The sequence below is a fragment of the Sphingomonas trueperi genome (assembly GCF_011927635.1).
GTDB lineage: Bacteria > Pseudomonadota > Alphaproteobacteria > Sphingomonadales > Sphingomonadaceae > Sphingomonas > Sphingomonas trueperi.
This window is the reverse complement of the sequence record NZ_JAATJB010000018.1, coordinates 1-57,314: the sequence shown is the minus strand read 5'-3', so window position 1 is coordinate 57,314 and position 57,314 is coordinate 1. Positions and strand designations below refer to the sequence as shown.

Below are 57,314 nucleotides of genomic sequence, written 5' to 3'. Positions count from 1 at the left end.
CGAGATTGTACGAGGCGCTACCGCTCGCCACGCGGTGGAAGGCCGGGTCGATGTAATCGGGTCCGTTCTTGAACGGCGTGACGGCAACGCCGGCCTCGCGCAGCGCGCGGAGCAGGCCCAGCATCACCGTCGTCTTGCCGGTACCCGAGGCGGGCGCGGCGATGATCAGGCCGGGCACGCTCATTCGGCGCTGCCTGCGAAGCGCGACGAGGCGTCCTGCGGCCGGAAGCGCCGATCATAGCCGGCGGCGTAGAGGCTGCTCTCGGCGAAACCCTCCGCCGCCAGCACCGGGCCGACCAGGATCAGCGCGGTGCGCTCCATGGTTCCGGCGACCGCTGCCTCGATCGTCGCCAGCGTCGCGCGGACGATCCGCTCGTCGGGCCAGCTCGCCCGCCAGACCACTGCGACCGGGCAATCCGCGCCATAGGCAGGCAGCAGATCGGCGACGAGCGTCGCGAGATTGTGGATCGACAGGTGGATGGCCAGCGTCGCGCCGGTCGCGGCGAAGTTGGTGAGGCTCTCGCGCGGCGGCATGCGGCTGGCCCGGCCCGGCGTGCGCGTGAGGACGAGCGACTGGCCGAGCTCGGGCAAGGTCAGCTCCGCCTCGAGCGTCGCGGCGGCGGCCGCGAAGGCAGGCACGCCGGGGGTGATCGTGAACGGGATGCCGAACGCCCGCAGCCGGCGCAGCTGTTCGCCCATCGCCGACCAGACCGAGAGGTCCCCCGAATGGAGTCGTGCGATGTCCTGGCCGGCGGCATGGGCGGCGACGATCTCCGCCAGGATCGCGTCGAGGTCCATCGGCGCGGTGTTCACGATCTTGGCACCCGGCGGGCAATGCGCGAGGATCGCCTCCGGGATCAGCGATCCGGCATAGAGGCACACCGGGCTGGCTGCGATGAGATCGCGGCCGCGCAGGGTGAGCAGGTCGGGCGCGCCGGGGCCGGCGCCGATGAAATGGACGGTCATACGGGGGCTCCTTCGGCGATGGCGCAGGTCGCCATGCGATCGGGGGAAATCTGTCGCGTGACGAGCAGGCGGGCGCCGGGTCCGGCGGCGGCGAGCGCAGCGGCCTCGGCGACGCTGCCGGTACCCCGCGCGGCAAGGCTGGCGGGGGAGCGGGTGGGCGTGGCGACGCCCGCCACCGCATCGACGACGATCGTCGGCAGCCCAAGCGCCGCCAGCAGCGGCAGCTTGTCGGCGAGCGTCGCGACATGGGTGACCGGCGGCGCCCCCGTCTGCGCCAGTGCGAGCGCCGAACGCAGCGACGCGGCGGTAGCACCGCTGCGATAGCCGAAGCCGGCGACGATCATCGGGTGACGCTCCACTGCACGACCGGATAGCGTGATCGCCAGCCGTGGCGGGTGCCGAGGGGTGCCGCATCGGCCAGCTCGATCCGCAACAAGCTCCCGCCCTCGGCCCCGTGCCACGTGGCGAGCAAGGCCTCGGACTCGAGGGTCACCGCATTCGCCACCAGCCGTACACCGGTGGGTAGCCGTGCCCACAGCGCTTCCAGCAACGCCTGCGACAGGCCGCCCCCGATGAAGACCGCATCGGGAACGCCCTCCGGCAGCACGGCCGGGGCGCGGCCCGGCACTACGCGCAGGCGATCCACCCCGAGCCGAGCCGCGTTGGCACGTGCACGCTCGGCGCGCACGGGATCGGCCTCGACGGCGATCGCGCGATTGGCGGGATGCGCGAGCAGCCATTCGATCCCGATCGAGCCCGAGCCGGCACCGATGTCCCACAGCAACTCCCCTGCGCGCGGTGCGAGCGCGGACAGGGTAAGCGCCCGCACCGGCTGCTTGGTGAGCTGGCCGTCGGACTCGAACCAGCCATCGGGCCGCCCGTTGGCGACTGGCAGCACCGCCCCCGCCCCCGCCGGCTCGATGCCGATGCAGACGGGATGCGCGATGTCCTCCCAGGCGAGCGTGTCGGCGCGCACCGATCGTACCCGCTCGCGCGGACCGCCGAGCGCCTCCAGCACGTGCAGCGTCGAGGCGCCGAACCCCTCGCCCGCCAGATAGGCTGCCAGCGAAGCCACTGCAGCGCCGTCGCGGACCGTTACCAGCAGGTGCTGGCCGGGCGCGAGATGCGGCCGCAGCAGGCCGAACGGCGCGGCGTGCAGCCCCAGGCACAGGGTATCCTGAAGCGCCCAGCCCAGCCGCGATGCCGCCAGCGCGAAGCTGGAGGGCACCGGGTGCGCGGTCCACTCTTCGCGGGCGAGATGCGGGGTGACGCTGGTGCCCGCGCCGAACCAGAAGGGGTCGCCCGAGGCAAGCACCACCACCCGGCGACCGCGCTCGGCGAGGAGCAGCGGGATGCCCTCGGCAAAGGGCGCTGGCCATGCGCGTGCTTCGCACCTAAGTGCCGGCAGCAACGAGAGGTGACGTGGGGCGCCGATGACCAGTTCGGCCTTTTCCAGCGCCGCGCGGGCGGCGGCGGACAGGCCGTCCGCGCCGTCCTCGCCCAGTCCGATGATGGTGAGCCAGGGAAGATCAGCCATGCCGAACGTCCTGCTGCTGGGTGGCACCACCGAAGCGAGCGCGCTGGCGCGGCTGCTGGCCGATCGAGGCGTGACCGCCACGCTGAGCTATGCGGGCCGTACCGAGGCACCGCGAGCGCAGCCGATCCCGGTGCGGGTGGGCGGCTTCGGCGGCGCGGACGGACTGGCCGCGTACCTGCGCGAGGCGCGCGTGACGCATCTGGTAGACGCGACACATCCTTTCGCGGCGACGATGAGCGCCAATGCGGTCGCGGCGGCGCGGAATTCGGGCGTCCCGTTGCTCGCGCTCACCCGCCCCGCCTGGACGCAGGTGCCGGGGGACCAGTGGATGCGCGTCGCCGATATCGAGGGAGCGGTCGCTGCGCTCGCCGGTGCTCCGCGCCGAATCCTGCTGGCGCTCGGCCGCATGCACGTCGCCGACTTCGCGGCGATGCCGCAGCACCATTATGTCCTGCGCTTCATCGATGCGCCGGCGGTGCGGCCGGTTATTCCGCACCACACGCTGATCATCGATCGCGGCCCCTTCACGTTCGAGGGTGATCGGGCGCTGCTGGAGACGCACGGTATCGATCTGGTCGTCTGCAAGAATGCCGGCGGTAGCGGTGCGGAGGCCAAGCTGGTCGCCGCGCGCGCGCTCGGCATCCCGGTGCTGATGATCGACCGCCCGGCGCTGCCGCCCCGCACCGAGGTGACCGATCCGGCGGCGGTGCTGGAGTGGCTGGATCATGCCCCCGCTCCCACCGAGCGCGGGGTGTAGAGGATCGGCCGCGCGGTACCCTCGATCCAGCGCGTCTGGCTCGAGCCCAGGATCACCATGGTGCGCATGTCGGCCATCTCGGGCGTAGCCCTGCCGAGGGGCACGATCCGCAGCGCTTCCTCCGGGGTGGAGACTGCGCGGGCGAACAGGATCGGGCGGTCCGGGCCGCAGACCTCCAGCAGCAGTTCCAGCACGCGCGCGAAGCCGTGCGGCCGCGCCTTGGAGCGCGGGTTGTAGAAGGCCGTTGCGAAATCGGCTTCGACGGCGAGCCGCAGCCGCTTCTCGATCAGCGCCCAGGGCTTGAGATTGTCCGAGAGGTTGATCGCGCAGAAATCATGGCCGAGCGGCGCCCCTGCCCGCGCGCTGGCGGCCAGCATCGCGGTGATCCCCGGCAGCACGCGGATGTCGAGCCCGCGCCAGGCCTCCGGCCCGGCTTCGAGCGCCTCGAACACCGCCGCCGCCATCGCGAACACCCCGGGATCGCCCGAGGACACGACCACCACCCGCCGCCCTTGCGCCGCGAGATCGAGCGCGAGCGCCGCGCGGCCCAGTTCCACGCGATTGTCCGAGGCATGCAGCGTCAGCCCCGCGCGCGGCGCCACCCGCGCGACATAGGGGATGTAGCCGACGACATCGGTCGCTTCCGCCAGCGCTGCGGTGACCTCTGGCGTCACCAGCGCTTCGTCTCCGGGTCCCAGCCCGGCGATCGCCAGCCAGCCGCTCATGGGCGGCGCCCCCGGCCATGGATGAGCAGGATCGAGAAATAGGGCGTGACGCTGGTCGCCTCGGCGAGCGGTGTTACCCGCTGCTCCGGCATCGCCGCATGCTCGACCAGCCAGGCCTCGGCCTCGCGCCCCGCCGCTGTCACGGCGCGGCGCAGCTTGCAGAGATTGCGGCCGATCTTCATCACCACCAGCGCGTCGGTATCGCGGATGCGGCGGACGAGTTCCGCCTCTGGCAGCGTCGCCATCGCGATCGTCAGCACGTCGTCGCCCCAGGTGATCGGCTGGCCGGTCGCGTTCCATGCCCCCGCCATGCCGGTGATCCCCGGCACGACCGCCACCGGCACCTGGCCCGACAGCCGGGAATGGAGGTGCATGAACGAGCCGTAGAAGAAAGGGTCGCCCTCGCAGAGCACCACCACGTCCTCTCCGGCGCGCGACAACGCCAGCAGCCGCGCGGTGCATTCGGCGTAGAAGGCGGACAGGCAGGCATTGTAGCGCGGGTCGCTGACCGGGATCTCGGTCGTCACCGGATATTCCATCGGCAGCTCGATGGCGTCGGGCCGGAGCATGCCCTCCGCGATCCGCCGCGCCTGGCCCGACCGCCCCGCCTTGCGAAAATAGGCGACATGGCGGGCGTCGCGCACCAGCCGGTCGGCGCGAACGCTGAGCAGGTCGGGCGCGCCGGGGCCGAGGCCAACGCCGTGGATCGTGCCCAGGCTCATTCGGCGCGGCTCGCCAGTGCGTTGACCGCGGCGACGGTGATCGCGCTGCCCCCGAGCCGCCCCTCGACGATGCAGCACGGCACCGGCGGGGCGGCCCAGAGCGCCGCCTTCGATTCCACCGCGCCGACGAACCCCACCGGGCAGCCGATGATCGCGGCCGGCCGCGGACACGTCGGATCCTCGAGCATGTTGAGCAGATGGAACAACGCGGTCGGTGCATTGCCGATCGCCACCACGGCGCCAGCCAGATGCGGCCGCCAAAGCTCCAGCGCGGCAGCCGAGCGCGTATTGGCCATTTCCTGGGCGAGCGCCGGCACCTGCGGGTCGTGCAGCGTACAGATCACGCGATTGTCGGCCGGTAACCGCGCGCGCGTGATCCCTTCCGATACCATCCGTGCGTCGCACAGGATCGGCGCGCCCTCGGCCAGTGCCGCCCGGGCCGCCTGCACGAAGCCGGGCGAGAAGCAGACATAGGGCGCCAGCTCGACCATCCCGGCCGCGTGGATCATGCGCACGGCCACGGGCTCCTCGTCGGGCGAGAAGCGGGCGAGATCGGCCTCGGTGCGGATCGTCGCAAAGGACTGGCGGTAGATGGCGGTGCCATCGGTTTCGTAGTGATAGGGCATCAATCGGTTCCGAAGAGGGTAAGCAGCGCGTCGGGACTGAGACCGGCATGGGTGGACGACGCACCGGCGCGAGCATCGAAGGCAAGATCGAACCGGCCGTCCCGGCCCGTCGCCACCACGTCCGCCGCCTGCGCCAGCGCGCAGCCCTTCGCACAGCCCGAGACGTGCAGCCGGCCGGAGACCAGCGGCGCGAGCTGGCGCGCCAGAGCTCGCGTCTCGACGCTCGCCTGCGGGCAAGCCGGCGCACCGACACAGGCATCGGTACGCAGCAGCGGATCGGTAGGGTCGGTGATGAAGGCGGCCTCGCGCAGCCCGGCACCTTCCACTAGGAGGCTGCGCCACGGCGTGATCCGGACGCCTGCCGCCCATGCCGCGCACGCGTCCGCCAGCACCCTCGCGTCCACTTGTCCGAAAGGCACGCCGAGTGATGCGCCCAGCGGGTGCGGGCCCGGCGCAATCGGGTTGGCCGGGGCTGCGGGTGCGATGCGGTCGCTCGCCCAGTCCGGGAGCGGCGCGACATGGCGCGCCATGCGCCCAGCGGCGGTACCGCCGGTATCGATGAACCAATGCGCCAGCCGGACGAGCGCGTCGGCTGCATCTCCGGCTGCGACGGGCGCCCCGTTGGCGCGCCCCGCCGCGCGGAGGAGGAGAGGGCCTTCGACGCCGCGCTCGATGCGGAAGTCCCCCGGCGCATCGGCCAGTAGCGGCACGGGCCCCGCGTCGACCACGACCCCCATCTTGCCCGGCAGGTCGGGCAGCGTGTCGAGCGCGGCAAGCAGATCGCCGGCGATGCGATGGGTGTCGTCGCCCGCCTGCCAGTCGGGTGCGACCAGCAGGTTGCGGCGTTTCTCCCTTGCCGGATCGGCATCGACAAGGTCCAGCGCAATCAACCGCTCGACCAGCGGGAGCCAGCGCGCTTCGGTGACGCCGCGAATCTGTAGATTGCCGCGGCTGGTCAGGTCGATCAGGCCGTTGCCAAGCGTCAGCGCCGCGTCGCACAGCCCGAGCACCTGCGAACGGGTAAGCCGCGCGAGCCGGGGCTTTACCCGCACCAGCAGCCCGTCACCCGCCGCCATGGGCCGCCACGCATCGGGACACCAGCCACGGACCTGGAAGCCGCTCATGCCGCGCCGCCAAGGGATGCGAGGATGGAGTTGCGACGGGTCTGCCAAAGTCCAGCGGCGTGCAGCGCTGCGAACCGCGCCTCCATCGCCGCCAGTGCCGCCGGGTTCTCGCGGGCGAGGAAATCCAGCACCTCGGGCTGGCCGAGCGTCGCATCGTGGTAGAGGTCGAACAGCTGCGGCGGCACCGCACCTGCGAGATGCGCGAAGGCGCCGAGATGATCGAGCGTCGCCGCGATCTCGGCCGCGCCGCGAAAGCCGTGGCGGCGCATACCGGCGATCCAGCCCGGGTTCGCCGCGCGCGATCGGACGACGCGGGCGATCTCTTCGGTCAGCGGCCGCGCCACTGGGCGCGCCGGGTCGCGTGCGTCGAGGTGGTAGAGTGCCGCCGTTCCGCCACGCATCGCTTTGGCGGCGGCAAACCCGGCTTCGTGTGCGGCATAGTCGGCCGCGAGGAGCAAATCGGTTTCGATCAGGTCCTGCAGATGCACGAACACATCCGCATCGGAGACCCTGGCGCGCAGCCCCTCCGGATCGGCCTGGGGCTCATGCCCGTCGAACGCATGGTCCGATGCGGCGAGCCACGCCTCGCCTGCCGCATGCCGCGCCTCTTCGGTATAGGTCTCGACCGCATCACCTATGCCGAGGCCGTAGCTGCCGGGACGCGGGCCATAAACGCGCGCACCGGCATCCTTCCCGGCGAACGGGTTCCATTCGGGTGCTTCGTCACGCGCCGCCAGTGCTCGCACGGCCTGGCCGAACAACTGCGGGAGTGTCGGGAAGGCATCGCGGAACAGGCCCGATACGCGCAGGGTCACGTCGATCCGCGGGCGGTCGAGCATCGCGATCGGCAAAATCTCGACGCCCGTCACCCGCTCGGAGGCAGGGTCCCAGATCGGTGCGGCCCCGAGCAGGTGCAGCGCCATCGCGAACTCCTCGCCGGCGGTGCGCATCGTCGCCGACCCCCACAGGTCGACGACCAGCCCATTGGGATAGTCGCCATGATCCTGCAGGTGGCGGCGGATCAGTTCGTCGGCGAGAACGATGCCCTGCGCATGCGCGGCGCGGCTGGGTACCGCGCGCGGATCGATCGTGTAGAGGTTGCGGCCGGTCGGCAGCACGTCGGTGCGCCCGCGGAAGGGTGATCCGGACGGGCCCGCTGCGACGCGCTTGCCCGCCAGGCCCGCAAGCAGCCCGGCGCGTTCCGCGTTCCCGCACGCGCCGCGACCGAACACATGCAGCCCGTCACCAAACTGGCTTTCCTTCACGTCGCAGACGAACCGATCGATGCGGGTGATCGCCTCGGCGCTGCTGGTGGCACCGTCTAGCCCCAGTTCCGCCTCGAGCCCGACCGCGCGGGCTTCGTCGCGGATCGTGGTCTGGAGACGATCGCGACGCGCCGGATCGAGGCCCACGGCGTTGGAAAATTCGTCAAGCAGCGCTTCGATCCGGCCAAAGCCGGCGCCGGTCCCCGCGGTCTTCAGTGCAGGCGGCAAATGGCCTATGGTGACCGCTCCGGTGCGGCGCTTGGCCTGCGCGGCTTCGCCGGGATCGTTGACGATGAACGGGTACAGGATCGGCAGACCGCCGGTGAGCGCCTCCGGCCAGCAGGCGTCGGAAAGCGCCACCGCCTTGCCCGGCAGCCATTCGAGCGTGCCATGCGCGCCGATATGGACGATGGCGTCGATGCCCTGCGCCTTCAGCCACAGGTAGAAGGCGACATATCCATGCCGCGGCACCCGCCCGACATCGTGGTAGCTGTCCTCTCGCGTCGCCGGGGCCCCGCGTTCCGGTTGGAGCGCGATCAGCAGCTTGCCGCTTTGCAATGCGGGGAAGTGGAAATGACCGTCACGGCACGCGGCATCGGCATCAGGTTCCCCCCATGCCGCGCCGAGGGCCTCCCGCAACGGCTGAGGCAGCGTCGCCAGCGCTTCGCGATAGGCGGCGAGCGGCCAGCGCAGCGTGTCGCGCTGCAACCGCTCGGCCAGGCTGTCCACCGGCTCTCCCAGATCGGCAGCGATGGCCTCGGCGGAGGCGAGCGCGTCCAGGCCGACGGCGTGCGCGAGCTGCCAAGCCTTGCCGGGATAGGTCGAGAGGACGAGCCCGATTTGCTTCTGCGCTACGGGCTTCTGCGCGAGGGCAATCCAGCCTGCGACCCGCGTGACGATCGCCTCGATCCGCTGCGGTTCGGCCCGATGCACCGTGCGCGCGAAGCCCAGCGCCTCGTCGCGCGCCTCGGCCTGCTTGAAGCTGGCGACACCGGCGAAAAGGCGCCCGTCGAGCTCGGGCAGCACGACGTGCATCGCGAGATCCGCCGGTGACAGCCCGCGCTCGGCGCTGACCCAGGCTTCGCGTGACGCAGTAGCGAGCGCGATCTGGAACACCGGCACGCCGGCAGCATCGAGCGGCGACCGGCCGTGCTCGTCGCGTGCCGAGAATGCGGTGGCGTTCACGATAGCAGCGGGGGCGAGGTCGCGCACCCATTGCTCCACCTGCGCGCGGGCGTCCGGGGCCTTGAGCGAGGGCACGAAGATCGAAAGCGTGTCGAAACCGGCGCTCTCGAACACGGCGTGGAGCGCCTCGAACGGGCCCACATCGCACGCAGCAAGGTACGAGCGGTAGAAGATGATCAACACCAGCGGCCTACCCGACCGCCGCCATGGGCATGCCTCGGGGATCCGCAACGCCGCATCGCCGGGCTGGCGATCGGGCGGACGAAAAGCGCCAAGCGCGGGGTGCCAGACACCGAACGCTGGCAGCGGGGCGTAGGGCAATGGCTCGACTGAAGGCAGCCGCGCCATCGCCGCCAAAACGCCCAGGGCGGCGCGTGCCGCCGCGGCCCCGCCCGCATCACAGAGCCGCGCGAGGTCTCGCAAGACTTCGACCGGTACCGTCGACGCCGCATCCAGCCGTTCGTCCGGACGGCCATCCGCCGGCAACACCGCCAGCGCGATCCCGCGTTCGCGTGCCCGCGTCTCCACCTGCTGCAGGCCGTAGCTCCAATAGGGCATGCCGCCGATCAGCCGGATCAGGATCGCCTTCGCGCCCGACAAGGTCCGCTCGACATAGGTGTCGACCGATAGCGGGTGCATCAGCTCCGCGAGGTTCGCCAGCCGCAGCGAGGGCAGCACGTCGCGATGGCCATGCCATGCCGCCGCGAACGCGCCGAGGTCGCTGTCGGAAAAGGACAGCACCACCAGGTCCGCGGGAGCCTGCCCGAGGTCCTGGGGCGCGGCATTTTCCTCCAGCCCGTGCGTTTCGCGGAACAGGACGTGCATGGCCCCTGTGCCTCAGCCCGCCAGCACCGCGCGGAACGCTGCGGGATCGACATGGTCGTGCTCGGCGATCGCCACCAGCGCGGTGCCGCGCGGCTCGCCGGGACGCCAGGGGCGGTCATACTGGTGCCGCACCCGGCTGCCGACCGCCTGGACCAGCAGCCGCATCGGCTTGCCCGTTACCGCCGCATAGCCCTTCACCCGCAGCACCTTGTGCTCGCGCGCCAGTTGTTCGATGCGGGCGACCAGCTCGGCCGGATCGGCGATCTCGCCGAAGGTCACGACGGTGCTGTCGAAATCCTCATGCTCGTGATCGTCGGCGCCGTCATGATGCGAGGGGCGCGCGGCGAGGTCGTCCTCGGCGGCGGCGCCCAGCCCCAGGATCACGCGCGGGTCGATCGCGCCTTCGCGGATCTCGACCACCGGCACCGGCCGCGGCGCCTCGGCGGCGATCACCGCGCGGGCGGCAGCGACGCCCTCGGGTCCTGCCAGATCCACCTTGGTCAGCAGCACCATGTCGGCGCAGGCGAGCTGGTCCTCGAACACTTCGGCAAGCGGCGTCTCATGGTCGATTCCCGGATCGGCCGCCCGCTGCGCCTCCAGCGCCACCAGATCGGGCGCGAACCGGCCTTCGGCGACCGCTTCGGCATCGGCCAGCGCCAGCACGCCGTCGACGGTGATGCGGCTGCGGATCGCCGGCCAGTCGAACGCCTTGAGCAGCGGCTTGGGGAGCGCAAGACCCGAAGTCTCGATCAGGATGTGGTCGGGACGAGGCTCGAGTGCCAGCAGCCGCTCCACCGTCGGGATGAAATCGTCGGCGACGGTGCAGCAGATGCAGCCATTGGCCAGCTCGACGATGTTCTCGGCCGGGCAATCGGGGATCGCGCAGGACTTCAGGATCTCGCCGTCGACGCCGAGCGTGCCGAACTCGTTGACGACTACCGCTAGCCGCCGCCCTTCGGCATTCTGGATCAGGTGGCGGATCAGCGTCGTCTTGCCGGCGCCGAGAAAGCCGGTGACGATGGTAACGGGGACCTTGGCCAGGTCGGTCATGCATGTCTTCCCCCGCGCCCGAGCGAACACACGGCGGGGCTTGCCAGACGCATGTCCGGCCGGCGCGCGACGACGGGCGGGCGCGACAATCGCCCGGCACCACGCGACCGTGCAGCCCCAGCCGCACAGCTTCGTCGCTCGAACGGAAGCAAGACCGTGCCGCGGCCATCCCCTGGACCAAGGCAAGAGCGACCGTAGCGCCGGCAGGTCTCCTGGCTTGCGGGTCACGGCACGCTGCACGCCTTCCCAGGCCGTGTCGGCCCAGTGGCTGCCCCTCGGCGGAGGCCAGTGCATCGCGCTATCCGCTCACAGTTGCAGGGACAGCCGCGGATTTGGGGAGCAGCCTCCCCGCACCGCATTCCCGATTAAGCCCCATGTCCGGGGCACCGGCGCGATCATATCGAAGGCTGGAAAGCCTTCTAGGACCGCTCTAGACCCGCACCTCGATCTCGTCCAGCCTCTGCCAGCGATAGATGGCGAAGCTGATCAGCCAGCAGGCGACGAACAGGCCGATGATCGCGAAGCCGAGGCCGTTGAAATGCGCGCCGAGATCGGCGGCGAGCCCGAACGCCCCGCCGGTCCAGCCCATCTTGTCGCCGATCAGCGCCAGCGTCTCGATGCCCCCGATCACGATCGCGACCAGCGCGGAGATCAGCGTGATGGTGACGTTGTAGTAGAGCTTGCGGATCGGCTTGACGAACGCCCATTGATAGGCGCCGAGCATCACCACCCCGTCCAGCGTATCGACCAGCGCCATCCCTGCCGCGAACAGCGCCGGCAGCACCAGCAGCGTGCCGAGCGAGACGCCGTGCGCCGCCTGACCCGCCGACATGCCGAGGATCGCCACTTCGGTCGCGGTGTCGAAGCCCAGCCCGAACAGGAATCCGAGCGGCGCCATGTGCCAGCTCTTGCTGACGAGTCGGAACATCGGCCCAAACAACTTCGACAGCGGCCCGCGCGAGGCGAGCAGCAGGTTGAGGTCGTCCTCGACATAGGCGCCGCCCGCGCGGACGTGCTGGAAGGTCTTCCACACCGATCGCAGGATAATCAGATTCATGCCGGCAATGGTGAACAGGAACAGCGCCGAGACGCTGGTGGCGATCACCCCGCCCACTTCCCGGAAGGCCCCCATGCCCGCCAGAGCGCCGGTCGCGAGCGCGATGCCGGCCGAGGCGATGGCGATGATCCCGGAATGCCCGATCGCGAACCACAGCCCGGTGGCGATCGGCCGCTGGCCGTCGTTCATCAGCTTGCGGGTGACGTTGTCGATCGCGGCGATGTGATCGGCATCGACCGCATGGCGCAGCCCCAGCCCCCAGGCGAGCAGCGCAGTGCCGAGCATCAGCGGCTGGGCATGGAACAGGGCGAAGGCCCAGCCCCCGGCGGCGAGATTGGCGGCGATCAGCAATGCGAACAGCAGGGCCACGCGCGCACGCAACGGCAGAACGGACAAGACAGGACACTCCGGCGGCGTCGTGCGACCAGGCCGGGGCCACCGCGAGCGGCCGATCGCGCATCCCGGCCGGACGCTTGCCAAGCGACCGGGCCACGCAACCGCGAACGGCCCCAGCCGCTCATGCGCCGCTCAGACGGAGTACACCGTGCCGCGGCCATCCCCTGGGCCAGGGCAAGAGCGACCGGACGCCGGCAGGTCTCCTGGCTCGCGGGTCCCGGCACGCTGCACGCCTTCCCAGGCATCTCCGCCCAGTGGCTGCCCCTCGATTGGAGGCCAGTGCATCGCGCTATCCGCTCACAGTTGCAGGGACAGCCGCGGATTTGGGAGCGAGCTCCCGCACCGCATTCCCGATTAAGCCCCCGTCGGGGCACCGGCGCGATCAGGCGCTGGTGGTAGGCGAAGCCGGGCGGTGGATCAACCGCCGGTCCGCGCCGGTACACAGAAAATGCAGCGCCGACACCATGGTCAGCCCGCCCACCGCGAGCGCGGCCGCATAGCAGCAGGTAATGAAGAAGGGCAGCCAGCGCACCTCCGGCGCGCCGAGCGCATGGACGAGCAGCAGCGCCACGCTGCCGACATAGCCCGAGGCATCGGCGATATAGATCAGGAACCCGGCATTGGCGGCGGTGCCGATCGTCGCGATCATGCGATCGAACAGCATCGCGTTGAACGGGGTATAGGCGAGGTAGAGCCCCGCCCCCGCCACCGTCATCCAAGGCAGCGGCGCGAGCAGCCCCGCCTGGAAGGCGAGCGTCGAGCCGCCCAGGCAGAGCGCGCCGAGCAAGATCAGCCCGTGCATCGCCAGCAGCGCGCGCAGATTGTCGCGGATCAGCATCAGCAGCGCGAGGGCCGCGAGCGTGAGCAGCGCGATCGGCAGCTCGCTCGCCGAGAATATCGCCGCCTCACCGCCATAGCCGAGCGCAGCCCACAGCTCGCGCGCGAAATTGTCGCGGACGTCCCGCAGCGCCGTGAGCAGCACATAGCCGAGCACGAGCAGCACCAGCGTCGCGCCGTGTGCACGCAGGAACGCGGCGCGGTCGGCGGCCTGCATCGGCACGCGAACGGTGCGCTCCGCCTCGTCGCACGCGTCGGGCGGCGGCAGGCGCTCCAGCTGCCACAGCGCGGTTAGCAGAAACGGCACGAAGGCCAGTCCGGTCGCCGCCGGCATCCACTGTTCCGCAACCCCCGCCTCCATCAGCAGCGCCGCCACCGACTTCACTACGCCCGAAGACAGGATGAAGCTCGCGCACAGCATCGCGCCGAGCAGTTCGGATACGCGGCGCCCCTCGACATAGCTGAACACCAGTCCCCAGATCAGCCCCAGCGGCAGGCCGTTGAAGAACAGGCAGGCGACGTTCCACGGCGCCGGGATCAAGGCGAAGAGGATCAGTGCGAGCCAAGACGCGCCAATGAGCGCAAGGATCATGCGCGCCCGCCCCTGCCGCCCGGATTCGGAGATGACGCGGACGCCGATCAGCTTGGACAGCGCGTAGCCGACCACCTGCGCGATCAGCAGCGCGGTCTTGTAGTCGATGGCGAAGTGCCAGCCCGCCACATCGGCATAGCTGGCCACGGCGAACGGCTTGCGGAAGGCATACATCGCGAAATAGGCGCTGAACGCCGCGAGCCCGCCCAGGAAGAGCGTAAATCCCGACGTGGTCCGCGCGGCACCGCGCGCGCCATCACCGTGCATTGCGATTCCCCATGAAGCGCCGCGCTTGTGACGGGCCTGCGCGACAGCTTCATGACATCGAAATCAGGCCTCGATCACCAGGGGCGGACGCGAAGGGCCTCCGCTTCCGCGACACAGCTTTGTGCATCGGGGCGCGGCGCGGTAGTGCGCAGCCGCGCCGCTTCCTGCCGCGCCGCCGCGAGATCCCGCTGGTAGGCGGGCGAGGTCTGCAGCACCGCGAACACCGAGGCGCCGGCCATGTAGCCGGCTTCGACCGCGCTCTTGCTGTGCGACCCGCAAATCGCCCGGCTCTCGCCATAGGCACGGCCGCGCGCGAGGATCGCAGTCGCCTTGTCGGGCATCACCTCGGCGAGGATCTGCGCTTCCAGCCAACCATTGGCGGTGTGCCCCGACGGGTAGTCGCCATTGCTGGCGAGATGTGCGGTCTTGGCCTCGCAGATCGGGCCGTCCTCGCGCAGATAGGGACGCGGCACTTGGTAGGCAGCCTTCACCCTGCCGACGACCGGGCCCGTGCCTGCGCGATCGAGCAGCCGGGCAAGTGCCGGCGCAGTCTTGACGTCGAGCACCATCCCCATCGCGCAGGCGTTGCGGCGCAGCGGATCGTTGGTGACGTCGTCGGTGGCGATCCGCCAGCGCGGGGTGCCCTCCAGCTTCCGCGTTGCCCGGAACACCGCCATGTCCAGGGCAGCGCCGGGGCTGTCGAGCGCCGGCGGCGGCGGCAGGATCGCCATGCCGTCGGGATATTGGCCCGCGGCGAGGTACGGCGCCGTGTCACTCGCCTGAGGGACCGCGATGAGCAGCGAGAGCGCTGCGAAGATGCCACCGCGGATCATGCGGAGCGGCTCGGTCGGGCAGCGGCGCCCGAGGCGGAAGCGTGGAGCTGGTTGCGCATGCGGCCTCCCCTACGCTGCCGCGCGTTTTTCTGCTACGTGCTTTTACGGAAGCATGCATTATGCCGCAGGCAAGGCCGATCCGGGCAAGGTGCACGCACCTGCACATGGGGGCGACGTGGACATATCGCTTCAGAATAACATCTTGGAGCTTGTCGCCAAAGGCGCCGATCTTGCCTCGGTCACCGATCGGCTGTGCCGCGAGGTGGAAGTGCGCCTGCCCGATGTCCGTTCCATGATTCTTCGGGTAGATCTCGCCGGGCGGCTCCATCCCGTTGCCGGCCCAAGCCTTCCGGAACGCTATCTGGAGGCGGTCGACGGGATGATGATCGGCCCCAAGGTCGGCTCGTGCGGCGCCGCTGCCTATCACGGCGAGCCGGTCGCGAGCATCGATATCGAGACCGATCCCAACTGGGCCAAATATCTCGACCTGACCCGCCCGCTGGAGCTGCACGCCTGCTGGTCGAACCCGATCACGAACGCCCGCGGCGAGGTGACCGGCGTCGTTTCCTTCTACTATCGCGTGCCGCGCGGGCCCACGCCGATGGAACGGCGGATCATCCAGGTTTGCCTGCACCTGTGCGCGATCGCGATCGAACAGGATATCTGGCGCGCCAAACACGTTCGTCGCGCGCAACTCGACGGGCTCACCGGCCTGCCCAATCGCTCGGCCTTCACCACCTCGCTCAGCGACCTGGATTGCAGCGAGCCAGGGGCCTGGGGGTTGATCCTCGTCGACCTCGACAATCTCAAGATCGTCAACGACACGTTCGGCCATGCCGCGGGCGATGCGTTGATCATCCACGCCGCGCGGCGCCTGTCCGAAGCCGCCGCCCCCGATCGCGCCTATCGCCTCGGCGGCGACGAATTCGCGGTGCTGGTGCAGAGCCCAGCGGCGCTCGCCGACCCGGCCGAAGCCGCGCGCATGCTGCTCGATGCGCTTGCCCAACCGATCGAGGATGGCGAACGCAACGTCGTCCCCCGCGCGACCGCCGGCGGCGCGCTGATCGGCGAAAGCGAGACGGCCGAACAGGTGCGGCTCAATGCCGATCTCGCGCTCTACCATGCCAAGGAAACCGCGCGCGGCAGCTTCGTCCGCTACGTGCCCGGCATCGCCACCCGCATGGCCCGGCGGCTCGATGCGATCCATGCGGTGGAGCGCGCGCTCGCCGAGAATCGACTCCTCCCCTATTACCAGCCGCTGTTCGACCTGAAGACCGGCGAGATCCTCGGCTTCGAGGCGCTATGCCGAATGCGCACCGAGGACCGCATCGTCTCCGCCGCCGAATTCTTCGAGGCAACCACCGACGGCAAGGTCGCCGGTGCGATCACCGCACGCATGCTCGAACGCGTCGCCGCCGACCTGCGCCACTGGTGCGACCTCGGCATCGCGCCGCCGCATGTCGGCATGAATTTCTCATCGAGCGACTTCCACGGCGCCCGGCTGCGCGAGATGATCCCAGAGACGCTGGCGCGGTACGGCGTGCCGCTGCACCATCTGGTGCTGGAGATCACCGAGACGGTGTATCTTGGCCAGGGCGACACCGTCGTCGCCGATACGCTGCGCTGGTTCCGTGCCCAGGGGCTGCTGGTGGCGCTCGACGATTTCGGCACCGGCTATGCCTCGCTCACCCACCTGCTGACCATGCCGGTCGACTTCATCAAGATCGACAAGAGCTTCACCGACCAGCTGCTGCAGAACAGCGCCAGCCGCGCGATCGTCGAGGGCGTGCTGCACATCGCGCAGGAGCTCGACATGCGGGTGATCGCCGAAGGGGTCGAGACCGAGCTGCAGGCAGAACGGCTGCGCAGCATCGGATGTGCCTATGGCCAGGGGCACCTCTTCTCGCCCGCGGTCGGGATGGAGCGCGCGACCGAGATCCTGCGCGCGGCGAAGATCCCGCCGCTCTCGCCCACGCGCGGTGCGGCCGGAACGGCATCCGACACGGCACTGCTTCACTGAAGCTGCGCCGCGACGACCAGGCAGCTTTCAGGCTGCCTTGACCGAATTCGCCGCCTGCTCGTCCAGCAGCTGGTTGAACCGCTCGACATAGGGCTTGAACCACTCTGCCTTTTTCAGATCGTCGGCGGTGTTGATACCGTGCAGCTTGCTGGTGATCTGCGGGTCGGTCTCCTTCGCCTTGGTCATGGCTTCGACCAGCAGGCTCAGCATCTTGTCATCCGGATTGGTGCTCGCCGAAATGTCGCCGAACACCGACTTGCTCTGCTCCTCGCCCAGCGTGACCCGCGCGGAAGCCCGGCCTAGCTGGCTGCGCACGCTCGTATCCTTCGCCGCCTCGCCGTCATACACGCGCATGACCTCTGCGCGATCTTCCGGCCGAACGGCCGAAAGCCCCATGCCGATATAGGTGTTATGCAGTTCGGGCGACCCGACATAGCCGCCAGCGCGGAAGTGATCCTGCCACTGCGTCGCCATGACAGCCAGATTCTTCTCTTCGTCGGAGAAGGTGCCACTGGTGTCGGCAGCGACCAGCGCCATCGAGCGGGTATCGAGATCGCCGATCATCGCGTAGACATATTCGCTCGTGTTCTTGTTTACATCCGCCCCGATGCGCGCCGTCTTATCGTCGAACCGTGCCCGCACGTCCTTCAACACCTCGGCATCGTTCAATCCCGCCGAACTGCTGACCCGCGTAGGGTCGCTGATCCCCATGGCGAATTCATGCGAGGAGAAGCCCTCCAGGGCCGGCACGAACATCTCCTAGACGGACGGCGCCTCGTCTTTGGGCTTGGCGGTCTCAGGCTTGTCGGATTGCGCTGCGAGCAGCGCATTCGCCGTGTCGGACGCGAGCTGCACGCCGCGCGGGTCGGCTGCTGCCGCCGACGGCTCCACTGCCGCCGGCGTGGCCTCAGCAGCTTTGGTGTCATTACCCACGGGCGCAACGGTGGCTACGCCGGCAAGATCGGCGGCCTGCGGCAACGGACGGATCGAAGACATCAACTTTCCCCTCGAAGATGCTCTATTCCAACACCTATCCTCATATGCGGGAATTCGGCGCCGACGTCCTCTCTCGCAAAAGAATTTCAATCGTTGCGAGTAAAGCTACGGTTCTCCCGCGTGCGGGGCAAAAAACGGGCCGAAGGATCGTGCCTCCGGCCCAGTGCTTTCCTCCCCAGGAAAGTCAGAAACGGGTGCGCAGCGTGATACCGTAGGTGCGCGGCTCGGCGAGATAGGCCGAGAAGAGCTGGCGGCCGCCCGGATATTTGGGATCGGTGAACGGCGCGGTGGCGGCACCCTCCTGGAAGGGCGAGTTGAACACCACCTGGGTGTAGTTCTGGTTGAAGATATTCTGTCCCCAGAACTCGATCGCCCAGCGCTCATCCTTGCCGCGGATGCCGATGCGGCCGTTGACCAGCGTGAAGCCGTCCTGGATCTTCTGCGGGAACAGGTCCGAGCCGGTATTGAAGTCGCCGGTCATGCGCGCGTCGAAATAGATCAGCCCGCTGAGGCCCGAGCTGCCGAGCGGCGGCGTCCAGGCCACCGATGCGGTGCTGACGATCTCCGGCGCGTTGGACAGCTGCTGCCCCGGCAGCAGTCGAAGCGCCTGGTCGAGCGGTGCGCCGGCGTCGCTGCCGACCAGCTGGTCGCGATAATGGGTATCGGCATAGGTCAGGCCCAGTCCGACGCGGAAGTCGCGCGCCGGCACGATCGAGGCTTCGAGCTCGACGCCCTGCGACACCACGCCGTAGCTGACGTTCGAGGACGAGCAGGCCCCGGTGGTGGACGCCGCGGCGTTGAAGTTGGTCGCGGTGCTGAACTTGCTCTGGTCGCGATCGCCGCCGCCCAGGCTGGCGGTGCAGCCGTTGATGTTCTGCACCAGGAAAACGGTGCCGTTGAAGGTGTTGAGCTGGAAGTTCTTGAACTGCTGACGGAAGGCCGAAAGGTTCAGGCTGAACTTCCGGGTCGAGTATTTCAGCCCGATCTCGAAGGCGTTGTTGGTTTCCGGCGCGAACTGGAGGTTGGCGGTCAGCGCCTGCGCGCCGCCCACTGCCGCGAAGGGCAGGATCGGCACTTTGAGCGCCGACTTGTCGAGGTTGAACCCGCCCGCCTTGTAGCCGCGCGAATAGCTGCCGTAGAGCAGCAGGTCGTCGGTCGGCTTGTAGGAGAGGATCGCGGTGCCGGTGAACTGGTCCTCCTTGCGGGTATCGCTGATCGCAACGCCGTTGAGCTCGGCGGTGGAATTGCCCTGGCAGGACAGGCCGAGAATGCCGTCGATCGTCGCGGTGAGCGAGGCGACCGAGCGGAGCGGCAGCAGCGACGTCTGGTTGGCGACGCAGGCGGTGTTGTCGTTGCCGAAGGTCGCGTTCAGCCGCTTGCGCTCATTGGTGTAGCGCAGGCCCAGGGTAAGGTCCAAGCCTTTGGTGACGTGGAAGATATTGTGGGTGAACAGCGCCCAGTTGCGGCTGTTCTGCTTGAAATAGTCGCGCGTCGTGCCGCGATCGTTGATTCCGTCGAGCCGGTCGAACGCCGCATAGATCAGCGGGCTCGCGGCACCGAACAGCGCCGGCCGCGCGGCAAGGCAGCCCGCCGCTGCCGGGTTGTAGAGGGCGGCGAGCGCGCTGCCCGAGACGATCCGGCAGGTGGCGAAGCGCCCATACTGGCTGCCGAAGCGGAGATTGTCGACGAGCGTCAGGTCCTCGTTGGCGAAATAGCCGCCGACCAGCCAGTCGAGCTTCTCGTTGAACGCGGTACCGTTGAGGCGGAGCTCTTGGCTGAACGTCTCGAACGCGCGCGAGGAGTCCGCATTGGGGGCGCGATAGAGCAGGTCGACCGCGCTGTAATCGGTGTCCGCACCCTGGCTGGAGAAATAATTGCGATAGCCAGTGATCGAGGTGAGCTTCACATTGCCCAGGTTCCAGTCGAGCTGCACCGAGCCGCCCCAATCCTCGGTGATGCCGCCATAGCTGCGCCCCCGAGAGACATAGAGATCGCGGCTATACGGATTGCTGAACGCCGCCATCGGCTGGCCAAGATCGCGCAGCACCCGGACGATGTTGTTCGCGGTCGGGCTGTTCAGGCTGCCAATATAGGGGTTGATCGAGGAATCGACATAGACCGCGCCGCAGCATTCTTCGTTGCGATGGGTATAGTCGCCGATCACGCGGATCTGGATGTCGCTGGTCGGTTCGAACAGCAGCTGGCCGCGCAGGAAGTAGCGATCGCGATTGTTGACGTCGCGATTGTTGGTGACGTCGCGGTAAAAACCGTCGCGCTTCATGTAGACGCCGTCGAGCCGGCCCGCCACGGTGCTGCTCAGCGGCACGTTGACGAAGCCCTGCAGGCGGATTGTCTCGTAATTGCCATAGGTCGCCTCGGCCCCCGCCGAGAAGATCGACTCCGGCTTCTTCGAGACGATGTTGATGAGGCCGGCCGAGGCATTGCGGCCGAACAGCGTGCCCTGCGGCCCGCGCAGCACCTCGATCCGCTCGAGATCGCCGAGCTCGCTGAGACCGATGCCGGAGCGAGAACGATAGACGCCGTCGATGAACACCGCGACCGAGCTTTCCAGGCCGGGATTGTCGCCGACCGTACCGATCCCTCGAATACGCGCGGAGCCATTGGCTTCACTGCCCGTCGAGGAGACCAGCAGCGACGGCGCGACCTGGTTCAGCGCGCGGATGTCGTTGGCACCGGTCTGCTGCAGCGTCTCGGCGCTGACCGCAGAGACCGCCAGCGGAACGTCGGCCAGCGCCTGGGCGCGACCCTGCGCGGTAACGATGATCTCGTTGTCGGACTGGACGGCTCGCCCGGCGGCGTCCTGCTGTTCCTGGGGTGTTTCCTGCGCGAGCGCGGGCGCTGCGAGCGCCATGACGAGTGCCGGCACTGCACAGGCCGACATAAGGCGTAGCCGCATATCTTTCCTCTCCACCGAGGTTGGAGCTGTGGTTCCGCTCCATACCCGAAGCTCGAATACACGCCTTGTGGCCAGCGGCGTCAAGCAAAACTAAAGTTGCAAAATGCCACTTGAATGCAATCGTTGCTGAGAAAGCACAGTGTTGCCCAACCGGATTGGCATCCTGCGCACGCCACGCTCGCCCGCGCGCAGTAAGGCGTTGACGGCTCTCACACTTCCCGCACTCGTCCGCACGACGTGGCGCGCGCGGCCGGATTGCGGTACGCTATGCTTCCTCCGGGGAGGGGACCGCATGCACTTTCACCATCGCGCCGTGCCGATCGTGCTTGCCGCCGTCTTGATCGATTCGATCGGCTTCGCGTTATCCTGCCCGTACTTCCGAAGCTGATCGTCACGCTGTCGCATACCAACCTCGACGATGCCGCGCGGATCGGCGGCTGGATGCTGGTGGCGTTCGCGGTCGCGCAGTTCTTAGCCGGGCCGATCCTGGGCTCGCTGGGCGACAGCATCGGTAGGCGGCCGGTGCTGCTCGCGTCGATGGCGGCGTTCGCGATCGACTATCTGCTGATGGCGGCGGCGCCGACGATCGGCTGGCTGTTCGTCGGCCGCATCGTCGCCGGTGTTGCTGGCGCGGTCTACGGCCCGGCCAATGCGGTGCTGGCCGACGTCGCTCCGCCGGAGAAGCGCGGCGCGACCTTCGGCATGATGGGCGCGGCCTTCGGGATCGGCTTCATTCTCGGCCCCGCCGTCGGTGGCCTGCTCGCCGGCCTGGGGCCGCGCGCGCCGTTTATCGCCGCGGCGGCACTCGCCGGGCTCAACGCGCTGTGGATCCTGTTCCTGCTGCCGGAGACGATGGCGCCCGCGCGCCGACGCCCGTTCCGCCTGCGCGACGCGCACGTCTTCGCCGCGTTCCGGCCGCTGTTCGAGGCGGGCAATGCCAAGCCGCTGCTGCTCGCCGCCTTCCTCTGGCAGCTCGCGCACATGGTCTATCCGGCGACCTGGGCGTTCTTCGGCGAGATCGCGCTGGGCTGGGACGAACGGATGATCGGCGCCTCGCTCGCCGCCTCGGGCATCTGCATGGCGCTGGTGCAGAGCTTCGTCACCGGTCGCGCGATCGCCGCCTGGGGCGAGGAGCGGACCGTGGTGCTAGGCATGCTTGCCGGGGGCCTCGCCTTCATCGGCTATTGCTTCGCGCGGGAGACCTGGATGGTCTTCGCGATCATCCCCTTTGCCGCCTTTCAGGGCCTCGCCTTCCCGTCGATCAACGCCCTGCTCTCCCGGATGACCGATCCGTCGCGCCAGGGCGCGCTCCAGGGCGGCATGGCGGCACTCGGCAGCGTCGCGCTGATCCTCGGGCCGCTCGTCCTCAGCCAGGCTTTGGCCTATGGATCGGAGCGCGGGTTCCAGGGGGGCAATTTCGCGGTGGCGGCGGTGCTGGCCCTGAGCGCGCTGCTGCTGATCGAATGGAAGGTCGTACCGCGCGTCCAGCAGGCGCCCGCCGAATAGCACACGACAAATTGCGACACTTTAGCCCGGGCGATGACAAACCCGTGCGACAGCGGCAGGGGAAACAAGGTGCGTGCCGGGGGTCTGCCCCCGCCCCCGGCATCCCCTTCTTCTCCAGGAGTTCCGGATGCTGAAACGTGTCACCCTCGCCGCGCTCGGCGCCTCGCTGCTCGCGGGCTCGGCGCTTGCCGCCCAGGCGGAACCGCAGGACGGCCCGCGCGGCCCTCGCCACGATCCGCTCGCGATGGCCGACCAGAACAAGGACGGCATCGTCACCCGCGACGAGATGCTCGCAGGCGTCGCAACCCGCTTCAACGCGATGGACGCCAATCACGACGGCAAGGTTACGCCCGAGGAGCGCGAGGCCTATATGACGCAGCAGCGCGCCCGGATGGGTGCCCGCATGGCGCCCAAGAAGGATCTCACCCTCGCCGACGAACAGGCCCGCGCCGCCCGGATGTTCGACCGGATCGATACCAACCATGATGGCAAGATCGACGCTGCCGAGCGTCAGGCTGCCGCGCAGAAGATGATGCAGATGCGCCGCGGCGGCGGCTGGCGTGGTCGCCAGGGTCCGCCCGCCGGCGACATGCCGCCCCCTCCTCCGGCCGACGGCAACTGACGCCGGCCGGAGCAGCCGGGCGGGAGGCCGCGGGCATCGCCGATCCCGTCCCCGTCGGGATCAGACGCGCCTCCCCTGGCGCGTCACTGCGACGCTTCGCGGATCTCCTCCCTCCCGCCCGGCTCTTTTCCCCGCTGCCAAAGGCGCTACGTTGGTGACCATGTCCGAGGTTCCCCACCTGCTGCTCGTCGACGACGAGCGCTCGATCCGCGAGCCGCTCGCGCAATATCTCACCAAGCAGGGCTTCCGCGTCACCCAGTCGGGCGATGCCGAAAGCGCGCGGGCGCGGCTCAACGCCTATGCGATCGATCTGGTGGTGCTCGACATCATGATGCCCGGCGAGGACGGGCTGAGCCTGTGCCGCCATATCCGCGAGACCAGCGAGACCCCGGTGATCCTGCTCACCGCGCGCAGCGAGGAAACCGACCGGATCGTCGGGCTGGAGATGGGCGCCGACGATTATGTCGTGAAGCCGTTCAGCCCCCGCGAGCTTTCCGCCCGGATCAAGGTGGTGCTGCGCCGCTGGTCGGCAGGCGGCGCCAAGCAGCATGCACCCGAAACCGGCTCCTTCGCCTTTGCCGGCTGGGTGCTCCGCACCGGCGAGCGCACGCTGGTCGACCGCGAGGGTGTGTCGGTGCCGCTGTCTACCGGCGAATATAATCTGCTCCACGCGCTGGTCACACGGCCGCGCCAGGTGCTCACCCGCGACCAACTGCTCGACCTCACCCAGGGCCGCGAGGCGGCGGCGTTCGATCGCGCGATCGACAATCAGGTCAGCCGATTGCGCAAGAAGATCGAGACCGACGCCAAGAACCCTTCGATCATCAAGACCGTGTGGGGCGGCGGCTATACGCTGGCGGCCGAGGTCACCCGGCTTTGAGGCGCTTCCTGCCCACCAGCCTGATCGCGCGCATCGCCCTGCTCGTCGCGGCGGCGCTGTTCGTCGCGCAGGCGATCAATTTCGGGCTGCTGCTCCATGAGCGGCAAAAGGCGCGGTTCGCTCTGGTGATTGCGCCCGCTACCACGCGGCTGGCCGACGCAGCCGAACGCCTGCTCGTCCTCCAGCGCGAACCCCCGCGCCAGCCAGGGGCTGCGAAGAGGCGCTTCCTCTCCGACCCTCGCACCCATGTACGCCTGCATGCGGAAAACCCGTTCGCGAACGAAATCGCTCGGCGCCGCCCCGATGTTGAACGTGATCTCCGGCGCGGGCTCGAGGATGCCGGGCTGCGCGCCGGTACGATCATGGCGGCGCTGCGCCCGGTCCGACCGGAACGTCTGCGCGACCCCAGGCTCGACCCGCTGCGCGCCGAGCGGCTGCGGCGGATGGGGGCGGAGATGCTGGTCGCGGTCGAACTGCCCGGCAAGGGCTGGCTGACCCTCGCGACACCTTGGCCCCGCACCGAATTTGACCTGATCTGGCAGCTCGCCGCGCAGACGCTGATCCTCTACGTCGTCGTGCTGGTGCCGGTGCTGCTGGTCGGCGGACGGATCGCGCGGCCGCTGCGCACCCTCACCGAGGCTGCGCGGACCTTCCGCCCCGGCGACGACACCGCCCCGATCCGCGAGCGCGGGCCGAGTGACGTGCGTGCGCTGATCGCCGCCTACAATGCGCTTGGCCGACGGGTGACTTCGATGCTCGACGAGAAGGACCGGATGCTCGGCGCGATCGGACACGACCTGCGTACGCCGCTTCAGGCGCTGCGGGTGCGGATCGAGTCGGTCGAGGACGAAGACGATCGCGCGCGGATGGCCGACACGGTCGACGAGATGAGCCGCACGCTGGACGACATCCTGTCGCTGGCGCGGCTCGGTCGGCCGAGCGAGCCGAATACCGATGTCGATCTCGGCGCGCTGGTCGATGCGGTGGTCGAGGATTTCCGCGATCTCGACCACGACGTGACCTTCGAGGAGCCCGAACGGCTCAAGATGCGCCTGCGGCCGACGCTGATGCGCCGAGCGGTGCGCAACCTGATCGAGAATGCGGTGAAGTATGGCGGCGGGGCCGAGGTTCGGCTGATCCCCGAGGCCGAGCGGGTGACGATCGAGGTGTGCGATCGCGGGCCCGGCATTCCGGCGGACAAGCTGGAGGCGGTGTTCAACCCCTTCACCCGGCTGGAACAGTCGCGCAACCGCGATACCGGCGGGATCGGGCTGGGGCTGGCGCTGGCGCGGGCGATCGTCAACGACGCCGGGGGAACGATCGCGCTGGGGAACCGGGAGGGTGGCGGGCTGACTGCGACGATCACCCTGCCGCGGTAGGCCCCACCGAGACGAACGCCTGTTCTGAAATCCCTCCACCCCGCCCCTCCTCCAAGGAAGAGGGGCTTAGAAAAGAAGCACAAAAAAAGCCGCGCCTCCCGTCGGAAGCGCGGCCCTTTTCTACCGAGTAACCGTCAACCTATCAGCCGACGATTTCTTCCGGCTTGAAGAAGAAGGCGATCTCGATCGCGGCATTCTCTTCCGAGTCCGAACCATGGACCGAATTGGCTTCGATCGACTCGGCCAGTTCCTTGCGGATCGTGCCCGGTTCGGCGTTCGCCGGGTTGGTGGCGCCCATGATGTCGCGGTTGCGCTGCACGGCGTTCTCGCCCTCGAGCACCTGCACCACGACCGGACCCGAGATCATGAACGAGACGAGGTCGTTGAAGAAGGGGCGCTCCTTGTGGACGCCGTAGAAGCCTTCGGCCTGCTCGCGGGTCATCTGGATGCGCTTGGAGGCGACGACGCGCAGGCCGGCCTCTTCCAGCATCTTGGTGACGGCGCCGGTCAGGTTGCGGCGGGTGGCATCGGGCTTGATGATCGAAAAGGTCCGGGTCGCGGCCATGGCCGTGCGGCTCCTGTAATTGGTGATGGAAGGAAGTGGCGGCTCCCTAGTCCCGCAACGTCTTCAATGCAAGCTCAGGCGACCTGCGCCCAGCGGCCATTTTCGTCCTGTCGCCAATAGCGCCGCTCGACGCCCTCGCGGCCGCCCAGGGCGCGCCAGGCGACACGGGCCGCGCCGATGCTATCCTCGTCGAACAGATGGAAGGCGCGGTCGAAATCCAGCGCTTCGTTGCGCCAGAGGCCGTCGACCAGCGCGACATTGCGGGCACCGTTCGCCGGTGCGACCGTCTCCGCAATCAATGCCGGCTGCTCGCTGTCCCAGTCGCCACCGGCCTGGGCATGCGGCAGAAAGCTCGCCGGCTGGTAGCTCCAGAGCAACTGGTCGATGCGGGTACGCAGCACCGGATCCCCGGCGACGATCAGCAGCCGGCCGCCGTTGGCCAGCACCTTTTCGGCGATCGACGGAAGCACGCGATCGAGCGGCGCGACGGTAAGGTGATAGAAATCGACCTGCATGCGGGGCCCCTTAGCCCGGATGTGCGTTGGGGCCAACGCGCCTCCCGTTGCGGAGCCGCAATCGCTGCGATAGGGCACGTCGATGCCCGTTGCCGGGGAGTGTCGATACAGGTGGGAGTTTTCGTGAAGCGCAAGGCCATGTTCTTTCCGGCCGCGCTCGGTCTGTGCCTGTCGGCGCAGGCACGCGCCCAGCAGGCGCCCGATTCGCGTCCCCTGCCCGTCGATCAGGCTGCCGGCACCACGCTCCCCGCCGCCGATCTGCAGGACCGTCCGGCAGAGCCCGCGCCGCCGCCGGCCAATGGCCTGCCCGACGATCCCAAGCAGGTCCAGTTCACCGCCGACCAGCTCGACTACGACATGAACAGCGACGTCGTCACGGCCAGCGGTGACGTGCGCATGTACCGCGAAAGCAACCGCCTCCGCGCCGACAAGGTCACCTGGGACCGCCGCACCGGCAAGGTGATGGCCACCGGCAACATCGTCGTCGCCAACCCGGAGGGCGATGCCGCCTACGGAGACAGCATCGAGCTGACCGACACGCTGAAGGATGGCGTGGTCGACAACATGCTGGTGGTGCTGGAAGCCGGCGGCCGCATCGCCGCCGCGCGCGGTTCGCGCAACGACGGCGGCGTGATCACGGTGGAGAACGCCGCCTACACGCCTTGCTCGGTCTCCGACAGCTCGGGCTGCCCCAAGGAACCGTCCTGGAAGATCACCGCCGACCGCGTCGTCTACGACCCGGCCAAGCACCGGCTGCGCTACAAGGGCGCGCGCATCTCGGTGTTCAAGTTCGTGACGATCCCGCTGCCCGCCTTTTCGCATCCGGCGGGCGGCCAGAGCGATTCGGGGTTCCTGACGCCCGACGCGCGCTACAGCCGCACCAACGGCCTTCAGCTCGCCCTTCCCTATTTCTTCAGCATCGCGCCCAATCGCGACCTGACCGTCACGCCGCGGGTCTTTTCCGACACGCTGCCGATGCTGCAGGCGGACTATCGCGAGCTCAACAGCCTCGGCGCCTTCCGCCTGCAGGCGTACGGCACCTATAGCCGCCGCGCCGACGACCTTACCGTGACACCGACGCCGGCGACGCTCCGCAACGATTTCCGCGGCTACCTCGACCTGGCCGGACGGTATCAGCTCGACACCAACTGGGACGTTCGCGCGTCGTTCCGCGTCGCGAGCGACCGCACCTTCCTGCGCCGCTACGACATTTCGCGCGACGACCGGCTGCGCAACAACCTCGCCGTCGAACGGATCGACGCCGACAGCTATTTCGTGATCAACGCCTGGGCGGTGCAGACGCTGCGCGTGGGCGACCGCCAGGGGCTGCAGCCGGTGGCGCTGCCCGAGATCGATTATCGTCGCCGTCTCGACGACGGGCTGCTCGGCGGCAAGTTCGACTTCGAGGTCAACACCCTCGCACTCACCCGCACCGGCGGGCAGGACACCCAGCGCGCCTTCACCAGCGCACAGTGGAGCATCCGGCGGCTCACCAACTGGGGCCAGGAAGTCAGCCTGACGGCCTATACCCGCGGCGACGTCTACAACACGTCCGACACGATCGCGACGACGGTGGCGAGCTATCGCGGCGAGGACGGCTTCCGCTTCCGCGGCATCGCCGCCGGCGCGCTCGACGTGAAATGGCCCTTCGTCGGCGAATTCCTCGGCGGGTCGCAGCGGATCACCCCGCGCGTGCAGATGGTGGTCGCGCCCCACCTGGCGAACATGGAAGTTCCCAACGAGGACGCCCGCGCGGTCGATCTCGAAGATTCCAACCTGTTCGCGCTCAACCGCTTCGCGGGCTATGATCGCTTCGAGGATTCGACGCGCTTCACCTACGGGCTCGATTACGCGCTCTATCTGCCCGGCATCAGCGTCGAGGCCAATGTCGGCCAGAGCTACCGCCTGACCACGCGGCCCACGCTGTTCCCCAATGGCACCGGCCTCACCGATCGCATGTCCGACATCGTCGGCCGTACGGTGATCCGCTTCCACGATTTCGTCAGCCTCACCCACCGCTACCGGCTCGACAAGGACGGGCTGGCGGTGCGCCGGAACGAGATCGACATGTCGGTCGGGTCGCGCGCAACCTATGTCACGGTCGGCTACCTCCGCCTCAACCGCAATGTCGATCCGACGCTGGAGGACCTCCAAGACCGCGAGGAGCTTCGTCTCGGCGCACGCGTCCAGTTCGCGCGCTTCTGGTCGCTGTCGGGCTCGACGCTGATCGATCTCACCGACAAGCAGGAAGATCCGCTGTCGCTGGCCAATGGCTTCCAGCCGATCCGCCACCGCATCGGGCTGTTCTACGAGGACGACTGCCTGCGCATCGGCACCACCTGGCGGCGCGACTATGCGACCACCGGTGACGCGCAGCGCGGCAACTCCTATCTGCTCACCCTCGCCTTCAAGAACCTCGGCCGCTAGAAGGCCCGGTCTGGGGGATTCGGCGCTCAGCCTTGGTTCAGGCACAATTGCGCTATAAGCGCTGCTTCCCGTTTGAGGATAAGGGTCGTTCTGAAGTGATGATGGGTGTGGGCAGGATTGCGGGAACGGGTGCGAAGTGGCTGGCCGGCGCGGGGTTCGCTGCCCTGGCGACGGTGGCGATCGCCCAGACCTCCGCGGGGCAGGATGGCCAGGCCGGCGTGAGCAACGGGCTCGATCTGCCCAGCACGCTGGAGATTTTCGGCAAGGCCGACCCGAACGTCCGCAAGCCCACCGCGATCGTCAACGACTATGTGATCACCGGCACCGAGGTGGACCAGCGCGTCGCGCTCGTCACCGGCATGCAGAAGCTGACCCTGAAGCCCGAGGAACGCGAGCAGCTCAAGCTCGCCATGCTCCGCCAGCTGATCGACGAGACGCTGGAGATCCAGGAGGCCAAGGCCAACGAGATCAAGGTCGATCCGCGCGAGATCGAGAACAGCTTCAGCCGCGTCGCCACCCGCTTCCAGAAGACGCCCGAGCAGATGCGCGCCTGGCTGCGCGAGATCGGTTCGTCCGAGCGTTCGATCAAGCGCCAGATCGAGGCCGAGCTCGCCTGGAGCCGCCTGCTGCGCAAACGCGTCAACGTGAATGTGGGCGAGACCGAAGTGAAGGCGATGATCGACCGCCTCACCGCCCAGAAGGGCACCGACGAATACCACGTCTACGAAATCTACCAGAACGCCACGCCCGATCGCGCCCAGGAAGTCTCCGCGGGCATGCAGAAGATGATCGAGCAGATGCGCTCGGGCACGCCGTTCGACTATCTCGCCCGCACCTATTCGCAGAGCTCGACCCGCGCCCGCGGCGGCGATCTCGGCTGGATCCAGCCGGCGATGCTGCCCGAGCAGCTGGCGCAAGCGGTGCAGGAAATGCAACCGGGCCAGGTCGCGGGGCCGATCCCGCTCTCGGCGGGCTTCTCGATCGTATACCTGGCGGACAAGCACAAGGTCGGCATCTCGGACCCGCGCGATGCCAAGCTGAGCCTCCGCCAGCTGTCGCTCGCCTTCGCCAAGGGCATCACCGAGGCCCAGGCGAGCACCCGTGCCGCCTCCTTCGCCAAGGCGACCCAGGCGATCCGCGGCTGCGGTGACGTGAGCAAGGTCGCCTCGGCCGAGGGCGCCGAAGTGGTCGATCGCGACAACATCGTCATCAAGGATCTGCCGCCCGCACTGCAGAACCTGATCCTGCCGCTGCAGGTCGGCCAAGCGACCCAGCCCTTCGGCTCGATCGAGGACGGCGTGCGTGTGCTGGTGATCTGCGGCCGCGACGATCCGCCCGCCGCCAACACGCCGTCGGTCGAGCAGGTGCAGGAGCAGCTGGAGGACCAGCGCGTCAACCTGCGCGCCGAGCGCATGCTGCGCGACCTGCGCCGCGACGCGCTGATCGAATATCGCTGACGTGACGGCAGGAGGCGCCTTCCTGCCTCCGCTCGCCGTCGCCATGGGCGACTCGGCGGGGATCGGGCCGGAAATCACTGCCAAGGCGTGGGAAGCGCGCGGGGCCGAACGCCTCGCGCCGTTCTTCGCGGTGGGCGACCCCGTAGCGGTGCGCGCCGTGTGGCGCGGACCGATCGCGCAGATCGGCGATCCGCGCGAGGCATTCGCGGCATTCGGCGAGGCGCTGCCGGTGCTGCCGATCGGCGATACCGGTCCGGTGGTGCCCGGCGCACCGTCGCTCGGCACCGCGCATATCGCGCTCCAATCGCTGGAGGTGGCGACCGGCCTCGCCAGCGCCGGGGCCGCGGGCGCGCTGGTGACGGGCCCTGTCTCCAAATCGCAGCTCTACGCGATCGGCTTCTCGCACCCGGGCCAGACCGAGTTCGTCGCCGAACGCTGCGGCATCACCGCCGACAATGCCGTGATGATGCTCGCCGGGCCGACGCTGCGCGTGGTGCCGATCACCGTACACGTCCCGCTGGCGGCGGTGCCGTCGCTGATCAGCGTCGAGCTGATCGTCGCCAAGGGCCGCGTCACCGCGCGCGGGCTGCAGCGCAATTTCGGCATCGCAAGCCCCCGCCTCGCCTTCGCCGGGCTCAACCCGCATGCGGGCGAAAACGGCGCCATCGGGCGGGAAGAAATCGAAGTGCTCGCACCGGCGATCGAACAGCTCCGCGCCGACGGGATCGATGCGAGCGGGCCGTACGCCGCCGACACGCTGTTCCACGCGCGCGCCCGCCAAGGCTATGACGCGGCGCTCTGCCTCTATCACGACCAGGCGCTGATCCCGATCAAGACGCTCCATTTCGACGACGGCGTCAACATGACGCTGGGCCTGCCGATCGTGCGCACCTCGCCCGACCATGGCACCGCCTTCGGCATTGCCGGGCAGGATCTCGCGCATCCGGGTGCGATGATCGCCGCGATTCGTATGGCCACCGAAGCGGCGCAGCGCCGGGCAGAAGCCACCGCGTGACTGCCCTGCCCCCGCTCCGCGACGTCATCACCAGATACCAACTGAGTGCCAGCAAGGCGCTCGGCCAAAATTTCCTGTTCGACGGTCAGCTGCTCAGCCGCATCGCCAAGGTGCCCGGCGACCTCTCCGGTGCAGAGGTCTTCGAGGTGGGCCCAGGCCCCGGCGGCCTGACCCGCGCGCTGCTCCAGGCGGGCGCCAGCGTCACCGCCGTCGAGCGCGACCGGCGCTGCATTCCCGCGCTGGAGGAACTGGGCGGCTATTTCCCCGAGAAACTCCGCGTTATCGAGGGCGATGCGCTGGAGGTCGACGCACCGGCGTTGTTCGCGGGCAAGCCGCACATCGTCGCCAACCTGCCCTATAATGTCGGCACCGCGCTGCTGGTCGGCTGGCTCTCGGCCGAATGGCAGCCCTGGTGGGCGAGCCTGACGCTGATGTTCCAGAAGGAAGTCGCCGAGCGGATCGTCGCACAGGCGGGTACCGAACATTATGGCCGCCTGGCGGTGCTCGCCCAGTGGCGGAGCACGCCGCGGATCGCGATGAACGTCCATCGCTCGGCGTTCACCCCGCCGCCCAAGGTGATGTCGGCGGTGGTGCACATCGTCCCCGGCGCGGCGCCCGAGGGCGTGCAGCTCCGCATCCTGGAGGCGGTGACGGCCGCCGCCTTCGGCCAGCGCCGGAAGATGCTGCGCCAGAGCCTCAAGTCGGTTCCCGGCGCGCTGGCGGCACTGGAGACGCTCGGCATCGACGCGAGCCGCCGAGCCGAGACCGTCAGTGTCGCCGAGTTCGTCGCGATCGCGCGCGAACTCGGGCGCGGCTAGTCCTCCCCCGCCGGGCGGAACAGCCGCAGCACCGGTACCAGCGAGGCGTGATCGTCCGTCCAGCCGGTGAAGCCCGGCTGGCCAACCAGCGGACGCCATTCGCCATCGCGCGCCTTCAACGCTGCCAGCACCCGCGGCGAGCGGCTGAGCGCGATCCAGTCCGATACCGCGCCTTCGTCCTGCCGTTCGAGCGCGCTCGGCACATGAACCAGCCGCAGCCCCTGCCATCCGCCGGCCTTCGCGGCCCCGGCCACCACCGGCGCAAGCGCGAGGAAGCGGTTCGAGATATGGACGAGCAGCACCCCCTCTGGCGCCAGCACGCGGCCATAGGTGGCGAAGGCCTCGGCGGTCATCAGGTGCATCGGCACCGCGTCCGAGGAGAAGGCGTCGAGCGCAAGCAGGTCGAGGCTGGTCGCTGGCAGTTCGCTCAGCCGCAGCCGCGCGTCGCCGACGGAGATCCGCGCCTGCGGGGCGCAAAGGCGCAGGAAGCTGAACTTGCCGGAGTCGCGGGCGAGGTGGACCACCGCAGGGTCGATCTCGAAGAAGCGCCAGGCCTGGCCGGGCCGCGCATAGCAGGCGAGCGTGCCGGTACCGAGCCCGACGACGCCGACGCGCGTGCTCGGCCCATAGAGCGCGGGTGCCGCGAGCATCGCCTGCCCCACGCCCGATCCCGCCTGATAATAGGTCGTAGGCCGCGCCGCCCGGGCACCTTTAAGCTGCACGCCATGCACCGTGGTGCCGTGCGCGAGGCGGCGCTGATCGGGCTGATCACTCACCGTGTAGACGCCGAAATAGCTGCGGGTCCGCGCGCCGCTGAGCGAGGTCTCGATCGCGGTATAGCCGCCGAACAGGAACAGCCCACCCGCCAGCGCCACGGCGAACGGCCAGCGCGCGCCGATCGTCACCAGCCCGATCACCGCCACCGCGACGAAGCCCAGCTGGATCTGGATCGGCCCAAGCAGTTGCACGTGCAATGCGACGATCACGATCGCCACCACCGCGGCGCTCAGCGCCAGCCCCACGGACAGCCGATAGCGGCTCGCCCACAGCTGCGCGAGTTCGCCGGTCAGCGCGCGTTGCGGGATCAGCAGTCCGGCGGCGAGGATCAGCAGCGGATATTCATAGGTCCAGTCGAACAGTATCGGCGCCAGCAGTCCGGCGAAGACGCCGCCCAGTGCACCGCCCACTGCCATGGCGAGATAGAAGCCGGTCAGCCGCTCGGGCGGCGGGCGCAGCGCGTAGAGCCGGGCATGGCAGGCAACCGCAACCGCGAACAGGAGCACCAAGCCGATCAGCGCGTTGAAATAGGCGAGCCGCGAATCCCCGGCGACCAGCGTTGCGCCAAACAGCAGCAGCACGAGGGGCACGCAGCGCGCGAGCAGGTCGTCGAGCAAGGCCGAGCTGCGGAAGGCGACGGGAAAGCTCAACAGGTACAGCCCGAGCGGCAGCACCCACAACAGCGGCACCGCGACGATATCGGTGGTGAGGAAGGTCGTCGTCGCCAGCATCAGCCCCGAGGGCACGAGTGCGAGCACGATCCACCGCACCCAGTCCCGCGCCACCGTCGCGGAGCGATCGGTGCGGGACGCGGGCAGCGCCTCGCCCTTGGGCAGACGGCTGGCGCAGGCGAGCACCAGCAGCGCCACCAGCGCATAGCCGATCGTCCACAGCCAGCTCTGGCTCCGCAGCCGCAGCAGCGGCTCGACCAGCAGCGGATAGGCGAGCAGGCCGCCGAAGCTGCCGATGTTCGAGGCGGCATAGAGCGCATAGGGGTCGCGCCCATGGCTCGCCACCGCATACCAGCGCTGGAGCAAAGGTGCTTGCGCGGAAATGGCGAGGAATAACGGCCCAATCGCGGCGACGAGCAGCCATGGCACCCATAAAGCAGGCTCGGCACCTGCGGGGACTTGCATGGTCCCCAGCCCGATGGGCAGCCACAGCGCCGCGAAGGCGAGCACGCCGAGATGCACGCTTGCCTGGGTCCGTACGCGGAACCGCCCCAGCCAATGCGCATAGCCATAGCCGACCAGCAGCAACGCCTGGTAGACGAGCATCGCCGAATTCCACACCGCCGGCGCGCCGCCGAGCCGCGGCAGCGCCATCCGCGCGACCATCGGCTGGATCAGGAACAGCAGGAACGATCCGCCGAGAATGGCAGCGACGAACAGCGCGCGGCGGGCGCCGCCGGCCTGCGCCTCCGTCACGGGCGGGCGATGCGGTACGTGCGGTGGCGCCGCAGTTCGGGAATGGCGGCCGGATGATCGAAATCGGCATCGAGCGCGCGCTGCATGCCGAGCCGCTCCATCAGCCCCCAGCTGCGGGCATTTGCTTCCACGGTGATCGCGGCGATGCTCGGCACGTCGAGCCGTCGCCAGCCCCAGGCGAGGCTCGCCTCCGCCGCCTCGCCGGCATAGCCCTGCCCCCAATGCTCGACGGCGAGCCGCCAGCCGATCTCGACCTCGCCGTCGATGGGGGTGCCGGCAGCACCCGGCTTGAGGCCGCAAAAGCCGAGGAAACGGCCGTCCTCGCGCCGCTCGATCGCCCAGAAGCAATGGCCGTGGCTGTCAAGAAAGCCGATCTGCCGGTCGACCCCGGCATCGCTCTCGGCGCGCGACTGTACCGGGCCGATGAACGCCATCACGCGCGGATCGGTGCACATCGCATGAAACGGTTCGCGGTCGGCATCGGCCCAGCCGCGCAGCAGGAGTCGTTCGGTCTCGATCATGGCCGGGGGATGGCGAAGGCGACGCTGGGACGCAAGCGATGCCCTTCCGGCTGCACCGGATGCTCGAAAGCGGCGAACCAGCGCATGCCGAGCCGCTCCATCAGCGCGCGGCTGGCCAGGTTGCAGGCGGCGGTGATCGCCACGACGCGGGGCTCGCTGCGGTGCGACCAGGCCCAGTCGAGGGTCGCCAGGGCCGCCTCGCGGGCATAGCCCTTGCCCCAATGGGCACGCGCGAACATCCAGCCGATCTCGAGCTCGCCGGCGATCGGCGTGTCGGGCGCACCGGGCTTGAGCCCGCAAAAGCCGAGGACCGCGCCGTCCTCCCGCCGCTCGACCACCTGGAAGCCTAGACCGTGGCTGGGGCCATAGCCGAGATGCCGGGCGATCGTTGCCCGGCTATGCGCCGGGGTCTTCACCGGCCCGAGGTCGCGCATGACGTCCGGATCGCTCCACATCGCGTGGAGCGCGCCGAAATCGCGCGGCGCGGGCAGCCGCAACAGCAGCCGCGCCGTCTCGATCACGCGCCGAGCAGCCGTGCCGCCAACGGGGCGTGATAAGTGAGCACCCCGGAACACCCTGCCCGTTTGAACGCCATCAACGTCTCCAGCACCAATGCCTCGCGATCGCCCGCGCCAACCGCGGCAGCCGCCTCGATCATGGCATATTCGCCGGAGACCTGATAGGCGAATACAGGCACTTCGAACGCGCTCTTCACGCGGGTGACGATGTCGAGATAGGGCAGGCCCGGCTTTACCATCACGCTGTCCGCACCTTCGGCCAGGTCGAGAGCTACTTCGCGCAGCGCTTCCTCGGCATTGGCGGGGTCCATCTGATAGGTCTTCTTGTCGCCCTTGAGCAGCCCGCGGCTGCCAACCGCGTCGCGGAAGGGTCCATAAAAGGCGCTCGCATATTTGGCGGCATAGGCCATGATCTGCACGTTGACATGCCCGTCGCCTTCCAGCGCGGCGCGGATCTGGCCGACGCGGCCGTCCATCATGTCGCTCGGCGCGACGATGTCGGCGCCCGCCTGCGCCTGCACGAGCGCCTGCTCGGTCAGCACCGCCGATGTCTCGTCGTTGAGGACATAGCCCGCGGCGTCGACGATGCCGTCGTGGCCGTGGCTGGTATAGGGATCGAGCGCGACGTCGGTCAGGACGCCCACTTCGGGCACCGCGTCCTTGATCGCGCGGATCGCGCGGCACATCAGATTGTCCGGGTTAACCGCCTCGCGGCCGTCTTCGGTGCGCAAGCCATGTGGCGTATTGGGGAACAGCGCCAGGCAAGGGATGCCGAGGTCTCGCGCCTCGCGGGCGCGGTCGACGATGCCGCTCAGGCTCCAGCGCGAGACGCCCGGCAGCGCCGCGATCGGCTCCTCTTCCGTCCCCTCGGTCACGAACACCGGCCAGATCAAGTCGGCGGGAGTGAGTACCGTTTCGGCATGGAGGCGACGGCTCCAGGCCGAAGCCCGGGAGCGGCGGAGGCGAAGCGCGGGATATTGGCTCATGCCGCGTCAAATGCGCCTTGGTTGCGGCAGTTGCAAGCGTCGCCGAGCGCGGTAGCGCCGAGGGTGAGGATCGAGGTGGCATGCCGCTGCGCCACCTCCATCGCATCGCTGCCATAGCCACCACCCAAGGTACTGGCGAAGGGAATGCCGCGCCGTCGCATCGTCTCCGCCACCCAGCGATCGCGCGCCACCAACCCCGCACCGCTCAGCCCCAGCCGCCCGAGCCGATCGTCCGCGAACGGATCGACGCCGGCCTGGTACAGCACCAAGTCGGGGTCGAACTGAGCGACCAGTGGCAGCAATGTCGATTTCAGCGTTTCGAGATAGGCGTCGTCCCCCGTCCCATCGGGCAGGCCGATGTCGAGGGTCGAGCGTGCCTTGCGTACGGGGAAGTTCTTCTCGGCATGGATCGAATAGGTGGCGATGTCCGATCGCCCGGCGGTGAGCGCCGCGGTGCCGTCGCCCTGATGCACGTCGCAATCGACGATCAGCACGCGAGCGGCATGGCCCTCCTCGGTCAGGCGCACCGCGGCAATGGCGAGGTCGTTGAACACGCAATAGCCCGCGCCGGTATCGGCCAGCGCATGGTGGCTGCCGCCCGCACTGTTCGCCGCATACCCCTCGGCCTGCGCAATCCGCGCGGCAAGGAAGGTGCCGCCGGGCACCCGCTCCGATCGACGCGCGACCGCGGAGGTGACGGGGAACCCGATCCGCCGCGTCTTGTGCGGCGGCACGCGCGCCTCCAGCACTTCGGCGACATAGTCGGGATCGTGCACCGCCTCCAGCCAGCGCGGCGGCATTGCCTCGGGCGCGTGCCAGGCGATGCGCGCGCCCTCGGCGTGGAGCAGGTCGCGGACCAGGCCATTCTTGTTCCATAGATAGGCGCTGCCCGCCGGTGCCGGCGCGACATAATCGGGGTGGTGGACGACGGGGATCACGCGGCCAATCTAGGGAGCGGCAATCCCGTTCGAAAGACGACCCTTCCGTCAGGTCCCGCGCCGCTCTAGGGAAGCGCCATGACCGATCTCGCTTCGCTCCCCTATCGCCCCTGCGCGGGCGTGATGCTGCTCAACCGCGACGGCCGCGTGTTCGTCGGCCAGCGGCTCGATTCGACGCTGGAGGCCTGGCAGATGCCACAGGGCGGGATCGACCCGGGCGAGGATGCGCTCGAAGCCGCCTTTCGCGAGCTGTGGGAAGAGACCGGCGTCGCCCGCCATCATGCCGAGCTGATCGCCGAGGCGCCCGAGGAACTGCAATATGACCTGCCCGACGACCTGGTCGGCAAGGTGTGGAAGGGCAAGTGGCGCGGCCAGCGCCAGCGCTGGTTCCTGCTGCGCTTCCTCGGCGAGGACGGCGATATCGACATCGCGACGGCGCACCCCGAGTTCCGTGCCTGGCGCTGGTCGGACCCTGCCGACCTTCCGGAATTGATCGTGCCGTTCAAGCGGGCGCTCTACACGCGGCTGTTACAGTTGTTCGCGCCGCACCTCGGCTGAGCGCGATCAGGCCGCGCGCCGCGCCGGCATCACCGCGAAGGACAGGCCGGTGATCGTGCCCAGCACGACCCCCGAGACGACGCCGCCGATCAGCCCGCGAATGGCGATCTCGAGGCTGCTCGGCTCGGCGCTGCCGACCGAGGCCGCGACATAGATGCACGGCAGCGCGGCGCCCCAGCCGATGGCGCTCACCGCGACCCACCAGTGCACTTGACCCGCCGCACGGTACAGCACCAGCGCCTGCGCCGCGCCGAACAGCACGCCCAGCCCCAGCCCGAAGCCGGCGGCGGCAACCGCGGTCTGGAACAGCGTCTCGACGGGCGGCAGCAGCGGATCGCCATCGAGTGGCGGAAACACGGCGTACCAGGCGCCGATCGCCCATACGACGATACCGACCAGCGTCGTCGCACCTACCCACGCGCGCAGATCGAGTGCCGGGAATTGCCGCCGCAGCGCCCAGCCCTGGAGCAGCCCGAGCGTCAATCCCTGGATCAAGCCGCTCAGCGCCTTGGCGAAGAAGACGATCCATTCGGCGGTGGGGCCGACCGGCACCGGATCGAAGCGATCGACGGTGACCCACCAGAGGGCGGCGGCACCGATGCCGAGCAGTTCGCCCGCGGCGCACGCCTCGATCCAGCGGGTGAAGCCATCCTCTTCCTGCACCTTGCCATCCTTTGGGGGCGTGCGGTCCTCGGGGGTGAACCGTCGAGCGTCCCTCTTATCACGATTGAGACACGAGTTTCCCAATCGCCACAAGCCCGGAAACGGCAGAAGGGCAATCCGTTACTGGATACGCCACCGTATCGATGTGAGACGTATTGCCGCTAAGTTACTCGAATTCGAGGATGGCAGCGTCCACCGTCAGGCTGTCGCCAGGTGCGAAATGCGCGTGCTTGACGGTGCCGGCGCGCTCGGCGCGGAGGATGTTCTCCATCTTCATCGCCTCGATCACTGCCAGCGCCTGCCCCGCCTCGACCCGGTCGCCGGGCTGGACATGCAGCCGGGTGAGCAGCCCCGGCATCGGCGCGAGCAGGAAGCAGCTCATGTCGGGCGGCACCTTCTCGATCATGTGATCGCTATACTGCGCGACATGCGGCGGCAGCACCTCGACCCGATGCGCGGCGCCGTGCGCGGTGAGCTTCCAGCCGGTGCGCGTGCGATCGACCGACGTGGCGAAAGGTTCGCCGTCGATGCGCGCGAAGAGCTGCGGATCGCCCGCATGCCAATTGCAGGAGACTTCCAGCGGCGGCGTGTCGCTCGACAGGTTGACCAGCAGCCCGGTGTCGCAGCCATCGACGCTCACGTCGAAGCGGTGCTCGCCGATCCGCACCGAACGCTCGGTGGAAAGCGCCACCGCCCCGAGCTGGCCGGAGATTTCCGCCGCCCGCGCCGTGCGCGCGAGGTCGAGCACCACCGCGACAGCGGCAAGGCGGCGCACCAGTTGTTCGTCCGCCGGCGCACCGTGGAAGCCCTCGGGATATTCCTCGGCGATGAAGCCGGTGGTGAGCTCGCCCGAGCGGAAGCGCGGGTGCTGCATGATCGCCGAGAGGAAATCGATATTGTGGCCGATGCCGTCGATCCGGAAGCGGTCGAGCGCGCGGACTTGCAGGTCCGCTGCCTCATCGCGGGTCGGCGCCCAGGTGATCAGCTTGGCGATCATCGGATCGTAGAACATGCTGATTTCGGAACCTTCGGTCACGCCGTCGTCGACGCGGACATAGCCCTGCCCCGCCGGCTCCGCCGCCGGCGGCCGATAGCGCACCAGCCGCCCGGTGCTGGGCAGGAAGCCGCGATAGGGGTCCTCGGCATAGACGCGGTTCTCGATCGCCCAGCCGTCCAACTTCACCTCGTCTTGGCCGAACGCCAGCTTCTCTCCGGCGGCCACGCGGATCATCTGCTCGACCAGATCGAGCCCGGTGATCGCCTCGGTCACCGGATGCTCCACCTGGAGCCGGGTGTTCATCTCGAGGAAGTAGAAGCCCTGCCCGGTCTTGTCGGCGCCCGATACGATCAGCTCGACCGTGCCCGCGCTGTAATAGCCCACCGCCCGCGCCAGTGCGACCGCCTGCTCGCCCATCGCCTTGCGCATCGCCGGCGTGACGAAGGGCGACGGCGCTTCCTCCACCACCTTCTGGTGGCGGCGCTGGATCGAGCATTCGCGCTCGTTCAGGTAGACGATGTTGCCGTGCTGGTCGCCCAGCACCTGGATCTCGATATGGCGCGGGCTTTCGATGAACTTCTCGATAAACACGCGGTCGTCGCCGAAGCTCGCCAGCCCCTCGCGCTTGGTCGCTTCGAAGCCTTCGCGGACGTCCTGCTCGCTATAGGCCAGCCGCATGCCCTTACCGCCGCCGCCGGCGGAGGCCTTCATCATCACCGGATAGCCGATCTCCCCCGCAATCCGCACCGCATGCTCGGTATCCTCGATCTCGCCGACGAAACCGGGAACGACGTTCACGCCCGCCTGCTGGGCGAGCTTCTTCGACTCGATCTTGTCGCCCATCGCCGCGATTGCCCCCGGCGGCGGCCCGACGAACGCGATGCCCGCCTCGGCACAGGCCTTGGCGAAACTCTCGCGCTCGGACAGGAAGCCATAGCCTGGATGGATCGCGTCGGCGCCGGTTTCCTTGGCGGCAAGCAGGATCAGGTCTGCGCGGAGATAGCTCTCCGCCGCAGGCGCGGGCCCGAGCCGCACCGCCTCGTCCGCCATCCGCACATGCGGCGCGCGGGCATCAGCATCCGAATAGACCGCGACCGTGGCGATGCCCATCTTCTTGGCGGTCCGCATCACCCGGCACGCGATTTCGCCACGGTTGGCGACGAGGATTTTCTTGAACACTAATTGCTCCAGCGTCGAAGCAACGACAGGGTGCACCAGCAGCCTGCCATTGCCAGTAGGATTGCAGCCACCAATGCGTAAAAGACCGCGTCAGCGTCGCCGCCAAACAAGGGCAGGAGCAGGACCCAAAGTGCGGGTCCAAGCAACATTGCCCAAATTGTACTTATGAGAGACGACCGGAGACTCACCCGGCTCGCGCGGCGCTCCGACCATCGCACGAAGCCGGAAAGCATTACTCCGCCGCCTCCAGCTCTACCTTGCACTCCGCTGCCATCGGCGTGATGCCGAGGCGCGCGAACAGCGCCGCGTCCTTGTCGTCGCCGGCATTGCCCGCGGTCAGCAGCTTGTCGCCGGTGAAGATCGAATTGGCGCCCGCCAGGAAGCACAGCGCCTGGGTGGCATCGCTCATGCTCTCGCGCCCGGCCGAGAGGCGGACCATCGAGCGCGGCATGGTGATGCGCGCCACCGCGACCGTACGGACGAACTCGATATCGTCGATCATGGCGAGCGGCGTGTCGGCCAGCATGTCGCCCAACACCGTGCCCTTCACCGGCACCAGTGCGTTGACCGGCACGCTGCCCGGATGCACCGGCAGGGTCGCCAGCGCGTGGATGAAGCCGACGCGATCACCACGCGTTTCGCCCATGCCGACGATGCCGCCGCAGCACACGTTGATGCCCGCCTCGCGGACATGCTCCAGCGTCTCCAGCCGCTCCTCGAAGCTGCGGGTGGTGATGACCTCGCCGTAGCGTTCGGGCGAGGTATCGATATTGTGGTTGTAGTAATCGAGCCCGGCATCGGCGAGCGTCTTCGCCTGCGCGTCGGTGAGCATGCCCAGCGTCATGCAGGTTTCCATGCCCATCGCGCGGACGCCCTTCACCATCTCGACAATGGCGGGCATGTCGCGGTCCTTGGGGTTGCGCCAGGCGGCGCCCATGCAGAAGCGGGTCGAGCCATGGTCCTTGGCCTGCGCCGCCGCCTGCAGCACCGCGCGCGGATCCATCAGCTTGGTCGCCTTGAGGCCGGTATCGGCATGCGCCGACTGGCTGCAATAGCCGCAATCCTCGGGGCAGCCGCCGGTCTTGATCGAAAGCAGCGTCGAGCGCTGGACCTGGTTCGCCGGATGGTTGGCGCGGTGGACTTCGGCGGCACGGAACACGAGTTCGGTGAACGGCAGGTCGAACAGCGCAGCGATCTCGTCGCGGGTCCAGTCGGTGCGGACGGGGGAGGATTCGAAGGTCAAGCAAGCAACTCCGGTGAACGGTTACGCCGCTCGGCATAGCGGGTGCGCGCGCCCACGTAAAAGGGCAGCCTGGTCACTCGGCACCGGCGTCTAGTGGTGGCATGTTGTGGCCGAGCAGGCGCAGAACGTCCGCCGCGCATTCCACCACGTTAGACCCGGGGCCGTAGATCCCCTGCACCCCCGCCGCACGCAGCATTTCATAATCCTGCGGCGGAATGACTCCGCCCGCGATGACCTTGACGTCGTTCCGCCCGGCTTCCCGCAGGCCGCGGATCAACTCCGGGATAAGCGTCTTGTGCCCTGCCGCGAGACTAGAGGCTCCGACCACGTCGACGCCACTATCCAGCGCCAGCACCACCGTTTCCTCGGGCGTCTGGAACAATGGCCCGCTGACTACCTCGAACCCCATGTCCGAAAAGGCCGAGGCAATGACGTTGGCGCCGCGATCATGCCCGTCCTGGCCCATCTTGGCGACGAGCAGCCGCGGCTTGCGACCGAGTCGATGTTCGACCGCCTCGACGCCGCGCACCACCTCGGCCCAACGGCTGTCGTCAGCATAAGGCGCCGCATAGACGCCCCTTACCGGTGTCGGCTTGGTGGCATAGCGGCCGAAAACGTCTTCCATCGCCGCGCTGATCTCGCCCAGCGTCGCGCGAGCACGGGCAGCCACGACCGTCAGCTCCAGCAGGTTGCCGCCACCCTTCGCGCCTTCCCGCAGCGCATCGAGCGCCGCCTGGCATGCAGCCTCGTCGCGCGCTGCCTTCACCCGCTGGATGCGGGCGATCTGCGCCTCGCGCACGGCGGCGTTGTCGACCTCCAGCGTTTCCAGCAGATCCTCGTTCGGCAGCCGGTACTTGTTGACCCCGACGATCACGTCCTCGCCGCGATCCACCCGCGCCTGGCGCGCCGCCGCGGCTTCCTCGATCATCGCCTTGGGCCAGCCGGCGGCCACCGCCTTGGCCATGCCGCCCTCGGCCTCTACCCGTTCGATGATCTCCCAGGCCTTGTCGACCAGGCTCTGGGTCAGGCTCTCGACATAATAGCTGCCGCCCAGCGGATCGACGACCTTGGTCATCCCGGTCTCTTCCTGCAGCACGATCTGGGTGTTGCGGGCGATCCGGGCGGAGAAATCGGTCGGCAGCGCGATCGCTTCGTCGAGCGCGTTGGTGTGGAGGCTCTGGGTGCCGCCCAGCATCGCCGCCATCGCCTCGATCGTGGTGCGGATGACGTTGTTGTACGGGTCCTGCTCGGTGAGCGACACGCCCGAGGTCTGGCAATGGGTGCGCAGCATCTTCGAGCGATCGTCCTGCGCGCCGAGCCGGGTCATCACCCGGTGCCACAGCACCCGGGCGGCTCGCAGCTTCGCCACTTCCATGAAGAAGTTCATACCAATTGCGAAGAAGAAGCTCAGACGCCCTGCGAACTTGTCGATATCGAGGCCGGAGGCGACGCCATACTTCACATATTCCATGCCATCAGCGATGGTGAAGGCGAGCTCCTGCACCTGGGTCGCGCCGGCTTCCTGCATATGGTAGCCGGAGATGGAAATGCTGTTGAATTTCGGCATCTTCGCGCTGGTATAGGCGAAAATGTCCGAGATGATCCGCATGCTCGGTTCGGGCGGGTAGATATAGGTATTCCGAACCATGAACTCCTTGAGGATGTCGTTCTGGATCGTGCCTTCCAGCTTGTCCTGCGGAACGCCCTGCTCCTCGCCCGCAACGATGAAGAAGGCCAGCACCGGGATCACCGCGCCGTTCATCGTCATCGACACCGACATCTGGTCGAGCGGAATGCCGTCGAACAGGATCTTCATGTCCTCAACGCTGTCGATCGCGACACCCGCCTTGCCGACATCGCCCACCACGCGAGGGTGATCGCTGTCATAGCCACGATGGGTGGCGAGATCGAACGCGACCGACAGGCCCTTCTGCCCGGCGGCGAGGTTGCGGCGGTAGAAGGCGTTCGACTCCTCAGCGGTCGAGAAGCCGGCATACTGGCGGATGGTCCAGGGGCGACCGGCGTACATGGAGGCACGCACGCCGCGCGTGAACGGCGCGAACCCGGGCAGGCCGGGGTCGATGCCCGCCACATCCTCTTGGGTGTACAGAGGTTTGACCGGGATACCTTCCGGCGTTTCCCAGGTTAGGTCCTTGCCCTTCACCTCCTTGGAAGCGACGGCGGACCATTGGTCGAGCGAGGGCTTGGTCACAATCCTTCTCCCCACCGGGGAGAGGGAGGGAGCACGCGAAGCGTGCGGAAGGGAGAGGGGCTCGGAGCGGCGGCCATCCACTGCCCCTCTCCCTTCCCACGCGCTTCGCGCGCGGGCCCCTTCCCTCTCCCCGTTGGGGAGAGGGCGATTTGCTCAATGCCCGTCACGCGGCGTCTCCATGATCTCGGTAAGGATGCCGCCCATGTCCTTGGGGTGGACGAAGAAGATCGGCGTACCATGCGCCCCGATGCGTGGCTCGCCGAGCACCTTACAGCCCTTGGCTTCGAACCAGGCCTTGGCCTCGTGGATATCGGGCACTTCATAACAGAGGTGATGCTGTCCGCCCGCCAGGTTCTTGGCGAGGAAGCCGTGGATCGGCGACGCCTCCCCCAGCGGCTCGATCAGCTCGATCTGGCTGTTGGGCGCATCGACGAAGCACACCTTCACCCCCTGCGCGGGCAGCTCGAAGGGTTCGCGGATCACCTCCGCGCCCATCACGTCGCGATAAAAGGCGATCGAGGTTTCGATCGACGGCGTCGCAATGCCGACATGGTTGAGACGGCCGAGTTTCATCATGGTCCTCGATCAGCGCCGCGTCACAGCGGGATGTTGTCGTGCTTCTTCCACGGGTTTTCGAGCTGCTTGTTGCGCAGCTTGCGCAACCCCAGCGCAATCCGGCGGCGCGTCGAGTGCGGCATAATCACCTCGTCGACAAAGCCTTTGCTCGCTGCCACGAACGGGTTGGCGAAGCGCGCCTCATACTCGGCGGTGCGCTCGGCAATCTCCTCGGGCGTCTTGCCCCGGAAGATGATCTCCACCGCGCCCTTGGCGCCCATCACCGCGATCTCGGCGGTGGGCCAGGCATAGTTGAGGTCGCCGCGCAGATGCTTCGACGCCATGACGTCATAGGCGCCGCCATAGGCCTTGCGGGTGATGACCGTGATCTTGGGCACCGTCGCTTCGGCATAGGCGAACAGCAGTTTGGCGCCGTGCTTGATGATCCCCGAATGCTCCTGCCCGACGCCCGGCAGGAAGCCCGGCACGTCGACGAAGGTGACGATCGGGATCTCGAACGCGTCGCAGAAGCGCACGAACCTTGCCGCTTTCTTGGATGCATTGATGTCGAGACAGCCCGCCAGTACCATCGGCTGGTTCGCCACCACGCCGACCGTGCGCCCCTCGATCCGGCCGAAGCCGACCAGGATGTTGCCGGCATGGGCGGGCTGCAGCTCGAAGAACTCGCCCTCATCGAGCGTCTTCCGGATCAGCTCGTGCATGTCATAGGGCTGGTTGGCACTGGGCGGGATGATCGTGTCGAGGCTCTCGTCGATCCGATCCCAGGGATCGTCGCAGGGCCGCTCGGGCGGCGCCTCGCGGTTCGAGGCGGGAAGGAAGTCCACGAAGTCGCGGGCCGCGAGCAGCGCCTCGATATCGTTCTCGAAGGCCACGTCAGCGACCCCCGACTTCGTGGTATGCGTCACCGCTCCACCCAGTTCCTCCTGCGTGACGATCTCGTTGGTAACGGTCTTCACTACATCCGGGCCGGTGACAAACATGTAGGACGAATCCTTCACCATGAAGATGAAGTCCGTCATCGCGGGGCTGTAGACCGCGCCGCCGGCGCAGGGCCCCATGATCAGGCTGAGCTGGGGCACCACGCCCGAGGCCAGCACGTTGCGCTGGAACACCTCGGCATAGCCGCCGAGCGACGCCACGCCCTCCTGGATGCGCGCGCCGCCACTGTCGTTTAGGCCGATCACGGGCGCGCCGACCTTCATCGCCATGTCCATGATCTTGCAGATCTTCTGCGCGTGCCGTTCCGAGAGCGAGCCGCCGAACACGGTGAAATCCTGGCTGAACACGAAGACGAGGCGGCCGTTGATGGTGCCCGAGCCGGTGACCACGCCGTCGCCGGGGATCACCTGGTCCTGCATGCCGAAATCGGTGCAGTTGTGCTCGACATACATGTCGAGTTCCTCGAAGCTGTCCTGGTCGAGCAGCACCTCGAGCCGCTCGCGCGCGGTCAGCTTGCCCTTGGCGTGCTGTGCATCGATCCGCCTCTGGCCGCCACCCAGACGGGCAGCGGCACGACGGTGTTCCAGTTCCTCGATCGTCGACGACATCGGCATTCTCTCCGTGGACGCGGCTTGTGCACCGGGCCATGCCGGCTTCGCAAATGCAATGTTGCGAAGTTGCGGGGCGCAGGTTTGCAGAGTATGCGAACTCATGGCCAGCCAGCTCCCACCTTTGCCCCGCCGCCGCCTGTTCGAGGGCTTCCGCTTGCGCGACCTGCGGCGGCGTCTGAACATCCCGCAGGCGAGCATGGCCCGACGGCTGGGTATCTCGGTCTCCTATCTCTCGCAGATCGAGAACAACGACCGGCCGATCACCGACGGGGTACTGCTCGCACTCGTCCGCGAATTCCCGGTCGACGCGGCGGAGATCAATGGTGAAGGCGGGACTGCAGCCCTGCTTCGTGCAATCGACGCCGCGACCGATAGCAGCGTGCCCGCCGACCGGATCGACGAGGCCGATGTCCGCCGCGGCATCGAGCAACAGCCGCTGCTCGCCCGGCGGATGGTCGCGCTCCACGACGCCTATCGCCGCAGCCAGGAGCAGCTGCGCGTGCTCGACGACCGGTTCGACACCGGCTCGGGCGACGCCGCACCACTCCCTTGGGAAGAGGTGCGTGACTGGTTCCAGGCCGAGGGGAATTACATCGACGCGATCGACCGCTCGGCCGAATTGCTCGCCGACGCGCTCGCGCTCGACGACGACAATGTCGTTCGCGCCTTCGAGGACCGGCTGCGGCTGTGGCACGGCGTCCGCGTGGTCGGCGCGCAGGGCGACGGCAGCGAGCTCAGTCGCTTCGACGAGGGCGCACGGACGCTGGCGCTCAACCATGCCCTGCCGCCGGAAAGCCGCGCCTTCCTGCTCGCGCACCGGCTGGTCCGCTACGAGTTCGCCAACGAGATGCGGCTGGTGATCGATCGGGCCGGGCTCGCCTCGCCCGCCGCGCGCGAGCTGCTGAGCGTCGGGCTCGCCAACTATGCCGCGGGGGCGTTGCTGATGCCCTATGGTCGCTTCCGCGCGGCCGCCTATGAGGTGCGCCACGACATCGATCGCCTGCGTCAGCGTTTCGCGGTGAGCTTCGAGCAGGCGTGCCACCGGCTCTCGACGCTGCAGCGCCCCGGCGCGCAGGGCCTGCCGGTGTTCTTCTGCCGCGTCGACATGGCGGGCAACATCACCAAGCGGCACTCGGCCACGCGGCTGCAGTTCGCCGCGCTCGGCGGCGCGTGCCCCTTGTGGATCGTCCACGAGGCGGTGGCGATCCCGGACCGCATCCTGGTGCAGCTCGCCGAGATGCCCGACGGCACCCGCTATGTCTCGATGGCCAAGGGGCTGGTCAAGCCCTCGGGCAGCTTCACCCGTCCGCCCCGCCGCTATGCCGTCGCGCTGGGGTGCGAGGAGGCGCACGCCGCCGACTTCGTCTATGCCGATGCGCTGCGCACCGGCGGCGCCGCCACGCCGATCGGCGCCTCGTGCCGCATCTGCCCCCGGCTCGATTGCGACCAGCGCGCCTTCCCGCCTGCCGGATCGGTGATCGAGATCGACCCCGACCGCCGCCGCGCGGTGCCCTACGGCTTCCGCTGACGCTTGCGGGCGTCGCCCCCTTCATGGCATACCCGAAGCTCGAAAATAGAATTTTGGAGAGGTGCCATGGCAACCGTGCTCGCCCCCAGTCCGCAGGTCAGCGACGCCGAATGGGAGGCGCGCCAGCAGCTCGCCGCCTGCTACCGCGTGTTCGACATGCTCGGCTGGTCCGAGATGATCTACAACCACATCACGGTGAAGCTGCCGGACCAGGAAGGTGCCTTCCTGATCAACCCCTTCGGATTGCATTTCAGCGAGGTGAAGGCCTCGAACCTCGTCAAGATCGACATCGACGGCAACAAGCTGGACGACTCGCCCTATCCGGTGAACCGGGCGGGCTTCGTCCAGCATGCGCTGTTCCACCGGCATCTGCCCGACGCGCATTGCATCATGCACAGCCACACCACCGCCGGCATGGCGGTCGCCTCGCTCGAAGGCGGGCTGCGGCCGACCAATTTCTACGCGTGCAACTTCATCGGCCAGATCGCCTACCATGACTTCGAAGGCGTCACCGTGCGCGACGAGGAAGGCGAAAGGCTGCTGGCCCATCTCGGCGACAAGCGCGTGATGCTGCTGCGCAACCACGGTATCCTCGCCATGGGCCGCACGCTGCCCGAGGCGTTCGTCAAGCACTGGGCGCTGCAGCGCGCCTGCGAGATCCAGGTCGCGACGATGGGCATGGGCCAGCCGATCGAGATTTCGCCGGAGGTCGTCGCCGTCCACCAGCGCGACGTTCATATGGCGCAGGTCCCCGGCGGCCCGGGCGCTGCGGACTTCGCCGCGATGGTCCGGCTGGTCGACCGGATCGATCGCAGCTGGCGCGAGTGATCGCTTTAAACGCATTTTCCGAGCCGTCGCCCGCACGCGGGCAACTAGAAAATGCTCATCCGAAGCGGAAGCCGCTCACCGCCCAGCCGAGCACATGGTCGCGATAGTCGCAGACCGCCGGCCCCTCACCGCCCGCACCGAGCGCGACCATCAGCGGCAGGAGGTGCTCCTCGCGCGGATGCGCGAATTCGGCATAGGGCAGATCTCGCCAAGCGACGATCCTGGCTTCGCGACGCGTCGGATCGGGATCGGTAGCGGCGTCGACCAGCGCGTCGTCCCAGGCATCGGCATAGGGCGTAGCCTGCGGCCCGCGAGCGCGCAGATTGTGGAAGCTCATGCCCGAGCCGACGATCAGCACCCCCTCGTCGCGCAACGGCGCCAGCGCCTTGCCGATCGCGACATGCGCGGCGGGATCGAGATCGGCCCGCAGCGACACTTGCACGAGCGGGATGTCGGCAGCCGGCACCGCGACCTTCATCGGAATGAACACACCGTGGTCCCAGCCGCGCTCGCGCTCGACCCCGGCGGGGAAGCCGGCGGCGTCGAGCAGCACCTCGGCCCGCAGCGCCACCTCGGGCGCGCCGGGGGCATCCCAGCGCAGATGATAGGTGTGCTCGGGGAAGCCGTAATAGTCGAACAGCAGCGGCTGGCCGTCGCCGACATGCACGGTAACGTCGCGCTCCTCCCAATGCCCGGAGACGAGCAGGATCGCCCGCGGCCGCTCGGGCAGGCTGGCGATACTCCCGGCGAGATAGGCCTGCATCGGGCGCCACATCGGATCGGGTGGGCCGCCGGCCGGATCCATGAAGAAGCACGGGCCGCCGCCATGGGGGACGAAGAGCGCGGGTAGGGTCATGCTCGCAATGTCGCCTGTGCCGCACCGACCGACAATGCCGGTTTCGGAAACCCGCCGTTTCCCGCTAGGGTCGCGCCATGACTCGGTTCACCGTCAACAACCAGCCGGTCCAGTATGACATGGATCCGCAGACGCCTTTGCTCTGGGCCTTGCGCGACGCCTCCAACCTCACCGGCACCAAATATGGCTGCGGCACCGGCGATTGCGGCGCCTGCACCGTCGATATCGACGGCGCCGCCCGCCTCGCCTGCCGCGAAACGATCGGCGCGATCGAAGGCACCTTCGTCACGACCATCGAGGGTCTCTCGCCCGATCGCAGCCACCCGGTGCAACAGGCCTTCCTCGCCGCCAATCTCGTCCAGTGCGGCTATTGCATTCCCGGCATGGTGATGGCGGCGTCGGTGCTGATCCGCACCAATCGCAACCCGTCGGAAGAAGACATCCGCCAGGGCATCCCCAATATCTGCCGCTGCGGCATCTACCCGCGGCTGGTCGCGGCGATCCAGGATGCCGCGCGCATTGCCCGCGGCGACCCGGCCGACGGCGCCTGAATGCTTTCAATCTGCTGTCAGTGCAATTCAGAGCCCGCTCAGCGTCGGGCGCGTATTCGGCCAGCATCGGCACGGCGACTTCGCCGCTGCCACCGGAGAATGGTTCGATGAAGAGGATGCTGTTGGCGGCGATCGCAGCCGCGACTGCGCTGGTCCCCGCCGCTGCCATCGCGCAGGAGCGCGGCGAGCATCGCGGCAATGGCGGCTGGATGCGCCCCGACAACTTCCGTCCGCAGGGCGGCCAGGGAGGTCAGGGATGGCAGCGCCCCCAGGGCCAGCCCCAGAACGGCGGCAACTGGCAGCGTCCGCAGGGCAACCCCGGCTGGCAGCGTCCACAGGGTGCGCCGCAGGCGATGGATCGCGGCGACTGGCGTCGGCCCGATGGACAGCCCCGGCCGGCCTTCCAGCAACCGCAGGGTACGCAAAGCCCTGTCCAGCCGCGACGCGACTGGCGTGGGGGGCAGCGTCCCGACTGGCAGAACCGCGACCCGCAGGCCTGGCAGGATCGCCGCTGGGACGATCGTGGCCGCCCGCAGTGGAACGGCGCCCGCGACTGGGGCCGCCGCGACGGCTATCGCGGCTGGAACGATCGTCGCGACTGGGATCGCGCCGACCGCTGGCGCGGCAACGGCGGCATCTGGAACAATGGCTGGCGGAGCGACCATCGCTATGACTGGCGGGCCTATCGCGACTATAACCGCAGCCTCTACCGCCTGCCGCGCTATTATCCGCCGGCACGCTGGAGCTACGGATACAGGCGCTTCTCGGTGGGCTACCGGCTCGACAGATTCCTGTTCGCGCAGCAATATTGGATCAGCGATCCCTCTTTCTACCGGCTGCCGGACGTCTGGGGGCCGTATCGCTGGGTCCGCTATTATGACGACGCGCTGCTCGTCGATGTGGACAGCGGCCAGGTGGTCGACGTGATCTACGGCATCTTCTGGTGAGCGAAACGGGGGCCGGCAGCGATGCCGGCCCCTTGCGCTTGCATTCGCCGACGCCCGCGGCAAAGAGTTTCGCCGTGAGCAAAACCAACCCCAACAGCAAGGGATCGCCCTCCCCGGAGCGGGCACGGATCGGCCGCGAGGTCGCGGCGCGGCTGGACGCGAACCCGAACGTACGCCGCGCCAAGGTCGAACTGGCGCAGGTCTATACCTATCCCGATTTCTTCAGCGACGCCGAGTGCGACATGCTGATGGCGCTGATCGACAGCAACGCCCGCCCCTCCACGCTGCTCGCCGCGACCGACGATCCCGACTATCGCACCAGCCACAGCTCGGACCTGTATCGCTGGTCGCCCGACGTGCTGGCGATCGACAACCGCATCGCCGCCCTGCTCGGCATCCCGGTCGAAAATGCCGAGACGATGCAGGGCCAGCGTTATGCGCCCAACCAGCAGTTCCGTGCGCATTGCGACTATTTCCACGAAGACAGCGGCTATTGGGACAAGATGGTCGAGACCGGCGGCCAGCGCACCTGGACCGCGATGGGCTATCTCAACACCGTCGAGGAAGGCGGCGCCACCTGGTTCCCGCGCGCCGGCATCCGCTTCAAGCCCAAGCGCGGCCTGCTGGTGATCTGGAACAACATGCTTGCCGACGGCAGCCCCAATTACGACACACTGCACGAGGGCATGCGCGTCGTCGAGGGGACCAAGTACATCATCACCAAATGGTTTCGCGAGCAGGCCTGGATCAAGGCGCCGATCCAGACCTATCGCTCGGGCGTGGTCGACGCCGACTGAGCTTCAGGCGGCGCGCGGCGGCCAGAGCTGGCCCGCCCGCCCGCGCAGCACGTCCGCCAGCGTATAGCGCCGCAGCACGTCCATGAAGGCGCGCCGTGCTTCGGCGAGCACGCCCGGCAGGTTGCAGCCGCGGACTAACCGGCAGCCGGTACAATCGACCATCGCGCAGCGCGGCTCGGTCACGTCGAGCACCGCGCCGATGTTGATCTCCGCCGGATCGCGCGCCAGCTGGATCCCGCCGCCGCGCCCGCGCACCGCCTCGATATAGCCGGCATGGGCGAGACCATTGGCGATCTTCATCAGATGCGTGGCGGAAATGTCCTGCTCCTCCGCCACCGACGCGATCGAGACGCGCCCTTCCCCGCTGCTGCCCAAGTGGATCAGCAGGCGCAGCGCGTAATCACTGTGGCGGGTCAATTGCATGCGACATCTTCTTAGCTGGCAAGCTCTGCAGATGCATGCGGAAGACTACGTATATTTGACAAGCGTCAAAGTGAGCGCGCGGGATACCCAATAACCGGAATTCAATATTCAGCTTTATTGGGAGACCGGCGATGTACTGCGTCCAGTGCGAACAATCGAACAAGGGTGGCTGTGCCGCCAAGATCGGCTCCTGCGGCAAGACGGCGCAGGTTGCGGAGCTGCAGGATGTGTTGCTGCGGGTACTGCAGGGCGTTTCGGTCTATGCCGATCGCGCCGCCGCCAAGAGCGCGCGCGACGCCATGGTGGATGCGTTCACGCCGCACGCCTGGTTCACCACGCTGACCAACGTCAATTTCGACGACACGCGCTTCGTGCCGCTGATCGCCCGCGCGCTATCGATGCGCGAGCGGGCGCGGCTGCTGGCCGAGGCCGCCGGGGCCGACCTTTCCGCGCTGCCCGAGCCCGCGCTGTGGAACCCCGGCACCACGCCCTCTGAACTCGCCGCCGCTGCCCCCTTCGCCGCGATCCAGCGCTTCGTCGATCGTGACGGGCCAAGCATCGTCGGCCTGCGCAACCTGATCCTCTACGGCCTGAAGGGCACCGCCGCCTATGGCGAGCATGCCCGGGTGCTCGGCTTCGAGGAGGACGCCATCAGCGCCGAGTTCCATCGCATCGCCGCCTTCCTCGCCACCGATCCAACCGACGTCGACGCGCTGCTCGGCCATGCGCTGGCGATCGGCGCGCTCAACCTCAAGGTGATGGAGCTGCTCGACGCCGCCAATACCGGCCGCTTCGGGCATCCGGAGCCGACGGCGGTGCGGATGACGCCAAGGGCGGGTAAGTGCCTGCTCGTCTCCGGCCACGACATGGGCGACCTGGAAGCGATCCTCCAGCAGACCGAAGGCACCGGCATCCACGTTTATACCCATGGCGAACTTCTCGCCGCCAATGCCTATCCGGGCTTGAAGAAGTACCCGCACCTCGCCGGCAATTACGGCGGCGCATGGCAGGACCAGCAGAGGGATTTCGATGCCTTTCCCGGCGCGATCGTGATGACCTCGAACTGCCTGATCAACCCCAACCTCAAGGGCTATAGCGGCCGTATCTTCACCGCGGGACCCGTGGGCTGGAAGGGGCTGCCGCACCTGGTGGACCATGACTTCGCACCCGCCGTCGCCTGCGCGCTGGCCCAGCCCGGCTTCGCCGAGGACGCGCCCGAGCAGACGATCACCATCGGCTTCGCCCGCAACACGGTGATGGGGGTCGCCGACACGCTGCTCGGCATGATCGGCAAGGGCGAGGTGAAGAACCTGTTCCTGATCGGCGGCTGCGACGGCGCGCGGCCGGGGCGCAACTATTTCCATGACCTCGCCATGGCGACGCCCAAGGACAGCTTGGTCCTCACCCTCGGCTGCGGCAAGTTCCGCTTCAACCGCGAGGATCTGGGCGCGATCAACGGCATCCCGCGGGTGCTCGACATCGGCCAGTGCAACGATGCCTATTCGGCGATCCGCATCGCCACCGCCGTCGCCGAGGCGCTGAACGTCGGCGTCAACGACCTGCCGCTCCATTACGCGATCAGCTGGTTCGAGCAGAAGGCGACCGCGGTGCTGCTGACGATGCTGCATCTCGGCCTGCGCCGGATCCATCTGGGCCCGACGCTGCCGCAGTTCCTCACGCCGGAGGTGCTTGGCATCCTGATCGCGAAATTCGACATCCGTCGGACCGGCGATGCGCACGACGATCTCGCGCACATGCTTGAGGCGGCGTGACGAACCCCCACCCCGCCCGACGCGCCGGGCGGGGTTTCGGCGCATGCCCCTCGACAATCGGCCACCCCCCGGCCACATCGGGGGCATGTCCCCTGCCCTGAATGTTCACCGTTCGATCCTCGGCCAGCCCTGGCGCTGGCGCGGCCTCGCCGCCGATGCACGCGACCCCGATTTCGCTCCCGACGACCTCGTCACCCAGCTGCTGCTCACCCGCGGCGTCGACCGCGCCGATCTGGAGCGTCACCGCACCCCCAGCATCCGCGCCTTCATGCCGGACCCCTCGATCTTCCGCGACATGGACCGCGCCGCCGAACGCCTCGCGGACGCGGTGGAAGCGCGCGAGCAGATCGCGATCTTCGGCGACTATGACGTCGACGGCGCCACCTCCGCGGCGCTGCTGATCCTGCTGCTGCGCGCGCTCGGCCTGGAGGCCACCCCCTATATCCCGGATCGCCTGATGGAAGGCTATGGCCCCTCGGGCGAGGCGCTGGTGCGCCTGAAGCAGCAGGGGCACGGGCTGATCGTCACCGTCGACTGCGGCGCGCAGGCGTTCGAGGCGCTGGCAATGGCGCGCGACGCCCAGGCCGATGTGATCGTGGTCGACCATCACAAATGCGCGACCGACCTGCCCGTCGCACACGCGCTGGTGAATCCCAACCGGCTCGACGAGGCCGAGGGCGCCGAGCACGGCCATCTCGCCGCCGTGGGCGTCGCCTTCCTGCTCGGCGCCGCCCTCGTGCGCACGCTGCGGACGCGCGGCTATTTCGCGAGCCGGCAGGAGCCGCGGCTGCTCGACCTGCTCGACATCGTGGCACTTGGCACCGTGGCCGATGTGGCGCAGCTCAAGGGGCTCAACCGCGCCTTCGTGGCCCAGGGCCTCAAGGTGATTGCGCAGCGGCGGAACATCGGGCTGGCCGCGCTGATCGAAGCCTCGCGGCTCACCCGCGCGCCGACCTGCACCGACCTCGGCTTTGCGCTGGGGCCGCGGATCAATGCGGGCGGTCGCGTCGGCAAGTCGGACCTCGGCGTCCGTCTGCTCACCACGCGCGATCCCGCCGAGGCGCGCGCCATCGCCGCCGAGCTCGACCTGCTCAACGAGGAGCGCCGCGCGATCGAAGCCGAAGTTCAGGCAGCGGCCGAATCGCTGTACCTGCTCGGTGGTGATCGGATGGTGGCGCTGGTCTCCGGCGAGGGCTGGCACCCCGGCGTAATCGGCATCGTCGCGGGGCGGCTGAAGGAAAAGTTCGGCCGGCCCGCGCTGGTGATTGCCATCGGCGAGGACGGGATCGGCAAGGGCTCGGGCCGGTCGATCCCCGGCGTGGACCTGGGTGCGGCGGTGCTGGCCGCCAAGGACGCCGGGCTGCTGATCGCCGGCGGCGGGCATGCGATGGCCTGCGGCGTGACGGTGGCCGCCGAGGGCGTGGAAGCGCTCGCGGCGTTCCTGGAGGAGCGCCTCGCCGAACGAATCGCGATCGCGCGCGGCGAACGGGCCCTGCTGCTCGATGCGGTGCTGAGCCCGGCGGGCGTGAACCCGATGCTGGTGGAGGCGATGGAGGCCGGCGGCCCCTACGGGATGGGATGGCCCGCGCCGCGAATCGCGGCGGGCCCGGTTCGCGTGATCAAGGCCGATGTGGTCGGCACCGGCGGCCATGTCCGCGCGATCGTCGCCGGAGCGGATGGGAAGAGCCTGAAGGCCGTCGCCTTCCGCCAGGCCGATACGGAACTGGGCCACGCGCTGCTCTCTGCCCCCTCGCACCGCCGGCTCTGGCTGGCCGGCCGGGCGAAGGTGGACACCTGGGGCAGCCGGCCCGCAGCAGAAATGCACATAGAAGATGCGGCATGGGCCGATTGAGTGCTTGACGGCTGCGAAATCGCCCCCTATTCGGCCGCTCCACGCCAAGCAGTTGGCCCCTTCGTCTAGCGGTTAGGACGCGGCCCTTTCACGGCTGAAACACGGGTTCGATTCCCGTAGGGGTCACCAAAGTGCCTTCCCAAGGCATGCCAGAACATGCCATAACTGGCTGTTTTCTGCGGTTTTTGGTGGTATAAGTCTCTCATCCAAGCTGGCAGAATGCCACTGCATACCAGCAAGCTGATGGTATTTTTGATGGCATGCGCCGGTCGCTTCGACGGGAGATACCATCATGGCGCTGTCGGTGGTTGCCATCAAAGCCGCAGAGATTCGCGGCAAGGCGTACAAGCTAAGCGATAGAGACGGGCTCTACCTGCTCGTGACCCCATCCGGCGGACGCTATTGGCGGATGAACTATCGACATTATGGGAAGCAAAAGACCCTCGCTTTCGGGGTTTGGCCCGACACCGGTCTGGCAGAAGCACGCGCCGAATGTGATGCCGCGCGGAAGGTGCTGGCCCGCGGCGAAGATCCCGCCGAGCGGATCAAGCTCGATCGGGTAGCGGCGACCGTCGCTGCCTCCAACAGCTTCGAAACGGTTGCGGACGAATGGTTGTCCAAGGTCGAAAAGGAAGGCCGTTCGCCGGTCACGATGAAGAAGCTCCGCTGGCTTCTCGGTTTCATCTACGCGTCGATCGGCAAGCGCCCGATCGCTGCGATATCCGCGCAGGAACTGCTTCTGATGCTGCGGAAGATGGAGGGCAACGCGCGTTACGAGACGGCAAAGCGGCTCCGCAGCACCTGTTCGCAGGTATTTCGCTACGCGATTGCGACCGCCCGCGCCGAGCGCGACGTCGCCGCTGACCTCCGCGGCGCGCTGATCGCGCCCAAGCCAGCACATCGCGCCGCAGTTACCACGCCAAAGGCCGCAGGCGAGCTTCTGAGGGCCATAGACGGCTTCCAGGGGCAGCCCAACACCCTCGCGGCGCTGAGGCTCCTGCCACACGTCTTTGTCCGCCCTGGCGAGCTACGTTTCGCAGAATGGCAGGACTTCGACCTGCAACGGGCGATCTGGACCATTCCGCCGCACAAGACGAAGATGCGGCGAGCCCATGCGATCCCCCTCTCCCGCCAAGCCCTCGCGATCCTTGCGTCGATTGAGCACGACGCAGACTATAGCAGCTATCTCTTCCCATCCCTCCGCTCCGTCCGAAAGCCGATGTCGGAGAACACGATCAATGCGGCACTCCGCCGGATGGGATATGCGCAGGACGAAATGACCGGCCACGGCTTCCGCGCGATGGCGGCCACGCTGCTCAACGAAATGGGTCTATGGCACCCCGACGCCGTCGAGCGGCAACTCGCGCACTGCGACAACAATGCCGTCCGCCGCGCCTACACCAGAGGCGAATATTGGGACGAACGCGTTCGCATGATGCAGCACTGGTCCGACCACCTCGACTTTCTGCGCCACCGTGCAAAGGTGTTGAGCAGGAACTTCGGGCAAGCGGCTGAGAGTCGAACTTAGTCGGATGAGGTGACCACGACTCCGCGCGGCCGCATGCTCTGCGACGACGGCGGCAAGCTCGCGGAGCCAATCCATCTAAAGCCTAAGATCACAATCCTAGAGCCGAAAGACTGAACCGCGCCGGGTTTGCCGGAGGCCATTAGATGTGAGTCACGCCGCCATAACGATCTGCTCAGCGGCAGCATAGTAGTTCGCTTCGGCTTCGG

At 68.3% G+C, this 57,314-nt stretch carries 50 protein-coding genes, 1 tRNA gene and 2 riboswitches (1 of these 53 running past the window's edge); of the genes, 20 read left to right on the top strand and 31 right to left on the bottom strand.

The window, feature by feature from the left end:
* The 4 genes in view from GGR89_RS19780 to cbiE are tightly spaced (each overlapping or abutting the next) and all read right to left on the bottom strand, a layout consistent with a single transcriptional unit that may run on beyond the window.
* Window positions 1-184, bottom strand: the beginning of a protein-coding gene (locus GGR89_RS19780) for a cobyrinic acid a,c-diamide synthase CobB (protein ID WP_125973703.1). The gene continues 1,130 nt to the left of window position 1, outside the view; only the first 184 of its 1,314 coding nucleotides appear in the window; its start codon is at window positions 182-184; its stop codon lies beyond the left edge, outside the window.
* A complete protein-coding gene (gene cobM / locus GGR89_RS19775) occupies window positions 181-966 on the bottom strand; it encodes a precorrin-4 C(11)-methyltransferase (protein ID WP_125973705.1) in 786 nt (261 codons plus the stop codon). Before cobM ends, GGR89_RS19780 begins: the two co-directional genes overlap by 4 nt.
* Entirely contained in the window at window positions 963-1,310 is a 348-nt protein-coding gene (locus GGR89_RS19770; RefSeq protein ID WP_125973707.1) for a cobalamin biosynthesis protein, read from the bottom strand. Before GGR89_RS19770 ends, cobM begins: the two co-directional genes overlap by 4 nt.
* Complete coding sequence (gene cbiE, locus GGR89_RS19765; protein ID WP_125973709.1) at window positions 1,307-2,503, bottom strand: precorrin-6y C5,15-methyltransferase (decarboxylating) subunit CbiE; 1,197 nt, start codon at window positions 2,501-2,503, stop codon at window positions 1,307-1,309. The genes GGR89_RS19770 and cbiE overlap by 4 nt, the downstream gene beginning before the upstream one ends.
* Here cbiE and GGR89_RS19760 point away from each other — a divergent pair.
* Window positions 2,502-3,260, top strand: a complete 759-nt coding sequence (locus GGR89_RS19760) for a cobalt-precorrin-6A reductase (protein ID WP_125973711.1) — start codon at window positions 2,502-2,504, stop codon at window positions 3,258-3,260. The two genes, cbiE and GGR89_RS19760, sit on opposite strands and share 2 nt — an antisense overlap.
* On the opposite strand, the gene cobJ is transcribed toward GGR89_RS19760, so the two are convergent.
* The 9 genes from cobJ to GGR89_RS19715 all read right to left on the bottom strand — a co-directional run bounded on the left by cobJ (window position 3,227) and on the right by GGR89_RS19715 (window position 14,764).
* Window positions 3,227-3,985, bottom strand: coding sequence for a precorrin-3B C(17)-methyltransferase (gene cobJ / locus GGR89_RS19755; protein ID WP_125973713.1), 759 nt, complete (start codon window positions 3,983-3,985; stop codon window positions 3,227-3,229). The two genes, GGR89_RS19760 and cobJ, sit on opposite strands and share 34 nt — an antisense overlap.
* Window positions 3,982-4,707, bottom strand: a complete 726-nt coding sequence (cobI, locus tag GGR89_RS19750) for a precorrin-2 C(20)-methyltransferase (RefSeq protein WP_125973715.1) — start codon at window positions 4,705-4,707, stop codon at window positions 3,982-3,984. Before cobI ends, cobJ begins: the two co-directional genes overlap by 4 nt.
* Entirely contained in the window at window positions 4,704-5,333 is a 630-nt protein-coding gene (locus GGR89_RS19745; RefSeq protein WP_125973717.1) for a precorrin-8X methylmutase, read from the bottom strand. Before GGR89_RS19745 ends, cobI begins: the two co-directional genes overlap by 4 nt.
* Entirely contained in the window at window positions 5,333-6,457 is a 1,125-nt protein-coding gene (locus GGR89_RS19740) for a cobalamin biosynthesis protein CobG (RefSeq protein WP_125973719.1), read from the bottom strand. Before GGR89_RS19740 ends, GGR89_RS19745 begins: the two co-directional genes overlap by 1 nt.
* Window positions 6,454-9,732 (bottom strand): cobaltochelatase subunit CobN, encoded by a 3,279-nt coding sequence (gene cobN, locus GGR89_RS19735; protein WP_125973721.1) that lies wholly within the window; start codon window positions 9,730-9,732, stop codon window positions 6,454-6,456. Before cobN ends, GGR89_RS19740 begins: the two co-directional genes overlap by 4 nt.
* A 12-nt stretch (window positions 9,733-9,744) precedes the next feature.
* Window positions 9,745-10,782: a cobalamin biosynthesis protein CobW gene (gene cobW / locus GGR89_RS19730; protein ID WP_125973723.1), complete on the bottom strand. Its 1,038-nt coding sequence runs from the start codon at window positions 10,780-10,782 to the stop codon at window positions 9,745-9,747.
* A 185-nt stretch (window positions 10,783-10,967) separates the two neighbouring features.
* Window positions 10,968-11,188, bottom strand: a riboswitch (cobalamin riboswitch).
* Between the two features lie 24 nt (window positions 11,189-11,212).
* Window positions 11,213-12,220: a HoxN/HupN/NixA family nickel/cobalt transporter gene (locus GGR89_RS19725; protein ID WP_125973797.1), complete on the bottom strand. Its 1,008-nt coding sequence runs from the start codon at window positions 12,218-12,220 to the stop codon at window positions 11,213-11,215.
* 191 nt (window positions 12,221-12,411) lie between these two features.
* A riboswitch (cobalamin riboswitch) is annotated at window positions 12,412-12,626 on the bottom strand.
* On the bottom strand, window positions 12,618-13,931 hold the full coding sequence (locus tag GGR89_RS19720) for a DUF5690 family protein (RefSeq protein ID WP_206434270.1): 1,314 nt from the start codon (window positions 13,929-13,931) through the stop codon (window positions 12,618-12,620). (Overlaps the previous riboswitch by 9 nt.)
* Window positions 13,932-14,005: 74 nt before the next feature.
* A complete protein-coding gene (locus GGR89_RS19715) occupies window positions 14,006-14,764 on the bottom strand; it encodes an acid phosphatase (protein WP_125973725.1) in 759 nt (252 codons plus the stop codon).
* 112 nt (window positions 14,765-14,876) lie between these two features.
* On the opposite strand from GGR89_RS19715, the gene GGR89_RS19710 reads away from it, so the two are divergent.
* Window positions 14,877-16,784 (top strand): putative bifunctional diguanylate cyclase/phosphodiesterase, encoded by a 1,908-nt coding sequence (locus GGR89_RS19710; protein ID WP_209092411.1) that lies wholly within the window; start codon window positions 14,877-14,879, stop codon window positions 16,782-16,784.
* 27 nt (window positions 16,785-16,811) lie between these two features.
* On the opposite strand, the gene GGR89_RS19705 is transcribed toward GGR89_RS19710, so the two are convergent.
* From GGR89_RS19705 to GGR89_RS19695, 3 genes are all read right to left on the bottom strand, one after another.
* A complete protein-coding gene (locus GGR89_RS19705; protein ID WP_125973727.1) occupies window positions 16,812-17,534 on the bottom strand; it encodes a hypothetical protein in 723 nt (240 codons plus the stop codon).
* A 9-nt stretch (window positions 17,535-17,543) separates the two neighbouring features.
* Window positions 17,544-17,780, bottom strand: coding sequence for a hypothetical protein (locus tag GGR89_RS19700; protein ID WP_125973729.1), 237 nt, complete (start codon window positions 17,778-17,780; stop codon window positions 17,544-17,546).
* A 184-nt stretch (window positions 17,781-17,964) separates the two neighbouring features.
* On the bottom strand, window positions 17,965-20,697 hold the full coding sequence (locus GGR89_RS19695) for a TonB-dependent receptor (RefSeq protein WP_125973731.1): 2,733 nt from the start codon (window positions 20,695-20,697) through the stop codon (window positions 17,965-17,967).
* A gap of 267 nt (window positions 20,698-20,964) precedes the next feature.
* Between GGR89_RS19695 and GGR89_RS19690 the strand changes: the two genes are divergently transcribed.
* The 4 genes from GGR89_RS19690 (at window position 20,965) to GGR89_RS19675 (ending at window position 25,084) form a co-directional block, all read left to right on the top strand.
* Entirely contained in the window at window positions 20,965-22,203 is a 1,239-nt protein-coding gene (locus GGR89_RS19690) for an MFS transporter (RefSeq protein WP_241217839.1), read from the top strand.
* 127 nt (window positions 22,204-22,330) lie between these two features.
* Window positions 22,331-22,825 carry an EF-hand domain-containing protein gene (locus tag GGR89_RS19685; RefSeq protein ID WP_125973733.1) on the top strand — a complete coding sequence of 165 codons (495 nt, stop codon included), beginning with the start codon at window positions 22,331-22,333 and terminating at the stop codon, window positions 22,823-22,825.
* Between the two features lie 160 nt (window positions 22,826-22,985).
* Window positions 22,986-23,705, top strand: a complete 720-nt coding sequence (locus tag GGR89_RS19680; protein ID WP_125973803.1) for a response regulator — start codon at window positions 22,986-22,988, stop codon at window positions 23,703-23,705.
* Entirely contained in the window at window positions 23,702-25,084 is a 1,383-nt protein-coding gene (locus GGR89_RS19675) for a sensor histidine kinase (RefSeq protein WP_125973735.1), read from the top strand. Before GGR89_RS19680 ends, GGR89_RS19675 begins: the two co-directional genes overlap by 4 nt.
* 142 nt (window positions 25,085-25,226) lie before the next feature.
* Here GGR89_RS19675 and ndk read toward each other — a convergent pair whose 3' ends face one another.
* On the bottom strand, window positions 25,227-25,649 hold the full coding sequence (gene ndk / locus GGR89_RS19670; protein WP_125973737.1) for a nucleoside-diphosphate kinase: 423 nt from the start codon (window positions 25,647-25,649) through the stop codon (window positions 25,227-25,229).
* A gap of 74 nt (window positions 25,650-25,723) precedes the next feature.
* Window positions 25,724-26,164 (bottom strand): DNA polymerase III subunit chi, encoded by a 441-nt coding sequence (locus GGR89_RS19665; RefSeq protein ID WP_125973739.1) that lies wholly within the window; start codon window positions 26,162-26,164, stop codon window positions 25,724-25,726.
* A gap of 138 nt (window positions 26,165-26,302) precedes the next feature.
* Here GGR89_RS19665 and GGR89_RS19660 point away from each other — a divergent pair, with 138 nt between their 5' ends.
* The 4 genes from GGR89_RS19660 (at window position 26,303) to rsmA (ending at window position 31,881) form a co-directional block, all read left to right on the top strand.
* Window positions 26,303-28,591, top strand: a complete 2,289-nt coding sequence (locus tag GGR89_RS19660; protein WP_209092424.1) for an LPS-assembly protein LptD — start codon at window positions 26,303-26,305, stop codon at window positions 28,589-28,591.
* 98 nt (window positions 28,592-28,689) lie between these two features.
* Entirely contained in the window at window positions 28,690-30,048 is a 1,359-nt protein-coding gene (locus GGR89_RS19655; protein WP_241213557.1) for a peptidylprolyl isomerase, read from the top strand.
* A gap of 1 nt (window position 30,049) precedes the next feature.
* Complete coding sequence (gene pdxA, locus GGR89_RS19650; RefSeq protein WP_125973743.1) at window positions 30,050-31,063, top strand: 4-hydroxythreonine-4-phosphate dehydrogenase PdxA; 1,014 nt, start codon at window positions 30,050-30,052, stop codon at window positions 31,061-31,063.
* A complete protein-coding gene (gene rsmA, locus GGR89_RS19645) occupies window positions 31,060-31,881 on the top strand; it encodes a 16S rRNA (adenine(1518)-N(6)/adenine(1519)-N(6))-dimethyltransferase RsmA (protein WP_125973745.1) in 822 nt (273 codons plus the stop codon). Before pdxA ends, rsmA begins: the two co-directional genes overlap by 4 nt.
* On the opposite strand, the gene GGR89_RS19640 is transcribed toward rsmA, so the two are convergent.
* The 5 genes from GGR89_RS19640 to GGR89_RS19620 are packed head-to-tail and all read right to left on the bottom strand — an operon-like array spanning window position 31,878 to window position 37,048.
* Window positions 31,878-34,085 carry a fused MFS/spermidine synthase gene (locus GGR89_RS19640; RefSeq protein ID WP_167713057.1) on the bottom strand — a complete coding sequence of 736 codons (2,208 nt, stop codon included), beginning with the start codon at window positions 34,083-34,085 and terminating at the stop codon, window positions 31,878-31,880. The two genes, rsmA and GGR89_RS19640, sit on opposite strands and share 4 nt — an antisense overlap.
* A complete protein-coding gene (locus GGR89_RS19635; RefSeq protein WP_125973747.1) occupies window positions 34,082-34,606 on the bottom strand; it encodes a GNAT family N-acetyltransferase in 525 nt (174 codons plus the stop codon). Before GGR89_RS19635 ends, GGR89_RS19640 begins: the two co-directional genes overlap by 4 nt.
* The gene (locus GGR89_RS19630; protein ID WP_125973749.1) at window positions 34,603-35,127 is read right to left on the bottom strand and encodes a GNAT family N-acetyltransferase; all 525 of its coding nucleotides are present in this window, start codon (window positions 35,125-35,127) and stop codon (window positions 34,603-34,605) included. The genes GGR89_RS19635 and GGR89_RS19630 overlap by 4 nt, the downstream gene beginning before the upstream one ends.
* Complete coding sequence (gene hemB / locus GGR89_RS19625) at window positions 35,124-36,110, bottom strand: porphobilinogen synthase (RefSeq protein ID WP_125973751.1); 987 nt, start codon at window positions 36,108-36,110, stop codon at window positions 35,124-35,126. The genes GGR89_RS19630 and hemB overlap by 4 nt, the downstream gene beginning before the upstream one ends.
* The gene (locus tag GGR89_RS19620) at window positions 36,107-37,048 is read right to left on the bottom strand and encodes a histone deacetylase family protein (protein ID WP_125973753.1); all 942 of its coding nucleotides are present in this window, start codon (window positions 37,046-37,048) and stop codon (window positions 36,107-36,109) included. Before GGR89_RS19620 ends, hemB begins: the two co-directional genes overlap by 4 nt.
* Before the next feature lie 78 nt (window positions 37,049-37,126).
* On the opposite strand from GGR89_RS19620, the gene GGR89_RS19615 reads away from it, so the two are divergent.
* Entirely contained in the window at window positions 37,127-37,606 is a 480-nt protein-coding gene (locus GGR89_RS19615; RefSeq protein WP_125973755.1) for an RNA pyrophosphohydrolase, read from the top strand.
* Window positions 37,607-37,612: 6 nt separating this feature from the next.
* Here the strand turns inward: GGR89_RS19615 and GGR89_RS19610 are convergent, their stop codons facing one another.
* The 6 genes from GGR89_RS19610 to GGR89_RS19585 all read right to left on the bottom strand — a co-directional run bounded on the left by GGR89_RS19610 (window position 37,613) and on the right by GGR89_RS19585 (window position 46,023).
* The gene (locus GGR89_RS19610; protein WP_125973757.1) at window positions 37,613-38,269 is read right to left on the bottom strand and encodes a hypothetical protein; all 657 of its coding nucleotides are present in this window, start codon (window positions 38,267-38,269) and stop codon (window positions 37,613-37,615) included.
* 166 nt (window positions 38,270-38,435) lie between these two features.
* Complete coding sequence (locus GGR89_RS19605) at window positions 38,436-40,445, bottom strand: acetyl-CoA carboxylase biotin carboxylase subunit (protein WP_125973759.1); 2,010 nt, start codon at window positions 40,443-40,445, stop codon at window positions 38,436-38,438.
* Between the two features lie 232 nt (window positions 40,446-40,677).
* Window positions 40,678-41,688, bottom strand: a complete 1,011-nt coding sequence (gene bioB, locus GGR89_RS19600; RefSeq protein ID WP_125973761.1) for a biotin synthase BioB — start codon at window positions 41,686-41,688, stop codon at window positions 40,678-40,680.
* A 73-nt stretch (window positions 41,689-41,761) separates the two neighbouring features.
* Complete coding sequence (gene scpA / locus GGR89_RS19595) at window positions 41,762-43,903, bottom strand: methylmalonyl-CoA mutase (protein WP_125973809.1); 2,142 nt, start codon at window positions 43,901-43,903, stop codon at window positions 41,762-41,764.
* A gap of 150 nt (window positions 43,904-44,053) precedes the next feature.
* On the bottom strand, window positions 44,054-44,473 hold the full coding sequence (gene mce, locus GGR89_RS19590) for a methylmalonyl-CoA epimerase (RefSeq protein ID WP_125973763.1): 420 nt from the start codon (window positions 44,471-44,473) through the stop codon (window positions 44,054-44,056).
* A gap of 23 nt (window positions 44,474-44,496) precedes the next feature.
* The gene (locus tag GGR89_RS19585) at window positions 44,497-46,023 is read right to left on the bottom strand and encodes an acyl-CoA carboxylase subunit beta (RefSeq protein ID WP_125973765.1); all 1,527 of its coding nucleotides are present in this window, start codon (window positions 46,021-46,023) and stop codon (window positions 44,497-44,499) included.
* Window positions 46,024-46,126: 103 nt separating this feature from the next.
* On the opposite strand from GGR89_RS19585, the gene GGR89_RS19580 reads away from it, so the two are divergent.
* Both GGR89_RS19580 and GGR89_RS19575 read left to right on the top strand, forming a co-directional pair.
* A complete protein-coding gene (locus GGR89_RS19580) occupies window positions 46,127-47,554 on the top strand; it encodes a helix-turn-helix domain-containing protein (protein ID WP_125973767.1) in 1,428 nt (475 codons plus the stop codon).
* Between the two features lie 66 nt (window positions 47,555-47,620).
* Window positions 47,621-48,382 carry a class II aldolase/adducin family protein gene (locus tag GGR89_RS19575; RefSeq protein WP_125973769.1) on the top strand — a complete coding sequence of 254 codons (762 nt, stop codon included), beginning with the start codon at window positions 47,621-47,623 and terminating at the stop codon, window positions 48,380-48,382.
* 55 nt (window positions 48,383-48,437) lie between these two features.
* Here GGR89_RS19575 and GGR89_RS19570 read toward each other — a convergent pair whose 3' ends face one another.
* Window positions 48,438-49,238: a DODA-type extradiol aromatic ring-opening family dioxygenase gene (locus tag GGR89_RS19570; protein WP_125973771.1), complete on the bottom strand. Its 801-nt coding sequence runs from the start codon at window positions 49,236-49,238 to the stop codon at window positions 48,438-48,440.
* Window positions 49,239-49,315: 77 nt separating this feature from the next.
* On the opposite strand from GGR89_RS19570, the gene GGR89_RS19565 reads away from it, so the two are divergent.
* The 3 genes from GGR89_RS19565 (at window position 49,316) to GGR89_RS19555 (ending at window position 51,533) form a co-directional block, all read left to right on the top strand.
* Window positions 49,316-49,789 (top strand): (2Fe-2S)-binding protein, encoded by a 474-nt coding sequence (locus tag GGR89_RS19565; RefSeq protein WP_125973773.1) that lies wholly within the window; start codon window positions 49,316-49,318, stop codon window positions 49,787-49,789.
* Window positions 49,790-49,896: 107 nt separating this feature from the next.
* Window positions 49,897-50,736, top strand: coding sequence for an RcnB family protein (locus GGR89_RS19560; RefSeq protein ID WP_125973775.1), 840 nt, complete (start codon window positions 49,897-49,899; stop codon window positions 50,734-50,736).
* Between the two features lie 74 nt (window positions 50,737-50,810).
* Window positions 50,811-51,533: a 2OG-Fe(II) oxygenase gene (locus tag GGR89_RS19555; protein WP_125973777.1), complete on the top strand. Its 723-nt coding sequence runs from the start codon at window positions 50,811-50,813 to the stop codon at window positions 51,531-51,533.
* A 3-nt stretch (window positions 51,534-51,536) separates the two neighbouring features.
* Here GGR89_RS19555 and GGR89_RS19550 read toward each other — a convergent pair whose 3' ends face one another.
* Window positions 51,537-51,956 carry an RrF2 family transcriptional regulator gene (locus GGR89_RS19550; protein WP_125973779.1) on the bottom strand — a complete coding sequence of 140 codons (420 nt, stop codon included), beginning with the start codon at window positions 51,954-51,956 and terminating at the stop codon, window positions 51,537-51,539.
* Window positions 51,957-52,087: 131 nt separating this feature from the next.
* On the opposite strand from GGR89_RS19550, the gene hcp reads away from it, so the two are divergent.
* The 4 genes from hcp to GGR89_RS19530 all read left to right on the top strand — a co-directional run bounded on the left by hcp (window position 52,088) and on the right by GGR89_RS19530 (window position 57,108).
* Window positions 52,088-53,728, top strand: a complete 1,641-nt coding sequence (gene hcp / locus GGR89_RS19545; RefSeq protein ID WP_125973781.1) for a hydroxylamine reductase — start codon at window positions 52,088-52,090, stop codon at window positions 53,726-53,728.
* 85 nt (window positions 53,729-53,813) lie between these two features.
* Window positions 53,814-55,580, top strand: a complete 1,767-nt coding sequence (gene recJ / locus GGR89_RS19540) for a single-stranded-DNA-specific exonuclease RecJ (RefSeq protein WP_125973783.1) — start codon at window positions 53,814-53,816, stop codon at window positions 55,578-55,580.
* A 54-nt stretch (window positions 55,581-55,634) separates the two neighbouring features.
* Window positions 55,635-55,709 (top strand) — tRNA-Glu (locus GGR89_RS19535).
* 163 nt (window positions 55,710-55,872) lie between these two features.
* Window positions 55,873-57,108, top strand: a complete 1,236-nt coding sequence (locus tag GGR89_RS19530; RefSeq protein WP_125973785.1) for a tyrosine-type recombinase/integrase — start codon at window positions 55,873-55,875, stop codon at window positions 57,106-57,108.
* The last annotated feature ends 206 nt before the right edge of the window (window positions 57,109-57,314 follow it).

Coding starts and splice junctions, on each gene's coding strand:
- cobM (WP_125973705.1), bottom strand. CDS start 966: ATGACCGTCCATTTCATCGGCGCCGGCCCCGGCGCGCCCGACCTGCTC.
- GGR89_RS19770 (WP_125973707.1), bottom strand. CDS start 1,310: ATGATCGTCGCCGGCTTCGGCTATCGCAGCGGTGCTACCGCCGCGTCG.
- GGR89_RS19760 (WP_125973711.1), top strand. CDS start 2,502: ATGCCGAACGTCCTGCTGCTGGGTGGCACCACCGAAGCGAGCGCGCTG.
- cbiE (WP_125973709.1), bottom strand. CDS start 2,503: ATGGCTGATCTTCCCTGGCTCACCATCATCGGACTGGGCGAGGACGGC.
- cobJ (WP_125973713.1), bottom strand. CDS start 3,985: ATGAGCGGCTGGCTGGCGATCGCCGGGCTGGGACCCGGAGACGAAGCG.
- cobI (WP_125973715.1), bottom strand. CDS start 4,707: ATGAGCCTGGGCACGATCCACGGCGTTGGCCTCGGCCCCGGCGCGCCC.
- GGR89_RS19745 (WP_125973717.1), bottom strand. CDS start 5,333: ATGCCCTATCACTACGAAACCGATGGCACCGCCATCTACCGCCAGTCC.
- GGR89_RS19740 (WP_125973719.1), bottom strand. CDS start 6,457: ATGAGCGGCTTCCAGGTCCGTGGCTGGTGTCCCGATGCGTGGCGGCCC.
- cobN (WP_125973721.1), bottom strand. CDS start 9,732: ATGCACGTCCTGTTCCGCGAAACGCACGGGCTGGAGGAAAATGCCGCG.
- cobW (WP_125973723.1), bottom strand. CDS start 10,782: ATGACCGACCTGGCCAAGGTCCCCGTTACCATCGTCACCGGCTTTCTC.
- GGR89_RS19720 (WP_206434270.1), bottom strand. CDS start 13,931: ATGCACGGTGATGGCGCGCGCGGTGCCGCGCGGACCACGTCGGGATTT.
- GGR89_RS19715 (WP_125973725.1), bottom strand. CDS start 14,764: ATGATCCGCGGTGGCATCTTCGCAGCGCTCTCGCTGCTCATCGCGGTC.
- GGR89_RS19710 (WP_209092411.1), top strand. CDS start 14,877: ATGCATTATGCCGCAGGCAAGGCCGATCCGGGCAAGGTGCACGCACCT.
- GGR89_RS19700 (WP_125973729.1), bottom strand. CDS start 17,780: ATGTCTTCGATCCGTCCGTTGCCGCAGGCCGCCGATCTTGCCGGCGTA.
- GGR89_RS19695 (WP_125973731.1), bottom strand. CDS start 20,697: ATGCGGCTACGCCTTATGTCGGCCTGTGCAGTGCCGGCACTCGTCATG.
- GGR89_RS19690 (WP_241217839.1), top strand. CDS start 20,965: ATGCTTCCTCCGGGGAGGGGACCGCATGCACTTTCACCATCGCGCCGT.
- GGR89_RS19685 (WP_125973733.1), top strand. CDS start 22,331: ATGCTGAAACGTGTCACCCTCGCCGCGCTCGGCGCCTCGCTGCTCGCG.
- GGR89_RS19680 (WP_125973803.1), top strand. CDS start 22,986: ATGTCCGAGGTTCCCCACCTGCTGCTCGTCGACGACGAGCGCTCGATC.
- ndk (WP_125973737.1), bottom strand. CDS start 25,649: ATGGCCGCGACCCGGACCTTTTCGATCATCAAGCCCGATGCCACCCGC.
- GGR89_RS19665 (WP_125973739.1), bottom strand. CDS start 26,164: ATGCAGGTCGATTTCTATCACCTTACCGTCGCGCCGCTCGATCGCGTG.
- GGR89_RS19660 (WP_209092424.1), top strand. CDS start 26,303: ATGTTCTTTCCGGCCGCGCTCGGTCTGTGCCTGTCGGCGCAGGCACGC.
- GGR89_RS19655 (WP_241213557.1), top strand. CDS start 28,690: ATGATGGGTGTGGGCAGGATTGCGGGAACGGGTGCGAAGTGGCTGGCC.
- GGR89_RS19635 (WP_125973747.1), bottom strand. CDS start 34,606: ATGATCGAGACCGAACGACTCCTGCTGCGCGGCTGGGCCGATGCCGAC.
- hemB (WP_125973751.1), bottom strand. CDS start 36,110: ATGAGCCAATATCCCGCGCTTCGCCTCCGCCGCTCCCGGGCTTCGGCC.
- GGR89_RS19615 (WP_125973755.1), top strand. CDS start 37,127: ATGACCGATCTCGCTTCGCTCCCCTATCGCCCCTGCGCGGGCGTGATG.
- mce (WP_125973763.1), bottom strand. CDS start 44,473: ATGAAACTCGGCCGTCTCAACCATGTCGGCATTGCGACGCCGTCGATC.
- GGR89_RS19585 (WP_125973765.1), bottom strand. CDS start 46,023: ATGTCGTCGACGATCGAGGAACTGGAACACCGTCGTGCCGCTGCCCGT.
- GGR89_RS19580 (WP_125973767.1), top strand. CDS start 46,127: ATGGCCAGCCAGCTCCCACCTTTGCCCCGCCGCCGCCTGTTCGAGGGC.
- GGR89_RS19575 (WP_125973769.1), top strand. CDS start 47,621: ATGGCAACCGTGCTCGCCCCCAGTCCGCAGGTCAGCGACGCCGAATGG.
- GGR89_RS19570 (WP_125973771.1), bottom strand. CDS start 49,238: ATGACCCTACCCGCGCTCTTCGTCCCCCATGGCGGCGGCCCGTGCTTC.
- GGR89_RS19565 (WP_125973773.1), top strand. CDS start 49,316: ATGACTCGGTTCACCGTCAACAACCAGCCGGTCCAGTATGACATGGAT.
- GGR89_RS19560 (WP_125973775.1), top strand. CDS start 49,897: ATGAAGAGGATGCTGTTGGCGGCGATCGCAGCCGCGACTGCGCTGGTC.
- GGR89_RS19550 (WP_125973779.1), bottom strand. CDS start 51,956: ATGCAATTGACCCGCCACAGTGATTACGCGCTGCGCCTGCTGATCCAC.
- hcp (WP_125973781.1), top strand. CDS start 52,088: ATGTACTGCGTCCAGTGCGAACAATCGAACAAGGGTGGCTGTGCCGCC.
- recJ (WP_125973783.1), top strand. CDS start 53,814: ATGTCCCCTGCCCTGAATGTTCACCGTTCGATCCTCGGCCAGCCCTGG.
- GGR89_RS19530 (WP_125973785.1), top strand. CDS start 55,873: ATGGCGCTGTCGGTGGTTGCCATCAAAGCCGCAGAGATTCGCGGCAAG.